Source organism: Lentzea sp. NPDC004789 (assembly GCF_053601075.1).
Map to the genome: position 1 here is coordinate 230,687 of NZ_JBSGBE010000011.1, position 56,897 is coordinate 287,583.

Here is a 56,897-nt window from a genome sequence, read left to right on the forward strand (position 1 = left end):
CGCCCGTTCGGCAGCGTCGCCCAGCCCTTGCGCACGGTCGGGGTCACGCCGCCCTGCAGCACCTCGCGCGGGCCGATGGTGGCGAACTCGGCGGTGTCGACGCGTTCGCGCAGCTCGGGCATGAACTGCTCCAGCAGCGCGAGCACCTCGCGGTAGAACTTCGCCGGGTCGGCGTCGGCGTCGAGGTGGCTCACCGACTCCAGCGGACCACCCGGCACCGCCTCGAACGCGAGCACGTTCGCCCGGCCCTTCGGCGAGAGGAACGGGATCTGGAAGATCTCGCCGACGCCCGGGATCAGCCGCAGGTCCAGCTGGTTCGGGCTCTTCTCGACGATGCCGCGGTAGATGCCGGTCGTGATGATCCGCTGTGGGCCGTCGAACGGCGAGAGCTCCGGCACTCGCGGGAAGAGGTCCCGCATCGACCGGTCTCCGTTCGCCACCACCACGAGGTCGTGCTTGCGCGCCACCAGGTCCAGGTCTGGAGCGCCGAGCACGACCTCACCGCCGCGACTGGTGAAGGCCTCGAACAGGTGCGGCAGGTAGAGCCGGAAGTCCACGACGCTGGACGGCGGTGTGAGGGTCGCCTCGAACGTCAGCGGCGGGCCTTCTGGTGCGGACACGGCGACCGACCAGGCGAGCACACGTGCCTCGTCCGGCCAGTCGAACACGCCGAGCGCCCTCTCGCGGTCCTGGGTCGCGCCGAACCGGGCCGGGAAGTTCCTGGGAGAACCCGACTTCAGCCCGTCCGCGTCCTGCGCCGAGTGCACGGTGACCGGGATGCCGAGCTGCTGCAACCGCAGGGCGAGCTGCAGCCCGGAGATCCCGGCGCCGATGATCCCGATGCTCATGCGCTCACCGCCGCCGTCGCACGCAGTTGCCCGCCGAGCCACGCCACCGTCTCGACGGTGTACTGCGCGGCGTCCGGCGAGGCCAGCGCGGACATCGGGATCAGCATCGGGTGCCGCATCCCGGCGTCGATCAGGTCACCGATCCGGTTCAGCACGGTCTCGCGGCTGCCCACGATCGCCTGTGCCGCCACGACCTCGTCCGGGATGTCGCTCATCGCGCGGTCGAACTCCGCACGGGTCATCCTGTGCGGCAGCAGTTCCTTCAGCCCGCGGTAGTCCGGGCCGAACGGGTGCTCGTGGCCGAGCTTGCGCCACGAGGCCGCGCTCGCGTGCAGCGCCATGTACCGGATCAGCTTGGTCTGCAACAACTTGTGCGCCTCGGCGTCCGTGTCCGCCACGACGATCGGCACACCTCCGGCCGCGACGACCGCGTCCGGGTCACGGCCCGCCGCCTCGGCCGCGTCCCGCACGACGCCCCACCGGCGCCCGTACTCGGCCGGCTCGACGAGCTCGGACGGCACCCACCCGTCGGCGTACCGGCCGGTGAGCTTCAGCATCCGCGGGCCGTTCGCGCCGACCCACACCTCGGGCGTGCGGCCTTGCGGTGCCCGCAGGCCCATGAGCGCCTGGTCGAGCGTGAAGTGCTCGCCCTTGAAGTCGTGCGGGCCGACACCGTCGAAGAACATCCGCAGGATCCGCAGCGTCTCCTCGGTCCGTCCGACCTGCCGGTCGTGCGGCAGCCCGTACGGCACCAGGTTCTCGAACGCGCCGGCGCCGATGCCGAGCACCGGCGCGCGTTCGGTGAGCTGCGCCAGCGTCAGCGCCGTCTGGGCGAGCACCGCCGGATGCCGGCGACCGGGGTCGGTGACGGCGACGATCAGCTGCACCGGGCCCGCGTGCGAGGCGAAGCTGCCCAGCACGGTGGCGAAGTCGAGGCACTGGTCGGGTTCCGGCATCGCCTCGGCCAGCGGCGTGAGCTCGGCGTCCCACACCTGCCGCGGGAACACGTTGATCAGGTGGTCGAACACCAGGAACGCGTCGAGCCCCTGCCCGCGCGCGAAGTCCAGCAGGCCGCGCCCGGCCTCCACCGAGCCGACGGCGTCCCAGACCAGGCCGATCTTGACACTCATGACGCACTCCTCGCTGCCGCCAGGAACTCGGCCGTGGCCTGGGGCGTGCGGATGCTCTGCCACATCGCCTTCGGGCGGTCCAGGTTCGCCACGAACGCGTCCGCGACCCGCTGGTCGCTCGACGCGGCGCCGAGCAGTTCCAGCACCTGCGCGGGCGGCTCGCCCAGGAACGTGTTCGTCCAGTCGACGACCGGCTGCGCGGTCTGCCACAACGTGTCCGCCACCATCCGGCAGAACGCCTCGTCGTACGGTCCGTTGTGGACGGACAGCAGGTGGGCGACCTGGAACGCCTGCTGCGAGCCGAGGTTCGCCCCCTGCGCGGTCAGCGGGTCGTTCACGATCCACGCGTCGCCCACGGCGACGGCGAACCGGCCGTCGGCCACCTCGGCCACGCTGTGGCGCACGGTCGGGACGAGCGCGCCCTGCAGCTTGTCGACCGGCCTGGCCAGCCCGAACTCGCGTTCGTCCACGCGCTCCCGCAACGACGGCGCGTGGTGCGTGATCAGGTCCAGCACCTGCTTGGCCAGCAGCTCCGGCGCGTCGTGGTAGTCGCCGAGGACGACCTCCTCGAACGGCCCGCCGGGCACCGCCTCGATCAGGATCGCGGTGAGCGGCCCGCCGAACGAGTGGTACGTCGGCGCGTGCACCTCACCGGCTCCCGGCACCATGTTCATGGTCATGCCGGGGGGATCGGGCGGGCGCACGCCGGTGAACAGGCCACCGAGCAGGTGCCGTTGCGCTGTCTCGTACGGGGATCGTGCCGGGTCGCGCGGGAAGACGTCCCCGAGCGCACCGCGGCCCGCCGCGACGACCAGCAGATCGTGCCGCTGCCCCAGCTTCGCGAGCTCGCCGCGCGTCAACGGCCGGTGCCGCTCGACCCGGCCACCGCGCCGGACGTACTCCTCCAGCAGGTGCGCGAGGTACATCCGGAAGTCCACGGAGCTGGCCGGTTGCGGCAGTTTCCCGTTGAACCCGAGGTCCGCGCCCTCCAGCCGCATGTGCATCCACGGGTTGTCGAACTCGCTCGACGCCCACTTCGAGATGCCGAGCACGGCCTCCCGTTCGCGGGTGGAGGCGAACCGCGTCACGAAGTTCAGCGGTGGCCCGGCCCGCAGGTCGTCCGGGTCCTGCGGGGAGTGCAGCACGGCGTCGATGCCGAGCTGCTGCAGGCGGAGTGCGAGGTGGAGACCGGAGATCCCGGCCCCCACGATGCCGATGCTCATCAAATGACCTCGACCCGCTGCAGGTGCCGGTTGGTCGGGCCGGAGAAGGCGTTGCGGCCGTGGATCAACGAGAAGTTGTCCGCCAGCAGGATGTCGCCCGCCTGCCACTCGTGGTCGTAGCAGTACTCGCGGCGGTGCACCGTGGTCGCCAGCGACTTCAGGAACTCCTCCTGGTCGTCGACCCCGTCGACGCTGACGAACACGGGGTTCTTGTAGATCTCCGGGTCGAGCGGCTCGGCGAACCGCAGCACCGGCAGACCCGTGGCGGGGTGCTGCGAGACCAGCTTCTCGGTGACCTCACCGCCGTAGTGGGCGAGCTTCTCGGTCGTGTAGGTCATGCTGATCTTCGACCACTGCTCGCGCGTTCCCCGATCAGCGTCCCGGTAAACCGCGGTGGTGTCGGAGAAAACCGTTTCGCCGCCCGCGCCGGGAGTGGCGTCGAGGCACTGGAAGAAGAACCACCGCGGATTGGCCTCGACGAACGCCCCGTCCCAGTGGAACGGCACGTCGCCGCTCGCGAACAGGTAGTTCTTCGGGTCGTCCTCGACCACCAGGTCGACCACCTCACCCGGCGGCCATTCGAGGACCTCGCCCCATTGCCGGGACCAGTCCGCGAACTGCTGCTTCTCCATGAGCTGGAATCCGCGCAGCACCAGCACCCGCGACTCGATCGTCCACGCGGCGAGCGTGTCGACCGGAATGGCGGAAACGTCCTGCCCGCCAATCGGCGCCTCAACGATCCTGCCGAACGGCCGCAGCGGGGTGTGTACCAGGGAGTCGACCGAAATCGACGTGGACGCAGTCATGCCGTGACCGCCTTTCTAGGATTTGATGCCGAGATGAGGAGCGACGAAATGACTGGGCCGGCCGTCCCGCCAGACGACCGTGGCCTGGACCTTCTCCGCCTGCCATCGCTTGACCAGCGAAAGGCTCTGCCCGTCGTCCAGCACCACGCCGTGCCACGGCGTGAGCCAGCTGTCGCCGGTTCGCATCAACTGCAGCCCGAACTTCTCGGAGTGCGGTGGCTGCGGGTGGATGGACAGCCGCATGGCGTCCGGGAACCGTTCCGCGACGACCCGGCTCCAGGCGTTGCTGCGCAGGATGGTCAGGTAGGCGCTCTCCTTGGACTCCTTGCGGAGCTGGGACTTCGACGTCTCGTGACCGCGCGTGCCGACCAGGTCCTCGAACATGAACCGGTGGATCCCGTTGAACAGCGACCGGGCCGCCGGGTCGTCCTTGATCTTCGTCTTGAGGTCGTCCAGCGTGGCCGAGTAGTTGCGGTCGAGCAGGGCGCGCAGCAGCGAGTAGTCGAGACTGCCGAACGCGTCGTCCAGGCCCCACATCTCGAGCGACGTCCAGTTCGCCGTCTCGATCATGTTGGTCAGGCTCTCCCGGTACGCGGTGACCGCCGCGTCGCTGACACCCACGACGTCGCCGAACACGTGGCCGTCCGAGCAGATCGTGATGCGCGCGCCAGGGGCGTAGAAGTGCGCGATGTAGTCGCACAACGACTGCAGGAAATGAAGGGCCAGGCGCTCGCCCATGTCCGGCAACGCACCCAGGACCTTGTCCCGGTTGGGTGACTTGGCCGGAAAAGCAGGGATCACGAAATGGATTTGTTCGCCGTTGCGAACGAAGGCGTCGATCTTGGACCTGCGCGCCTCGAAACACGCGATGCAGTCCTTGTCGTCGAATTCACCCGCTTCGTCCAGACGGCGGTATCGGTAGAGGATTCCTAATACTTTTTGGGACACCTCAGCGGCCGAGGTCAAAACCCCGGCAGTACTGCCGCTCACACGAGCCCCCCGAAGGCAATGGAGTTGTCAGATATCACCCGGTCGGACGAATGCCTGCACTGAGTCATGCCGACCGAGAACTGGCCCCCAGGTTGCCAGTGATCACTCGCCGCAGGCAACCGCATACCGATAGCGACTTCGCGTAGAATGATAATGTGGCGATTATCGATCTAGCTCGGGATATGCCATGACCAGCGCGGACGACCCGACCGCGCACCAACTTCGACTGCTGCTCGTGCTGGCCGAGGAGCTGCACTTCGGCAGAGCGGCCAGTCGCCTGTACCTGACCCAGCCCGCACTCAGCCAGCAGATCAGGTCGCTCGAGCACCGTCTCGGTGTCGAGTTGTTCATCCGCACCAGCAGACGCGTGGAGCTCACCAAGCACGGCCAGTCCCTGCTGCCGTACGCCAAGGCCGTCGTCGACGCGAGCGACGCCCTGCGCGCCGCCGCCCGCCGCGCCGCCAGCCCGAGCAAGCTGCGCCTGGGCGTCTGCGAGAGCTTCGGCGCGCTCACCCCGACCCGCCAGGTGATCGCCAAGTTGTCCGAGCGCCACCCCGAACTGGGCCCGGACGTGCACGTGGCCGACGACTTCACCGAGCAGCTCGCGATGCTGACCGACGGCGTGATCGACGCGGCGTTCGTCTACCTGCCGGTGCCGGAAGGCCTGACCGCGCACGTGCTCAGGACCGAGCCACGACTGGTCTGCATGGCGGTGACCGACCCGCTCTCCCAGCGCGAGTCGGTGTCGCTCGCCGACCTCGCCGACCGCCCGGTGGTGAGCCTCGGCTCGGACACGTTCCGCGTGGGCCGCGACTACTGGGCGCACGACCCCAGACCCGACGGCACCAGGGTCCGCTACACCGACCACCAGGTGACCCGCTTCGAGTCGCTGCTGTCCGCGGTCTCGCTGGGCAACGCGATCGCGTTCGTGCCCGCCGCGGCCATGACCCTGTACCCGCGCCCGGACCTGCGCTACCTGCCGGTGGACGATCTGCCCGGCTGCGCCTTCGGGGTCGTGTGGCACTCGAACGACCACGACAAACCCAAGATCGCCGCACTGGAGGACGTCGCGCACCGCGTCCGCAAGGCGGCTGCGGTCTGAACCGGCGAAGTCACGTGGCGGGCGTGGGCGGCACCGCACTTCTTCTCGCCGCCGGGATCACCGGGCGCCCAACTGGCCGCCACTCGGGCCGCGTCCGCACGGACATGGCGCGCGTCAGAACCGACCGGGTGGCACCGCATTTCTTCTCGCCACCGTGATCACCAGCCGCCACTCGGCCGCGTCGGCACGGGCGTGGCGCGCGTCAGAACGAGCCGGGCTGCACCGCCTGCATGGCGTCGTCCACGAGCCGGCGGAAGGACGCCGTCCCGTCGCTCTGCAGCCACATGCCGTTGGCGACGCTGAAGCACGCGAGCGCGGCGGCGGTGAGCGCGGCCGGGCGCGGGTCGTGCTCCGCGGGGGGCAGGGCCAGGCGTTCGGCGACGAGCGGGGTCAGCAGGTCCTGCCACTGCTTCTGCTGCTCCACGCGGCCGGCTCGCAGCGCCGGTGACTGGTCGGTGATCCGCAGCAGCGTGAGGCCGTAGCGCGGATCGTGTTCGGTGGCGTCCACGATCACGTCGAACGCGCGGCGCAGCGCGGTCCAGACGTCCTCCTCGGCGGGGCGGCCGGCGAGCTCGTCGGCCAGCAGTGCGCCGACCTTCTCGAACTTCACCAGCACGACGTCCTCTTTGGACGCGAAGTAGCGGAAGAAGCTGCGCTGCGACATGCCGACCGCGGCGGCGATCTCGTCCACCGTCGTGGTGTCGTAGCCCTGCCGGACGAACAGGTCCCACGCGACGTCCATCAGCTGGGTGCGCACCGCCTGACGGGTCCTCTCCCGCAGGCCCTGCTGCTTCGCACTCACCCGGACACTCTACAGCCACTGACAACTTGTCAGCGACTGACACATGTGACATATGCTGTCGGCAACGTTCGCAGCACCGGAGGAGACAGATGCGTCCCACCATCGCCCTGCCCAGGAAAGTGGCCGCCGTCGTGCTGGCCGTGACTCTCGGCGCCGTGACCGGACTCGTGGCGCCGGCCCGGGCGTCGAGCCCGGTGTCCTCCTGGCGTCCGGCCGCGCTCGACCAGCACAAGGCCATCACCGTGCAGGTGCTCAAGCGCCTCTTCGAGGACGGTGACGTTTCGGTCGTGGACCGCTACATCCGTCCCGACTACATCCAGCACAACCCGTTGGCGCCCAACGGCACTGCGGCGCTCAAGGCCCTCGCCGGCCCGCTGACGACGCAGTTCCCGGACCTGAAGTACGACATCAAGCGCGTGATCGCCGACGGCGACCTGGTTCTGGTGCACTCCAACGTGGTTCTCACGCCCGGCACGCGCGGTTCGGCCGTGGTGGACATCTTCCGCTTCGACCGCGACGGCATGATCGCCGAGCACTGGGACGCCTCCCAGGAGGTGCCGGCCACGTCCGTCAGCGGCAACGACATGTTCTCCACGGTCAGCTCACCGCGGACGAACCAGCCGGGCCCGCGCTGGCTGACGCCGTGCTCCAGGTCGGCCGCCACCGCCTACTTCGACCAGCTCGTCGTCCGCAAGGACGTCGACGCGATCGACCGCCTGGCACCCGAACACCACCAGCACAACCCCTCCATCCCCAGCGGCACCGCGGGCCTGCGGGAGACCTTCACCGCGTTCTTCCAGCAGTTCCCGCAGCTGACCGTGGACCGCAAGCGCGTCATCGCCGAAGGGGACCTCGTCGCGATCCACGCCCACTACCGGACCGGTCCCGAGGACCGCGGTCAGTCCGTTGTGGACATCTTCCGCGTGCGGCCGGACGGGAAGATCGTCGAGCACTGGGACGTGGTGCAGGACGTGCCGGCGACGTCCGCCAACGACAACACGATGTTCTGATCCCGCAAAGCCTGCGGCACGGATGCGGCGGGCGTGCCCTGATCACCGCCGCGGACGGCGGCCTCGGGGGAAGAAGCCCTCGTCGTCGCGCGCCCGCGCCTCCTGCATCCGTTGCCGGGTCAGCGAAAAGGCCTCGTCGGAGTCGACCAGGCAGGCGGCGAGGAGCTCCCGTGCCGACGCCCGCACGCGGTCCAGGTCGCGGTGGCCGGGCACCCACTGCTCCGGTTCGCCGACGAGCAGCTCCCAGCGGCCGCCGGGCAGCTCGCGGGCTCCGGCGGGCGGCCCGCCGAGGCGTTCCACGTGACCGGGCGACAGGATCTGGCACCACAGGGCGTCCGGCACGACGAGGTCGACCACGGTCCCGACGTCCGCGGGAAGCTCGGCCGACAGCAGGTCGCGGGCGTCCGGGACCGCGGTGACGCCCGCCCACACCAGCCGTTCCGCGTGGGCCAGCGCGATGTCCCGCTGCGCCCGCAGGTGAGCCACGACGTCACCTGACGCGGTGAGAGTCGCGGCGGGCGTCAGGTGGGCGGGACCGGCGCCCACCGCGCCCGCGCGCGCCCACGTGGCGAAGTCGCTCGCCACGACCGCGGTCGGCGCGGCGGACGACACGGCGGCGGCCACGACGTCCGGACCGGCGGTCACCTCGGCCGAGACCACCACCGCGATCGGGTCGGTGCCCGCCCACTCCAGCACCAGCTCCGCCAGCCACAACGGCGGTGTGCGCGACGCCTCGCCGTAGGGCTTGGCCAGTGGTGCGCGCAGCCACGCCCGTGCCGCCGGAGCGAGCGCCTGAATCGTCTCGTAGCGCCGGCCGATGCGCGTGGGCACGGCCAGTTCGGCGTCGTCGACACCCGCGGCCCGCAGGCGTTCGGCGATGAGGTCCGGCGCCGCTCGCAGGTCGGCGGCGCCGGGGTCGATCATCAGCAGATGACCGCCGGGAAGAGCGAAGGGCGGCGACACGAACCTCGCCCCCAGCACCCCGGCCAGGTGCTCCAGCGCGGGTCGTGCGGCAGGAGAGCCGGAGCGCACCTCGAGAAGGATCGAGCCCGTCGAACCGAACTCCGCCCGGACGTCCTGCCGCACGACGATCGCCATGTGCCGATCCTGCCCTACACCGGAACCGGCACGGGGATCGGAATCGGGATCGGGATGGGGAACGAGTCCTCGAACTTCTGCCGCCACACCTTGCTGCGGACCCGTTCCGGGGTCTTGTCCTTCTCCTCGAAGTAGATGTGACCCGCCGGGTTCTGGAAGCCCCACACGTAGATCGTCTTGCCGCCGGTGAGGAAGTCCCAGAAGCCCTCGCTGACGTGGTACGTGTCAGCCCAGTCCATCAGCTCCCTGCCCTTGTCGAACACCACGTTGTCGTACCAGAAGGCGAGGTACTGGTAGTGCCCGAGCTGGGTGTCGACCTCGGTGGTGGTCGCCGGGCCGCGCCAGCGCTTGACCTCGTAGATCTGGCGTTCCTCGGTCACGATGTCGATGCGGAAGGTGTCCAGGTAGTTGTCCGGCGGACCGACCTCCCAGTCGACCTTCTCGCTGATCGTCGTGCTGAACCCCCTGCCGTCCCAGAAGTCGTCCCACCAGTTCTGCCGCCGCACGTTCAGCTCGTGGATCGTGAACGCCTGCGACGCCCGTTCCGGCTGGCGGCCGTGCCACAGCCGGTCGAGGCAGCTGTAGTCGGCGTCCAGGCAGTCCGCCGGGATGTAACCCCTGGTGCGGTAGACGTGGTTCTGGAAGCACTTGTCGTGCCGTTCGATCGAGTTGGTCGACGGCGGGCAGTTCGGCTGCAGCCCGGCCAAGATCGCCGCGACGGCGCGGAACAACGCGTCGGTGATGGCCCACTCGCCGAGCGGGTCGGTGAAGTTCACCGGGTCGTTGTTGCCGTAGACGTACGCGCTCACCGGATCGGCCTGGCCCGCCTTGGTCGCCACCGGGTCGCGGCTCAGGAAACGGCCGGAACCGGTGTCGTACACCCGGGCCCGCAGGTAGACCGCCGAGCCGAGGGCGAGCTCGCCGCGGTAGCCGAACTTCGGCGCGTCCGGCTGTGCCGTGTCGGTGTCCGGACCGTTCTGCGGAGCGCCGAACACGTCGTAGTCGTCGGCCTGCACCCAGTCGTGCGTCTGTCCTGTCCGGACCGCCGAACCGAAGGCGTCACGGGAGAACGTGGCCGACTTGTGCCCGGTGTCCGCGAACACCCTGCCGTAGCCGTAGACGAAGTCCGCCTCCTCGTTCTTCCCCTCCTGCTGTGCGTCGTCCTTCCGGCCGTCCTCGCGCTGGGAGAGCACCTGCGGCACCGGGTCGCCGACACTCCAGCGGTACCGGGTCGTGCGCTGCTTCCGGTCGTCCGCGGACTGCGTCAGCGCCACCAGCAGTCCGTCGCCGTTGTAGGTGGCCTGCGTGCGTTCGACGTCGTGGTGCCGAGTGGTCGCGGAGGCCACGAGCAGACCGAACCCGTTGTACGTCAACGTGGTCCGCTCGCCCTTGTCCGACTTCTCGCCCGCCCGGCTCTCCAGCAACCGTCCCACGGAGTCGTAGGAGAAGTCGGTGTGCCGGTCACCGGTGTCCGTCGCGACCAGTTGGTCGGCCGCGTCGTAGGTGAGCTTCGTCGTGGTCCTGCCGCGCACGACGCTGGTGCGGTTGCCCGCCGGGTCGTACGTGCTGCGCAAGGTCTCGGTGTGCTTGCCGCTCACCGAGACGAGCTGACCCGCCGGGTCGTAACCGTACTCGCGCACCGGCTTCCCGTTGGCCTCCGCGTCGTCGTGGTCCTTGCCCGCGATCTCGGTGAGCACGCGGCCGTCGGCGTCCCTGGTGAACGTCGTCACCCGTGCCGAACTGCCGGGACCCGACTCCTCGTACCGGGTCAGCAACCCGCCCGTGTAGCCGTACCTGCGCGCCCACTTGCCGGGCAGGTCCTCGGCGACGAGCCTGCCGTCCTGGTCGAGGGTGTACTTCGCCTCCCCCGCCTTGGGATCCTTCAGCCCGACCAGGCGGCTGTTGCGGTCGAACCGGTAGTCGATCTTCAGTCCGTCCGGGTACTGCACGGCCACCCGGCGGCCCGCGGCGTCGTAGGCCGACGTGACCTTCGCGCCATCCGGTTCGGTGACCGCGGTCAGCCTGCCCACCGGGTCGTAGGAGTACTGGTGCGTACCGGTGCCGTCCGTCATCGACGAACGCCGTGCGGCCGCGTCGTAGGCGTAGGTGACCGTCGAACCGTCGGCGGCACTGCGCTTGACCAGTTCACCGACCGCGTCGTACTCCATCCTCAGCACCTTGCCGTCCGGCTCGGTGACCGAGACGAGGTTGCCCGACGCGTCGTACTCCCGCCGCGTGGTGCGGCCCAGCGGATCGGTCGACGCCGTCTGCCTGCCCGCGGTGTCGTAGGCGAACTTCGTGGCCGCGCCCTTGGGATCGGTGAGCGAGGTCAGGTTGCCCGCCGCGTCGTAGGCGTAGGCGGTGCGTCCGCCGTTGGGGTCCACCGCCGCGACCATCTGACCGGCGGCGTCGTATTCGGTGCGGCGCACGGCTCCGGTCGCGCTCGTCGTGGTGATGAGGTCACCACGGGCTGAGTACTCGTACTTCGTCACGCCGCCGCGCGGGTTGGTGACGGTGAGGACGTGCCCGTCGGCGTCGTAGGTCAGGCTGGTGACCAGACCCGCGGGCGTCGTCTCGGACACCCGGCGCCCGTCGGCGTCGTAGGTGTTGCGGGTGACGCCGCCTTCGGGATCGACCGTCTCGACGAGGTGTCCAGCCGCGTCGTAGCGGTAGGTCGTCTTGTTGCCCAACGGGTCGATCGTCGCGGTCAGCCGGTGTGCCGCGTCGTACTCGTACTTCGTCACGGCGCCCAGCGGATCCGTCCGCGACGTGACGTTCCCGGCCGCGTCGTACGCCGTCTGCCACACCGCACCGGTCGGGTCGGTCCTGCTGATCTCCCGGTTGCGCGCGTCGTAGGCGTACTTCGTCGTGCGACCGGCGGCGTCCGTGGTGGAGATGACGTTGCCGCGGTCGTCGTAAGAGGTCACCTGCGTGCCGGCGGGCTCGGCGCGTTCGGACTGCCTGCCGTCGGCGTCGTAGGAGTACCGCACCACCGCACCGGTCGGCGCCGTGGCGGTGCTGAGCCGGCCGAACTGGTCGTAGCCGTACTTGCTGACCGCGCCCGCCGGATCGGTGCTCGTGGCGACGTTGCCGTCAGCGTCGTAGGTGTAGGTGCTCTTGCGCCCCAACGGATCCGTGGCCGCGATGCGCTGACCCGCTCCGTCGTAGGCGTACGCCGTCACCGCACCCGAGGGGTCGGTCGTGTCCTGCAGCAGCCCGGAGGTGGTGTACCTGTTGCGGGTCACCTTGCCGGAGGGCGTGACCGCCGCGGTGACCCGGCCGGCCACGTCGTACTCCACAGTGGACACCAGGCCCTGCGGCGAGGTGGTGCTGGTGCGCCGGCCCGCGGTGTCGTAGCCGAACTTCGTGGTGCGGTTCAGCCCGTCCGTGACCGAGGTGAGCCTGCGCGCGGCGTCGTAGGCGAACGCCGTCTTCACGCCCGCCGCGTCGGTCGTCTCGGTGATCAGCCCGTCCACCACCGTGTTCCTCGTCGTGGCACCGTTCTGGTCGGTCACGGCGGAGGGCACCCGGCTCTCCCCCGCGTACTCGTAGCGGGTGGTGCCCTGCGCCTCGTCGGTCGTGCTGGTGAGCCGGTCGCGGTCGTCGTAGGACATGGACGTCGTGGTCTCGCCGGTGGTGCGCCGCACGACGTTGCCGCGGCCGTCGTAACCGAGCTGGACCTTGGTCCCGCCACGCGCGACGACCTCGGTCAGCCGGCCGTTGTCGTCGAACGCCTGGCTCACCGACTTGCCGGCGGGGTCGGTCGCCCTGATCAACCTTCCGGCGGACGAGTGCTGGTAAACGGCGCGCGCGCCGTTGCCGGTGCTGGAGACCGCGGTCGTACCGGTCGAGTCGTCGTAGGCGAGGTCGATCCCACCACCCGCGACGAAGTCCTGGTGGCGCACGCGGTCCCGGTCGTCGTAGGCGTTCGCGAGCACGCGCCTGCCCTCGGCGTCGAACACGGCGGAGAGACGACCCGCCGGGGTGTACTCGTACCGCGCCACCGCTCCTTCCGGTGAGGTCGCGGTGGCGAGACGACCTTCCGGTGAGTAGCCGTACGTCACCGCACGACCGTCACCGGACTCGACCTTCACCAGCCGGGTGCCCTCATAGGTGAGCGCCAGCCGTTCACCGCCGGAATGCGCGACCGACGTCAGCCTGCCGTCGCCGTCACGGCCCAACGAAATGCGCTCGCCCTCGGCCGTGATCTCCTGCAACCTGCCGTCGGCGCCGAACAGCCAGGTGGTGCCTTGGTTGTCCCGCAACGAGAAACGGCCGTCGCTCTCGCGCCGAAGATCCGCGTCGAGATCCTGCGGGCGGCGGAAACCACCGCCGCCGTCGGGCACGAACGTCAGGACCCGCCCGTCATCCTGGTGGTGCGCAACGGATCCGTCGTCTCCGAGCACGAGGTTCGAGCTGTACGTGGAACTCCAGCCGACGCCGAGCACGCCGTCGGAGCGGTCGAGCGAGTTGTAGGTGCGGGCCCACGAGAGAGGCCCGAAGCGCATGTCGGCCGACGTGCGCGTGACGTTGCCGGTGGCGGTGTTCACGCCGTCGCCGGCGATGCCGAAACTGGGCTGGACGCCGAACAGCTCGGCCACGGGTCTGTCGATCGCCGCGGCCGCGCTCGCACTGAACGGCGCGATGGTCAGGACTAAGACACTTGACAACAGGACAGCACAAATCGCCCTCATCGGGCCTCCCCAGATCCCCCAGTGCGCGGGTCCGAGAAATGGCCCGCACAACTACTGCCGCGCCGGCTCCATCCCCATGCGCCGGTGGCAGGACTGCCTTTCGACCGTAGCCCCGCTCACACCGGGCGCAATAGGGCGTTCGGCCTACACCCACGGATCGGGCAGCCCGCGGCCCGCGGTGATCAGGCTGTGCAGACTGCCGTTGACGTAGTGCAGCCACGCCGTGGAGCACGCGCCGAAGCACTCGACGTCCGGCACCAGCCCGACGTGGGTGAACCGCAGCTCGGTGCCGCCGGGCACGGGCGCGATGCCGAACACGATCTCGCTGCCGGTCCACTCCGCCGGCTCCGAGACGAACGACAGGTGGCTGTCCGTGACCCGCCAGACCACGCGACGACCCGGTTCGAGCTCGGTCACGCGCTGGCGGCTGTAGTGCTGCGGGGGATGCCGGTAGGTGAACTCGGCACCCACCCGGTCGGTCCGCCCCTCGATCTCGCCCGTCCACCAGGCGCGGACGTCCAGGACGGCGGCGAAGACCTCCTCCGGTGACCGCTCGACGACGTACGACGTCGAGTAGCCGCGTGCCGTGCCCGTTCCGGGTGTGGTCATGATCGTTCCTCCGTGGCCTGCTGGATACGTTCGGCGATCCGCCTGATCCGCTGCAACCGGGCGTCCCAGGTCGCGCCGACCGCGGACAGCTGGGCGACCGCGCGGGCGAGCTGCTCCTCGTCCACCTCGTAGCGGCGCTCCCGTCCCGCCACCGTCGCGTGTACCAGGCCGGCGCGGTCCAGCACGCCGAGGTGCTTGGCGACGGCCTGCCGGGTGACGGGCAGCCGGTCGCTGAGCGTGGTCGCCGTGCCGCCGCCGTCGGCGAGGAGCAGGTCGAGCATCCGCCGCCGGGTCGGGTCACCGACCGCGGACCACAGGTCGTCGTCGATCACGGCCGCGCGACCAGGCTCTCGGCCCGCGCGACCAGGCGTGGGAGGAAGTGGCTCCAGCCGTGGGAGTGGTCGGCGTAGGCCTGCTCCAGCACCGCGGCCTCCCAGCCGCGCTCCCGGAAACCCTGTTCCGAGAAGCGCACCAGCGTGCCGCCACCGGACGGCACGAGGTCGAACGTGACGAGCAACGAGTTGCCCGGTGCCGCCGCCGCGCCCTGCTCGCAGACCCAGCGGAACGCGAACCGGCGGGGCGGGTCGGCCTCCACGACGGTGAGCTGCTCGATCTTCGCGTCCGGCGAGGACGGGTCGCCGAAGACGATCCGGCCGGTGCCGCCGGGAACCGGGTCGAGCTCGGCGTCGTCCGGCCACCACTCGCGCAGGTGCTCGGCGGAGCTGATCACCTCGTAGACGATCTCGGGCGTCGCTTCGACGCGCAGTTCCCGCTCGATGCTGCCGTACTCCATGCGACCCTCCAGGTCTCTGTGCAACCAACGGTTGCGCATCAACCTAACCGGTCCGCCGCGCTTGCGCAACCTTTGGTTGCATTACGGCGAGACATGCGGGTCACGCGGTCTCGGCCAGCTCCCGCCATTGCCGCCAGGTGGCGAGCCGCTGCTCGTAGACCTTCTCGGCGACCGGGTACGGGTAGCCGCCGAGGAACAGCCGCAACGGCGGTTCCGGCAGGTCGACCAGCCTGAGCAGCACGTCCGCGGTGACCGACGGGTCGCGCGGTGCGCGGGCGGCGGCACCGGACCGGCGGGCCTCCCGGATCGGCTCGTAAGCCGCGATCGGGTCGGTGTGCACGGCGGACGCCCCCGACCAGTCGGTGCCGTACGGTCCCGGCTCCACGATCGTCACCTTGACGCCGAACGGACCGACCTCCTGGGCCAGTGCCTCGCTCATCCCCTCAAGAGCCCACTTGGACGCGTTGTAGAGGCCCAGCGTCGGGAAGGCGGCGATCCCGCCGATGCTGGAGACCTGGACCAGGTGCCCACCGCCCTGCCTCCGCATGATCGGCAGAGCGGCCTGCGTCACCCAGAGCGGGCCGAACAGGTTGGTGTCGATCTGGGCCCTGGCCTGCTCCTCGGTCGTCTCCTCGATCATGCCGAACAGGCCGTAACCGGCGTTGTTGACGACCACGTCCAAGCGGCCGAAGGCCTTCGCGGCGCGGTCGACCGCGGCGAAGACCCCGGCGCGATCGGTCACGTCGAGTGCGATCGGCAGGAGGCGGTCGCCGTACGTCTCGGCCAGGTCGCCGAGCGCCCCGACCTGGCGCGCAGTCGCGGCGACCCGGTCACCGCGCTCCAGTGCCGCCGCCGTCCACGTGCGTCCGAAACCCCGGGACGCGCCGGTGATGAACCATGTCTTCATGACCTCGACGATGCCGCGACGGTGCACCACCAGCCAGCACCCCGGCAGGGATACCCTCGGCGGCCGATGACACGCGACAACGTTCTCGGCGAGTTCCTCCAGGCGCGCCGGGCCCGCGTGCGGCCGGACGACGTGGGGCTCGCCGCCCACGGCCGGCGCCGAGTACCGGGCCTGCGTCGCGAGGAGCTGGCCCAGCTGGCCGGCGTCTCCGTCCAGTACCTGACCAGGCTGGAACAAGGCGTCGACCGCAACCCGTCCCCTCAGGTCGTGGAGGCGCTGGCGACGGCGCTGCGCCTCGACCCGGACGCCGCGGCCCACCTGCGCGCCCTCGCCACCCCGCCGGCCGAGCCGCACGAGCCCGGCGAGGCCCGCGCCGAGGTGCGGCAGTTGCTCGACTCGTGGGGCAGCACTCCGGCATACGTCCGCGACCGCTGGTTCGACGTGCGGATGGCCAACAAGGCGGCCATGCTGCTCGCCCCGATGTACCACCCCGGCCGCAACCTGGTCCGCGACGTGTTCCTCGACCCCACGACCCGCGAGCTGTTCCCGGACTGGCAGGACATCGCCGAGCAGACGGTCGCGGCCCTGCGGGCGACGGCCGACCCGCGCGCCCCGCGGACGACCGCACTGGTGGCGGAACTACTGCCCCACGACGAGTTCCGCTCGTTGTGGGAACGGCACGACGTGCGCCCGTCCCGCGACGAGACCAAGCGGTTCGACCACCCCGACGCCGGCCGGCTCACCCTGCGCCGCCAGACCCTCACCGTCGCGGGAGCCGAAGACCACGTGATCATCGTGTACCAGCCGGAGCCCGGCAGTCCCTCGGCCGACGCCCTGGCGAGGCTGCGGTAGCCGGCCCGGTCTAGCCGCGGGTCTTGTCCGAGTTCCCGAGGTCCTCGACGATCTGCTGCACAGCCGCCTTGACGTCGTCGTTCACCGGCACCTCGGACACCGACACCACAGCACTCCACCTCCCGGCGGCGGCATGCACCGTGAGGCCGCCGCTGGGCGCGTCCCCCTCGCACGACTTGGTCTTCGCGTCCAGCTTCCCGCTGCCGCAGAGCATCGGTGTCAACCGAGCCGACTCCTCCGGGCTCGAATAAGCCACGAGCCCCACGTTGAGCACCTGCCGTCCAGTGGAGACGAAGACCTGGCAGCCGTTGGTCCCCACGGCGTTCACCTGCGAGACCTCGAAACCCTTGGTGATGACCGCGAGCGGTTCGGGCTTCAGCAGGTCGGGACAACCCGACTTGACCTTGTCGGCCAGGCCGGCGGGCACATCGGTGCCGCACGCGGTCATGGTCATGAGCACGAGCGCCGTCAAGGCGGCCGCGAACCTGGTTCTCACTTGCTCCCCCATGTGTTGCCTCACGCCCGGTCGTCCGGCGCGGACGAAATGGTCGCACGGCGTGACCGTTGCTGCCAGGAACCGTCAGGCCGCGCCCTGGCCCCACAGGTCGCAGTTGTGCTGGGAGGCAAGGGTTCGGGCGGAGACGAGAGCCGAGCCGCCGGCGTGGAGCGACATCACCCGTGCCGTACCGGTGAAGGCGGGCCAGGGCGTTCGCCCGGCCGAGCCGGGCCGGCCGGTGCGCACGAAGCGGCCCCAGGCGTCGACCATGTTCGCGGCCAGGCGCCGCTCGGCGGCGGTGAACGTGGGCGCGATCGGGGTGCCGTTGTCGAAACTCGGCCACAGGTAGGCGAGTTCGGCGGCGTGGCCCGCACCCCAGACGAAGCCGGGCACTGGGGTGAGGCCAGGCCCGGTGCGGTGGGCGAACTCGTAGGCGAACGTGCGGGTGTACCGGGCGAAGGTGCGGGTGAGCTCCAGGTTGGGACAGCCGCCGACCCGGGCGATCAGACCGGCGTCGGTCATGATCGCGCCGACCAGGTACACCGGAGTGAACCTGTCGGCGGCCGCCGGCCAGGGATAGCGCGCGAGCACCGCGTCCGCCCGGCTCGGGAAGCTCGCCCGCACGAACGCCTCGTACGCGGTCCGGTCCTGGCCCGCGAACCCCAGTGCGAACGTGCGTCCCTCGTCGCGGTTCGCCCCGATCACGATCGGCACCCTGGCGAAGGCTCCGCTGTGCACGGCGGCGTCCGGGGCCTGCGGCAGTGCCGGGACACCGTCGACGAACCCGGCGCTCACCCCGGCGTCGACCAGACGGCCGGGCGGCAAGGCGCGCAGGCAGGTGACCGCGGTCGCGGGGTCGGTGCAGCCGAGTGCCCGCGCGGCCGCGGCGCCGGACGTCTCGGCCTGGGCGAGGGTCTGGCTGTAGCACGAACCGCTCTGGATCATGGCGGCGCGGAACAGGCCGCGGGAACCGGGCGCGGTGAGGTGGGTGCACACCGACCAGCCGCCCGCCGACTCACCGCCGATGGTCACCTGCCGCGGATCTCCGCCGAACGCGGCGATGTTGCGCTGCACCCAGCGCAGCGCGGCCTGCTGGTCGAACAGGCCGTAGTTGCCGGACTGCCCGCGACCTTCGGCGGTCAGACCGGGATGGGCCAGGAAGCCGAACGCGCCGAGCCGGTAGTTGATCGTCACCACGACGGCACCGGTGCGGCTCACGATCAGACTGCCGTCGTGCTGGTTCGAGCTGCCGTTCTGCAGGCCGCCGCCGTGGATCCAGACGTACACCGGCCTTCGTCCATTGTGGACCGACGCGGGGCGCTGGACGTTGAGGAAGAGGCAGTCCTCGGTCTCCGACCGCGGCCCGTTGGGGCTCACCGCGGTCGGGCACCGGTTGCCGTAGGACGTCGCCGAGCGCACTCCCGCCCAGCGGACCGCCGGTTGCGGGGGCTTCCAGCGCAGCTGCCCGACGGGTGGTGCCGCGTAAGGCACACCGAGAAAGCTGTCCACGCCGCCACTTCGCGCACCGCGCAGGACTCCGGTGTCGACCTGTGCGACAGGTGCCCGGTGAGCCGCGTCCACGTCCGCCTGCGCCGCGGCGTCAGTCATCGACAGCGCCAGCATCCCCGCGATCAGTCCCGCCGTGATCCGGTTTCGCATCGTCGCCTCCCCGCCCGTGCGCCGTGAGAGACAAGTATTCCCGACGAATCATCACTCTGGGTATCCAGCGCTTGACGGTACGCAACATGAGCACCCAGGCGCGTTCCTTGATCTGCGTGGTGGAACGCGACAGCCCGACGGTCGTCAGGAACCCGTGCCGGGCAACCGGAACACGGTCGAGGGCGCGGTCACCGCGAGGCCGTCGCCGCCCACCGCGTCGCGGCGGATCTGTTCCGCCAGGCCAACGATCGGTACGAGGAAGCCGACACGTTGGGGCGGCTGGGCGACGCGTTGCACGCGGCGGGCGAGGCTGAGGAGGCCGCCGCGGTCTGGGGACGTGCCGCGGACGTGCTGGCCGAGATCGGGCACGCGGAGGCGGAGGCGATGCGCGCGAGGATCACCGAACGCCGCTGATAGAAGACCCCGTCACCGTCGACGGCGAGAACCCGGCTTCCCGCTCACCAGCCCGAGCGCACTCACCACCAGAGCTGCGACGGCGTCGCGGTGAGCAGGGGTGTCCCGCCATCGCACGCTGCGCCCGGCCTCCACCACCACGCCGAACCCGGCGTGCACCAGCGCTCGCGCCTGGCGCGAGTCGAGTTCGGGACGTACCGACCGCAGTTGCTGCTCCCACACGGCGATGTGCTCGCGCTGCGCGACGACCAGGGGGCGCCGCAGGTCGGGCGGCAGGCCGGCGACCTCGGCGTGGGCGACGTTGGTGAGTGCGGTGTGCTCGAAGCTGTAGGCCACGTAGGTGGCCGCCAGCACGGTCACGGCGTCGTGAGGATCCGTGACGCCGCTGAGGTTCTGCTCCACCGCCTGCGACAGCAGTCCGGCCGCCTGCAGACAGGCCGCCGCCAGGATGTCGGCCTTGCCGGGGAAGTAGCGGTAGAGCGCGGAGGGGACCAGGCCCACGGCCTCGGCGATCATGCCGTTCGTGACGCTGGCGAACCCGTCCCGCTCGAACAGGGGGATGGCGGCCGCGAGGATCTCGGCGCGACGGGTGCGGGGCACGGGCTGTGCGGGGAGCTCGACGCGGCGGGCGCTTCCGGCCGCGGGGTCGGCGGCGGCCACGCGCAGGGCGGACGCCAGCAGCAGTTCTTCGGCCCTGCGTGGCGAGATCGAGGTGTGGTGCATCGTGATGGACCCGATCACGCCCAGGGCCGCCGCGGCCCGCAGGTGCTCGTCGGGCAACGGGTGCTCACGCCTCAGCGCGTCGGTCACCCTGCCTACGACGTGCCCGAACTTCGTCCGGAGCACCTGGCGGTCCTGGCGGTTGAGGTAGCGCGCCTCCCACCGGTGCACGCCGCCCGAGGCGCGATGGGCGACGGTGACCTGGGTGAGGGCCGCGAGCACGTCCGCCAACGCCGCTTCGGGGGCCACCTCACCGAGTGCGGCGACCAGCCGGTCGGCCATGACGTTCGCACATTCGGCGAACAGCGCGTACTTGTTCGGGAAGTGCCGGTACAGGGCCGCCGCGGTGATGCCCACACCGGTGGCGATCTCCTCCATCGACGCCGCGTGGTAGCCGTGCTCGCTGAACGCCCGGCCGGCCGCGTCCACGATGAGCTGCCTGCGGTTGCGCGGCCGGACGGCGGCAGCCGGCTCGGCGGTCACCGCGGCACCCGGCCGGACGTACGCGAAAGCAGGCCCATGTGCGCCAGTGAACCATGGAACGAACCGCGTGCAGGAGAACCTGCCCCGCACGACTCCCCAGGTCCGGCCATCGTGTGATTCCTGATTTACATAGTCCTTCTCAGCCAGCCGCTCGGCGGGCATACTGACCCACGCGATCAACGCCGATCCGGCAGCGGGGAGGAGTGGTCACATGCCGACCGCCGCGGTTCCGGCCTGGACTTTCCGGCACCACTGGATGGCCCACGCCGCCACGCACGCGATGATGCGACCGGACAAGCCGGCCCTGCGGTACCTCGGGCAGACCACGACCTGGGCGCAGTTGTCGGAGCGGTCGTTGCGGCTGGCCGCCGCGCTCGCCGCCCGAGGCGTGGCGGAGGGCGACCGCGTCGCGACGCTCACCCTGAACCACTCGTGGTTCGTGGAGAGCGTGTTCGCGGCCAACAGCCTGGGGGCCATGGCCGTCCCGCTCAGCTTCCGGCTCGCACCGCTGGAGCTCGACCACGTCCTGACCGACTGCACGCCGTCGGCCGTGGTCGTCGACGCGCAGCTGCTGTCGCTGTTCGAGTCCGTGCCGTGCGCCGCGTCGATCGGCACGGTGGTCGTCATCGGAGAACCGGACGGGGCCGGAGCGCACGACGCGTACGAGAAGTTCCTGTCCACACACGAGCCGATGGAGCTGCCCGACATCGCCGAGGAGTCGACGGCACTGATCATGTACACCTCGGGCACCACCGGCCGGCCGAAGGGAGTGCTGCTGTCCCACCGCAACCTGCAGCTGCAGGCGCTCACCTGCATCAGGGCGATGGAGATGTTCGACGACTCCGACATCGGCTTCCTGACCGCGCCGTTCTTCCACATCGCGGGCCTGGGTTCGATGGTGGCGAACATCCTGGTCGGCGGCACGGTCGTGATCCACCCGCTGGGCGCCTTCGACCCACGGGCGGTGCTCGACGCCTACGAACGCGAGGGTGCCACCGTGGTGTTCAACGTTCCGCAGCAGTGGGACCAGATCTGCGCCCAGCCGGACATCGGCGAGCGCGACCTGAAGCTGCGGATCATCAGCTGGGGTGCCGCCCCCGCGAGCCGGGCGACGCTGCTCGCCATGGCCGAGAAGTTCCCCGATGCCCTGAACGTGGCGGTGTTCGGCCAGACCGAGACCTCACCGATCACCTGCGTGCTGCGCGGCGAGGACTCGTCGCGCAAGCTCGGGTCCGTGGGCCGGCCGATCCCCACGATCCAGTACCGCATCGTCGACGAGGCCATGAACGACGTCGCCGCGGGCGAGGTGGGCGAGATCGTTTATCGGGGGCCCACCGTGACGCGGGGGTACTGGAACAAGCCGCGGGAGACCGCGGAGGCGTTCGCGGGAGGCTGGTTCCACTCCGGTGATCTGGTCCGGCAGGACGACGAGGGCTTCGTCTGGGTGGTCGACCGCAAGAAGGACATGATCATCAGCGGCGGCGAGAACATCTACTGCGCCGAACTGGAGAACGTCATCGCGGAGCACCCCTCGGTGCTGGAGGTCGCGGTGATCGGCCGGGCGGACGACCGCTGGGGTCAGGTGCCGGTCGCGTACGTCGCCGTCGCGCCCGGCACCGACGTGTGCCTGGAGGAGCTGACCGGGTTCCTCGACGGACGGCTCGCCTCCTTCAAGATGCCCAGGGATCTCGTGGTGGTCGCCGGACTTCCCCGCAACGCGGGCGGGAAGGTGTCCAAGGGTGTGCTCCGCACCATCGACGAGGAACGCCGGAACCTATAGCCCGAGATCGCGGCCGACGATCTCCTTCATGATCTCCGTGGTGCCGCCGTAGATCGTGGTGATGCGCGAGTCGAGGTAGTCGTGGGCGATTCGGTATTCGAGCATGTAGCCGTAGCCGCCGTGCAGTTGAAGGCAGCGTCCGACGACGTCGACGTACTGCTCGGTGGTCCAGAACTTCGCCGCCGCCGCGTCCGCCGCGCTGAGCTCGCCGCGGACGTGCCGGGCGAGCAGGGCGTCGACGTGGCTCCGGCTGACCCGCACGGCGGTGACCATCTCGGCCAGTTCGAAGCGCGTGTGCTGGAAGGACCCGATCGGCCGGCCGAACGCCGTGCGCTGCTTGACGTAGTCGAGCGTGCGTTCCAGCACGCCCTCGGCCGAGGCCACCGCGTTGGCGGCGATCGAGATCCGCTCCTGCGGCAGGTTGCGCATCAGGCCGAGGAAGCCGGTCCCCTCCTCACCGAGCAGGTTCGCGACGGGAACCCGGACGTCGGAGAAGAAGAGCTCGCTGGTGTCCTGGGCGTGCAACCCGATCTTCTCGAGGTTGCGGCCGCGGGAGAAGCCTGCGCGATAGGCCTCGACGACCAGCAGGCTGATCCCCTTGTGGCGGTCGGGGCCGGTGCGGACGGCGGTGACCACGAGGTCGGCGTTCTGCCCGTTGGAGATGAAGACCTTGCTGCCGTTGACCACGTAGCAGTCGCCGTCGCGAACGGCGGTGGTGCTGATCCCGGCCAGGTCGCTCCCGGTGCCCGGTTCGGTCATCGCGATCGCGACGATGAGCTTTCCCGCGGCGATGCCGGGCAGCCAGCGGGCCTTCTGCTCGGCGTTGGCCAGGCCGGTGAAGTACGGCACGACGATGTCGTTGGACAGCGCGACCCCGGCGAGCCCGTCCGACACCGGGTGGCGGCAGAACTCCTCCCCGATCACCGCGTTGAAGCGGTAGTCGGTGATGCCGGCACCGCCGTACTCCTCGGGAATGCCGAAACCGAGGAGTCCCGCCTTGGCCGCCTCCTCGAACAGCGCGCGGTCGACCTTGCCCTCCGCCCGCCACCGTTCGGCGTGGGGTGCGGCGTGCTTGCCGACGAAGGCGCGGACCGTGTCGCGCAACAGCTCGTGGTCGTTCTCGTAGAGCGACCGTTCGGGGGAGATCACGTTGCTCATCCGGGTCCTCACTCGCGTGCCGTCGTGTCGTCGCTCATCGGATTCCCAGACGCCGCAACAGGGTCAGCTGCCGGTTGGTGCGGTGGACGAAGCTCCGCGCGGACGACTTCGGCGACGGGCCGAGCGGCACGAGCCGCTGCACGGCGATCGTCTGGCTTTCGGTGTACTTGCGGATTCCTTCGGCGCCGTGACGCCTGCCGAGCCCGCTGTCGCCCATACCGCCCATGCCGGCCTCGATGCTGCCGGCGGCGGCCGCCGCGCCGTCGTTGATGTTGACCGAGCCGGCGCGGATCCGCAGCGCCATCCGTCCGGCCTCGCGGGTGTCGCGCGACCAGATCGACGCCGACAGGCCGTAGGTCCCTTGGTTGGCCAGCGGAACGGGATCGCTGCCGGCCGCGTAGGGGTACAGGGAGATCACCGGGCCGAACGTCTCCTCCGCGAAAACGGCCATGTCGGGGGTGACGCCTTCGAGGATCGTCGGCTCGTAGCACAACGGGCCGACGTCCGGACGAGCGCGGCCGCCCAGGAGCACGGTCGCCCCCTTGCCCACCGCGTCGCCGACGTGCGCCTCGACGGCCGCGAGCTGAGCCGGAGAGATCAGCGACCCGATGTCCGCCGAATAGTCGTAGGACTGCCCCAGCCGCAGTGCGGTGGTGGCCCGCACCAGCTCGTCGCGAAACGCGTCGTAGACCGCCTCGTGCACGTAGACGCGTTCGACGTGGATGCACATCTGTCCGGTGTTGGCGAACGCGGCCACCGCGGTGCCGGCCGCCGCGGCGGCGATGTCGGCGTCCTCGCGCACGATCAGCGGGTTCTTGCCGCCGAGTTCGAGGGACGCGCCGATGAGCCGTCGCGCGGCGCGCTCGGCCACGATGCGGCCGGTGGCGGTCGATCCGGTGAAGCAGACGAAGTCGACGGCATCGACCAGAGCGGTCCCAACCGCGTCCCCCGGACCCGTCACGATCTGCCACAGGTCGTCCGGCAGGCCCGCCTCGGCCATGAGGGCACGGGTCCACAACAGGGTCAGCGGTGTCCGGGAGTCGGCCTTCGAGACGACCGCGTTGCCGGCGAGCAGCGCGGGCACCACGTCGCCGACGCCGAGGTAGAGCGGGTAGTTCCAGGGAGAGATGACGCCGACGACGCCCTTCGGCACTCTCACCTCCCTGACCTTCGTCAGGCCCGGCACCATTCCGCGCACCCGGCGAGGCCCGAGGTAATGCCGTGCCCGGCGCGCGTAGTGGCGAGCGATCGTCGCGACCTGAGCCACCTCCTGCCAGGCGTGGTACCGCGCTTTGCCGGTCTCCCACTGGATCAGGTCGAGCACCTGCTCCTGCCGCGCCAGCAGCAGGTCGTGGAAGGCGAGCACGATCTCGCCACGGCCCGCGACCGATGTGCGCGCCCACTCCCGCTGGGCCTGCCGGGCGCTCACGACCGCGGACGCGACGTCTTCGCCGGTGCACGGGGGAACCGCCGGGATCGGCGCCAGGTCGTAGGGCGCGACGGCCGTCACCGGCTCCGGGTTCCCGTGCCGCGGCACGTCCTGACGCACCCACGCGCACCACTGCGCGACCAGCTCGTCGGTCACCCAGCCGGGGCGGGAACTCGCGACCGGCGATGCCGGGCTCCGGGTCTGCTCCGCGGCCATCGAGACTCCTCTGGAGTAGCGGACCGATTCAGGTCGGCGATCGGCTTGCCGCTGGACGGCGGCCTGGTGCAGCCTGGCTATGTTAACGAGGATTCTCGCGCTTGATCAAGGAGGACCTTCCGCTGACTGCCAGTAGACAACCGCAAAATCAGCGCACCTACCTATCAGGGAAGCTAGGTAAGTAAATGAGCGATCTCAGCAGGAGGAACGTCCTCACCCTCGGTGTCGCGCTGGGTCTGGCGAGCGTGGCCGGCACTGCTCCGGCAGGGGCCGCCCCGATGAGCGGCAGCTCGGCGGACAGGGACCCGTGGTGGGTCTGGGACGACGAGGTGGACCGCCTGCTGGCGGATCTTCTCGACCACGGCCAGGTCCCGGCGGTCAACACCGCGATGCGGTCGTGGGTGAACAACAACGACGCGTTGCCGGGCGGCCTGCCCGCGGGCCTCACCGCACACCTGCGCACGGCCACCGAGCTGCCTTCCTGGGCCGACCGCACCAAGCTGCGCCTCGCCGCCGACTTCAACCGGCGCAAGGACACCTACCTGTTCCTGCTGTACGGCCTGGGCAGCGGCATCATGAGCACGGTCATCCCACGTGAGGCCAAGTCGGTCTACTGGTCCGCGGGCGGCGCCGACATGAAGGATCGCGCGGCCAAGACGTTCACCTTCGGCTACGACATGAGCGAGCTGAACGCCTTCGAACCCACCGGGCAGTTCGTGGTGACGGCGAACAAGACGCGCCTCGTGCACGCGGCGGTGCGACACCTGCTCCCCCAGTCGCCGCACTGGCAGGCGGTCCACGACGAGCAGATCCCGATCAGCAACGGCGACATCCTGGTCACCTTCCACAGCCTCGGCACCTTCGTGCACAGGAAGCTGCACGAATGGCGCGTGCCGATGTCGGCCGCGGAGGAGGAGGCGTTCCTGCACATGTGGCAGGTCGCCATCCACCTGCTGGGCGTGCAGGACGAGTTCATCCCCAAGACCTGGGCCGCCGCGTACGCCCAGTCGGCGCGGGTGCTGACACCGATCCTCGCCCCGACCCGCGAGGGCGTGGAGCTGGCGGAGGACCTGCTCGGCCTGACCGCGCAGATCGACCTGGGCGTCACCCGCGGGTTCCTCAACGAGTTCGTCCGCTACGTGCTCAGCGACGCGATCGGCGACTGGCTCGGGCTGCGCCGCGACCACGCGGCGGCGGCGCTCATCCGCACCGGCTGGCCCGCCTACATCGCGTTCCGCGAAGGACTCCTGCCCGTCATGCCCGTCGGGTTCTACCTGTTCGACCAGTTCATCCGCGCACTGGCGATGTTGTTCCTCAACAAGGGCACCTCACCGAAGGCCACCCTCATCACCATCCCCACCGCGAACCGTCGTGAGGCCTGACCCCACCGTCCACTTGAGCCACTTGACGAACTGCCGAGCGAACCATCCGCAGCAGACAGTGCCACCGGTTGGCCGAAATTTCCCTTGCCTCGCAAGCGTTCCTGTTTGTCCACGCGGGGCAGCGGAAACCCGGGCCTCGCAGCGGATCATCTTCCGCGAGGATCCCAGCAGCGAGCAGAGAGGTACATCTGTTGCCAGCCAACAAGTCCTTCAGGAGTCTTGCCCTCGCAGGCACCATGGCCGCGTTGACCGGAGCGCTGGCCGCACCCCCGTCGGCCTCCGCGGCGGAGGCCGACGCCGCCGCACCCTGCGTGCAGAAGGTGGCCGTGGTGAACAACGCGGGCTTCGTCCTGTCGTTCCGCGTCACGACCCGCACGGGAGGGCTCTCGCCCGAGACCGACAACTACCCGATCAACCAGTGGCGGGTCGTCGACCTCACCGCGACCGAACTGGCAGAAGGCTCCGACGTGCGCCCGCTCGTGCAGGCCGTCGGCGGAACCAGCCAGACCGGCAACACGTTCGTCTCGTACTGCCGCAACGGCCAGACGGCAACCTACACCGCTAGCGGCGCCACGCTGAACTACACCGTGGTTCTCATCAACTGACGACCGGCGCAAGGCAGGGTCCGGAGGCCCGTGGGAGACAAGGGAAACGAGCTCGTCTCCCACGGATCACCGGTCGGCGTCGGTCCTCCACCGCACGGCGCTCTTCCACCACTCGTCCAGCAGTTCCAGCTCGGGCACCACGTCGGCACCGTCCACAGTGAACACCATGCGGGCGATGATGTCCGCCATCGACCGCGGCGCCTCGTACCAGGCGCCCACCTCACCGGTGGCCGTGTACCAGCACACCGAGGGGAACGGTGCGGACGCCGGGATCTCCTCCAGCGTCCCGCGTCGCCGGGGCAGCCAGCCCCAGCCGTGCCGTCGCGGTTCGGCGCGGACGCCGATCTCGGCGTACCGCCCGGCCTGCCCCTTCAGAGCCGCCTCGTAGAGGTTGAAGCCGAAGGCGTGCTCGAACATCGCGACGATCTCGCCTCCGCCCGGACGGCACGCGATCTCGCACAGCACGATCTCGTCGTCCGGGGTGTGGAAGAACTCGGCGTGGAACGGCAGCTCTTCCGGCGCGGGCGGCAACGCGGCGATCACCTGTGCGGTGTGGTGGCGCAGCCGTTCGAACAGCGGGTCGGACCTGGCCAGCATCCCGCCGAGCTCGTTCGCCGAGCGGCTGGCCGACGCCCACTGGGTGTGCAGGTAGCGGGACGGCCAGCTGAGCAGGACCTCCCCGGCACGCATGACGCCGTCCACGTGGAAGAGGTCGCCCTCGATCCACCGCTCGGCGAGCATCGGCTCGGGCGGCCCGTCCCGCCAGGTGGAGATGAGCTCGGTGAGGGCGGCTTGGTCCTCCACCACGCGCATGCCCAGGGAGGCGGCACCGGCGGTTCGCTTGACCACCACGGGAAAACCGTGCTCGGCTGCGAAGGCGACCAGATCGCCGGTGTGGCCGATCGGGCGCATGGCCGCCACGGTCAGGCCTGCCGCCGCCGCGTGGCTCTTCATGACGTGCTTGTCGCGGTAGGCCGTGGCGCTGGCCGTCCGCTGACCGGGCAGGTCCAGCTCTTCTCGCAGCCGTGCCGCGCGCAGGACGTCGATCTCCGCCGTCAGCAGCACGGCTTCGACCCCGAACTCCTTGGCCAGCTCACGGATGCGCTCGTCCGCGGCGACGCCTTCGTAGTCGTCGACGACTTCGAGGTGACGTACGCGCGGGCGCAGTGCTTCGACCTCGCCGGGACGCGCCGCGCCACGTGCGGTGAACACGACCAGTTCGTCCGCGCTGTCCGGGAACCAGGTGGGCATGTCGGTGAGGATGCGCCTGCGGTTGAGCAGCAGGTAGGTCATGAGTCGTGGTCCAGCGTCGCCTCGGCGATGAAGTCCACCCACTCCTCCGCCGGTGCCCACGGCCGCATGAACGCCGCCGCCCGGATGTCCCGGTACATCCGGCCCAGCGGGTGGCCGTTGCCGTAGCTGCGGCCGCCGCAGAGCTGCATCGCGAGGTCGACCGCCTGGACACCGGAACGTTCGACGATCATGCCCGCGCTCACGCACTCCTTCAGCAGGGTGCGGCCGAGGTTCACGTTCATCGCGCGCGGCTTGCTGTCGGTGATGTGGTCGTCCAGCACGGCCAGCGCGGTGTGCAGTGCGCCGCGGGCGGCGGCGACCCGCAGTTCGAGCTCGGCGACGAGCGACTTGGCGCCGGCCGACGTCACGCGCGTGCGCCCGGAGGCCGAGCCCGTCACCGCGGCGAGTGCCGTGTCCCGTGCGGCTTCGGCGATGCCGAGGTACACCGCCACGGTCGGCGCGGTGTTCGCGGCACGGCCGTCGTAGCCCGGCGCGAGCGGTTTGCCCCACGGGCCGCGCGGCACCACCGCGCCCTCCGGCACCAGGACGTCGCGGAACAGCACCTCGCCGCTGCCGGACCCGCGCAGGCCGAGGCCGTTCCAGTTGTCCCTGACCTCGACTCCCCGCGCCGACAACGGGATCATCGCCGACGCCTGCACCGGGCCGTCGGAGGTCTCCCCCTTCACCCGGCTGTAGAAGTGGGTGGCCGCCGGGGAGATCGACGCGAGCACCTTGCGCCCGTTGATCACCCAGCCGTCGGCCGTCCTGGTGGCCGTCGTGGCGAGCTCCCACGGTTTGGCGCCCGGCTCGGCCACCGACGAGCAGACGATCATCTCGCGCGCGCCGACCGCGCGCAGCCACTGCGGCATCGGCAGTTCGAGCTGCTCCGGCGGGGTGCTGCGCACCGTCCGGGCGTAGTACCAGGTGAGTGCGAGGTGCATGGTGGCGGCGACGGCGACCGACGCGTCGGCCTTGGCCAGCCGGTTCACGATCACCGCGAGGTCGTGGAGGGACCGCACGCCGAAACCGCCGTCCTCCACCGGCGCACAGGCGGCGAGCACACCCGCCTCCGCCAGCGCTGCCACGCTCTCGGCGGCGAACCGGCCGGCGGTGTCGTTGTGCTGAGCCTGCTCGGCGAGGAAACCGGCGAGCTCGTCGACGATCGCGCAGACCTTCTCGCCTTCGCCGGTGATCGGGTGCAACCCCGTTGAGAGAGCGGAAATCACGGGAACCTCCGGAAGTCGGTCACTGGCACGGGGGTGTCGAAGGCGACCAGCCCGCGGGCACCGGTGGCGGTGGCGAACGCGGCCACGACGGGAGCCACCGCGCCGTCCTCACGCGGCGGACCGGCGTCGAGCACCTGCGCGCGGCCGCCGCGAACGCGGTAGCGGACGGTGCTCTGCCACACGCCTTCGCCGTCCGCCGCGTCCGGCAGCGGCACGGTGACCGAGAGCGAGGGGTGGTCGGCGACGATCCGCCGGAAGATCGACTCGACGTCGGCGGACGGCAGGCCGACGATGCCGGGCACCGACTCCTGGATCGCGCGCTGCACGAGGTAGAGCGGGAAGTCCGGCCATCCCTGGCGCAGACCCAACCCCGACGCGTGCCGCGGGTTCAGCTCCGTGGCGCGGAAACCGTCCGCACCGAGCACCCCGTCGACGCTGAACAGGCCGCGGTAGCCGAGCTCCTGGCCGATGTGCCCGCCGACCCGGCGGACGTGCTCGCGGATCTCGTCGCGCGCGGCCGCGCCCGGCCGCCACCACGTGGACGACCCGCAGAACACGAGGTCCGCCGTCCGCGGGTCGCGCAGGGTCACGATCTCGATCGGGTCGAAGACCGCCACGCCGTCCTGGAGCACCATCGCGAGCACGCTGCACGGCACACCGGGCACGAACTCGGCGATCCGCACCCGGTCCGCCTTGTCCTGCGCCCAGCGCAGGGCCTCGGCGAGCTCCTCGCCGGACCGGACCCAGCGCAGTCCCTTGGCGTCGCCCCGGTTTCCGGTGGTCGCGTCCAGCGCGAGCACGACCCCGGCGCCCCGGTCGAGCTCGCGGACCCGCTCGGCGATCGCGGGATCGCCGACGGGCAGCACGACGTGCGCCGGTGCCGGAACGCCGACGTGCTGCCACAGCCGGTCGATCGCGGTCTTGTCCTCGAGCCGCACCCACTCGGGCCGCCGCCAGCCGTGCACCGGCCGGCCGCACACCGAGCCGACCGCGGTGAAGTTGCCGCCGGCGATCACCGCGCGACGTCCGGGGTCGATGCGGTCGAGCCACGCCGACAACCGCGCGGGAGGATCGGCGAGCCAGGTGTCCGCGTCGCTTCCGTCGTCCGGGAACCACACGGGCGCGATGTCCGGAGCGCCTGGCCCCGGTGGCACCGCGCTCAGCACGCCGGCGACTTCAGCGTCCACTTGGGACAGTTCGGCCGCCAGCCGGGCCACTCCCCCGTCGACGAACTGGGTGAGCACGACCACCGGCCGACCGGCCCAGTGGCCGCGCAGCCCGTGGTCGACGAGGTCGGCCAGCCCGGCGGCGTCGAGCGCGATCCGTTGCGGCACAGAGGTTTCAGTCAATGACATCGTGTCCTTGGTCATGGCTGCTGAGCAGCGCGGCGGAGCGAGTCGTCACTGCCGGCAGTGTTTTGTCCCATTGCAGGCTCCTCGCTGGGCGCCCGCCGCGCCGCCGCAACCCGGCCACGTCCAGCGGACGTGCCGAGATCAGGGGGACGTGCGGTCAGTTCAGGCCGTGCACCAGCAACGAGGCGCGTTCCCGGTCCACCCCGGGAGCGACCTTGCTGACCTGGTGCCACGAGGTGTCCGACCGCAGGATCAGCGCGGTGGCACCGAGTTCGGGCACGACCTCGGCGACCACGTCGGCCGGGTCGTCGCTGCCGAGCACCTGCAGGCAGCCGCCCCAGTCGGCGCGCCAGCCCGGGTTGAGGTAGAAGACGTGGCTGAAGAGCTTGTCGGCGCGATCGGTGTGCGGACCGAGCCAGTCGCCCGGTGCGTGCCGTGCGAGCCTGATCTCCAGCTCGGCCGGTGGCGCCACGCCGAGGACGTCGGCCACGGTCTTGCGGTAGCCGGGATCGAGCAGGTCGGCGAGCAGGTCGGCCCAGACCTCCGGCAGGCCGGACGTCGTGTCCACGCCCGGTCCGTGCAACACCCGCGAATAGTTGCGGTAGGACTTGTCCGAGGTCCGCGAGTCGGCGGTGCGCCGCTCGTAGGACTCGGTCGGGAAATCGTCGGCCAACGCCGATTCGGTCGCCTGGTCGAACAGCTCGCCAACACCCGTGGTGAGCCAGGTGAAGGGCTCGTGGTGCACTTCCACCTGCGGCCAGGCGTCTGGAAGCAAAGACATTTTCCGGACGCTCCGATGACAACGCTTGTTTTCGGACTGGTGCTGGTCGGGGGCAGGTTTGGAACCCGACGAGGGAATCGGTTTCCAAACCTGCCGCGAACGTCAACGGTCAAGAGTGAGGTACTCACTCGAATGTGTGAATGTCCGCCGAGTGCGGTCAGCCGATCATCGTCGGCGGTCTGTCCATCGCTGTACCCCCAGGTCGCGAGACAGAGGAAAGCCCTGGTCAGAAGCTTGAGTGGGACTCGACGCAACGGATGCACCGAAAGTGCGGATCCGGCAGGCCCCCAGCCTGAACGGGCTGTTCCCCCAGTTCCGGGCGTCCCCGTCGATCGCCCGACAAGACCGAACGTACATGCACCCCCAGGACCCGGCAAGCACTTGTCACAAATGGCTTCGTCCCGTTTGGCTGACAGTTGACGACCCCTGGTGCCCATGCCACGATGACGCCGCCTGGGGGCCTGCGCATTTGTTGTCGCACAGCGGATCCGTGCCCGATCGAGCACTTCCGCCACAGCCGCGCACGAATGCGGCCCTCCCACGCCGGACTCACCCGTCGACGACCGAGGGGGTCACTTTTCAATGATTGATACCAATGTCCGGTTCGACCGGTTCGACGAGCCGTTCACGCACTACACGACCGGCCCGGTCATCTCGGGCCAGGACCTGAAGCGGTTGAACGCCGAGCTGCCCGCGGAGGACCTCTACCGCCGGCAGGTCAAGGAGGGCCGGGAGTTCGACAAGAACTACCAGATGTGGCTCTTCGACCTCGCCGAGGACAGCTTGCGCCTGCCGGCCACCGAACGCCTGCCGCAGGCGTGGTCCGAGCTCGTGGACAGCCTGCTGTCGAAGGAGTTCACCGAGTGGGCCAGTGACGGGCTGGGGATCGACCTGGCGGCGTGCCCGCTCACGCTCGGCCTCTACCGCTACGGCGACCGCGACTACACCACGGTGTCCACCGCGAAGCTGACCAAGGCCATGCACTGGGCCCTGTACCTCAACGAGGACTGGGCGCCGGAGTTCGGCGGCAGGCTCAACCTGTGGTCCGCCAGGGACGCCGCGCAACCCGCGGTCGAGATCACGCCGGCGGGTGGCACCTGCGCCATGTTCGCACCGACCGAGCACACGTGGCACAACATCGGCAAGGTCACCACGGGCGGCCAGGTCGAACGCCTGACGATCATGCTCGAGTACTGGAAGCCGGAGTGACGGTCGACAGCGGCGCGCGGGAGCGGTCCGCGGGGGTGAGCCGGGCGACGCGGAACCAGCTGCTGGCGGGTTTTCTCATCGACTCGCTGGGCAGCGGCTTCTGGATGCCGTTCGGCCTCATCTTCTTCACCACCGCGCAGGGTCTGCCCGTCGCCGAGGTCGGGATCGCACTGACCACAGGGGCAGTTCTCGGACTCGTTCTCGGGCCGTTCGCGGGCAACCTGGTCGACAGCAGGGGTCCCGGCGTCGTGCTGCTCGCGAGCAACGTCGTGCGAGCGGTGACGTTCAGCCTGTACCCGTTGACCGGCCAGATGTGGCACATCGCGGTGCTCGCGGCCGCCACCAGCGCGGCCGACCGGATGTTCTGGACCTCCAACGCTCCGCTGCTGGGGCTCATCGCGAAGGGGCGCGAGCTCGACGACCTGCTGGGCACGCAGAGCGTGGTGCGCATCGTCGGGCTCGGCGCCGGCGCCGCGCTCGCCACACCGCTCAGCGGCAGCGTCACGGGCCTGCACTTCTTCGCGTACTTCAACGCGGCGACGTTCGCGCTCACCGCGCTCGTCCTGTTCCCGGTGATCCGCACGCTCGGCAGGCTGCGGGCCGAGCGGCGCAAGGCGGCCGACGCGGCGGGCACCGGGTGGGCGACGGTGCTGCGCGACCGGCCGTACGTCGTGCTGTGCCTGATCCAGGCGATCCTGTCGTTGCTGACGTCCAGCCTCGTGGTGATCCTCCCGCTGGTGTCGGTGACCGAACTGCACGGGCCCGCGTGGCTCGCGGGCACCTCGGTCGTGGCGGGCAACGTGGTGCTCGCCGTGATCCAGAAACCGGTGCTGCGACTCGCCAGGAGAACCAGCCGCAGCCGGGTGGTGGCGTGCGCGGGCGTGGTGTTCTGCGCGGGATTCCTGGTCATGCTGGCCGGCCCCTCGCTGGGTCCGGCGCACGCGGTCGGCATCGTGCTCACCACGTCGGTGATCGGCGTGATCGGCGAGACCATGTCCGTACCGCTGGTGGTGGCCGCGGCGAACCAGTCGGCACCGGAGACCGCCAAGGGCAGGTACAGCGCGTTGCTCCAGACGATCTGGGGCGCCGCGGGCGCCTGCTCCCCGGCGATCATGTCCGGGCTGCTCACCGCTGGCTACGCCGTGCTGTGGTCGACGCTGGCCGGCCTCGCGCTGCTGACGGTTCCGCTGGTGCTGCTGGTCCGGCGCAAACTGCCCGCGTTCGGAGCCGCCGTGGCCTGACTTTCCGCGCGCACGAAAAAGCCGGCCGAGGAATGCACTCACCTCGGCCGGCTTGAAGCGCGCTATTTGTTCTTGGTGCGCCATTCCAGGAATTGCTCCGGCGACCGCACACCGTGGTCGAGAACCGAGCTGTAGATGTCGTAGCTCGACACCGCGGAGCCGTAGGACGGATTGTCCGCCCACGCTTCTTTGATCGCGAGGATCGCGGCCCTGGTCTCGTCGTCGAGCCTCGGCGGCAGCGACCTGATGTGTGCGAGGTCGGGCTGACGGTCCGGCTCGTCGACGAACCAGATGTCGAGCGTCCAGTCGGCGCCGGCCAGCGTGCGGTACTTGACCCCCAGGTAGAGGCCGTCCGGGTAGGCCGGGTCGACGTTCCAGTGGCCGGTGTCGTCGCGCATGGTCACGACCCGCACGCGCGGGTGCAGGAACAGCCGCTGCCCCACCCGTGCGACGGCCTCGGCGGTCTGCTCGTCCAGCGACTCGCAGACCACCGTGACGTCCACATCGCGTTTGACCATCAACCCCAGAGCGGAACTGCCCACGCGGACCGGATCACCCAGTTCGGCCAATTCGGCCAACCGCAGATCATCGGCCACCGCATCGGCCTCGGTTTGCAGAGCAGCCTGCCGCCTGAACAGTTCATCGATGTTCGTCACGCCGACAGAGTAGGGCACCGGCCGTTTCCGAGAAAACGCTATCCGAGAAATTCGAGCGCCGTGATGCCCCAGCTGAATCCCATCGCGCTGGTCGCGAGCAGGACGAGGTCGCCCGCCTTCAGCTCGCCCGCGTCGACGAGGTCGCGAATGGCGATCAGCGTGTCCGCGCCGCCCATGTGGCCGAAGCGGTGGTAGTTGAACACGCTCTTGGACTCCGGCAGCTCCAGCTCGCGCAGCAGCCGCTCGTGCATGCGCCGGTCGCCATGGTTGATCAGCAGGTACGCGACGTCGTCGAGGTTCTTGCCGACCGCCGCCAGCGTCTCCTTGGTCAGCCGCAGGAAGTTGTCGACGTAGGCGCTGGTCAGGCCTTCCCGGTGACCGTTGCGCTGGATCAGGATCCGGCCGTCGCGGTACGCGCCGGTGTAGTAGTCCGACCAGTGCGGCTCGGTGCGCATCGCCGAGTGCAGGTGCCGGAACCGCACGTCCGACGCGGAGACCAGGATCGCCGCCGAGCTGTCGCCGAAGTTGAACAGGTCCTTGCTCTGCGGGTCGGTGTAGTCGAGCATCCGGCTCAGCCGGTCGCCGATGAGCACGAGCACGTGGTCGGCCCTGCCGAGCGCGATCTTGTCGCAGGCCACCTGCACCGCGGTCATCGAGGCGTTGCAGAAGTTCGTGACCTCGAAGCAGTGCGCGTTCTCGATGCCGAGCTCGTGGGCGACCTTCGCGGCCGGCGACCAGAACGGCGTGTCCCACGCGCCGGAGCCGCAGTACAGCACGTGGCTCACGCGGTCGGGCGACGTGCCGGTGCGCTCCAGCACCGCGGCACCGGCGCGCACCGCCAGCTCCCACGCGTGCTCGCCCTCCCCCAGCGCGGGGAAGCTCTCGCAGTGGGTGATCTTGAGGATCTCCTCGCGCGGCAGCCCGGACGCCTCGGACATCTCCTGCACCGAGACGCTGCCGCGGGGGAACGCGAAGTCGAAGTCGACTATGCCGGTCATGCGTGTGCTCCGATCTTTCCGTCGAAGGCGAGGCTGGCGAACGCGGCGGGCAGCCGCGACCAGTCCCGCTCGGTGTAGAAGTGGCCGCCGGGCAGGCGGGTCGCCGTGAAGCCGCCGGAGGTGGCCGCCCGCCACCGGGCCACCACCTCGTCGTCGACGTCGGGGTCGTCCACGCCGTGGACGAACTCGACCGGTGTGCGCAGCGGCGGACCTGCCGCGTACCGGTAGGTGGCCGCCGCGCACAGGTCGGCCCGCAGCAGTTCCAGTGCCAGTTCGAGCAGTTCGGGCTCCTCGCGCACGACCGGGTCGAGCTTGCCGCTGCTGGTGATCCACTGCTCCAGCTCGGCGTCGGTGTCACCGGCCGTCGGCGGCACCGTGAGGTGGTGCGCCCAGTTGCTCGGGGCTTCGCACGAGGACACGATCAAGGCGTCCGGGGTGCGTGCACCCGTTCGCTCGAAATGAGCCGTCAGCTCGTACGCGACGAGCGCGCCCATGCTGTGGCCGAACAGGTCGTACGGCTTGTCCAGCACGGTGGACACCGCGGCGAGCGCGTCGCCGAACAGACCGGCCCAGTCCTCGGCGGCGGGTTCGGGGAACCGGTCCTCCCGGCCGGGCAGGCACAGCAGCACCAGCTCGACGTCGGCGGACACCACGCCGGCCCAGTCCCGGAACGGCACGGTGCCACCGCCGCTGAAGCCGCAACAGATCAACCGCCGCCGCGCCTGCGGGCGCGGCGGCCAGCGGACGATGCCGGAATGCGTCATGCCCGCACGACTCCGGCGAGCGCGCGCACCAGCGCGTCGACGTCGGCTTCGCCGGTGTAGCAGGCGATTCCGGCCCGCACGGCGTCCCCTTCGGTCACCGACCTCATCGCCGCGGAGGCGTAGAACGTGCCGTGCCACACCGAGATCCGCCGCTCGGTGAGGTGCTTCGCGACGACCTCCGCGGGCATCCCGTCGACCTGGAACGTCACCAGCGGCACGCGTTCGTGCTCGGGGCCGGCGCTCAGGACGCGGACCTGGGGCAGTTCGGCGACGCCGGCGCGCAGCGCGTCACCGAGCCGCTGCTCCCGTTCGGCCACAGCGGCGTGGTCCCACCGCGACAGCACCGCCGCGGCGACGCCCGCGCCGAGCACGGCCTCGAAGTTCGTCGTGCCGAGCTGGAGGTGGCCCGGCCCGTCCGGCTCGGCCGACGGCACCTGCTCGGCCAGCCTGGCACCGGCCGACACACCGGGCGCCAGCCACAGCATCCCCGCGTGCGGGCCGTACCACTTGTAGGAGGCGGTGACGAACGCGTCGCACCCGAGCTCGGTCATCTCGGCCCGGCGGTGCGCGACCGCCTGCACGCCGTCCACGAAAACCTTGGCGCCCACGGCATGCGCGGCCTCGGCCACCGCGCGCACGTCCGGCACGAACCCGAGCGCGTTCGACGCGGCGGTGACGGCCACCCACCTGGTCCTGGCACCGATGAGGTCCGTCACGGCCCGGACCGGCAGCGCGCCGGACGGGTCGAGCAGCGCCTCCCGGACGACGACCCCGCGGTCGGCGAGCGCCAGCCAGGGTGCGCGGTTGGCCTCGTGGTCGAGCTTCGTCACCACGATCTCGTCACCCGGCCGCAGCCCCGCCGCGACGGACCGGACGAACGTCGTGGTGAGCCCGGTCATGTTGGGGCCGAACACGACGTCGCCGTCCGGCGCGCCCAGCAGTTCGCGCAGCCGGGCCGCGCTCCAGCTCACGACCGCGTCGGAGAAGTCGCTCGCCGGGAAGCCGCCGTGGTCGTTCGCCACCAGGCCGCTGCCGAGGTAGCGCGCGACCGCCGCCACGACCGCACCGTGCACGAGCGTGCCGCCGGAACCGTCGAACCTGTGCTCGCCGTCGCGCCTGCCGGGGAACTGTCCCGGCAGCGGTCCCGTCGTCCACTCGTCGAGCAGGGGCCGGATGAAGTCGTCGACGTTCACGAGCGCACCTCCGGTGCCGGTTGCGGGCCGACGAGCAGCTGACCGAACCCGTGCTCCGCCGACTCGGCCTCCGGACGGGGACGGCGCAGGCGCACCAGGGTCCGCTTCAGCCACCGGTCGGTGCCGTCGTAGCGCGGCTCGAAGGCCGCCCGCCCGTGCACGGCGACGTCGTTGTCGATCAGCAGCACGTCCCCCGCCACCACGGGCACGACCTCGCGGCACGCGGTCAGCCGCTGTTCGAGCGTGCCGTGCACGGCGCGCAGTTCCTCGTCCTCGCCGAGGAAGGTGGTGTACGACGGGTCGTACCGCAGGCACGGCCCGTCCTCGGCGATCCACACCGTCGGGATCCCCTTCTCCCGCACACCGTCCGGAGTGGACTGTTCGGGGTACGAGTCGTCCGGCCCGATCCGCAGTCCCGGCCGGCTCAGCACCTCGACCTCGTGATCGGTGAGCCCGATCCGGCGGACGCTCGCCACCTCGCTGCCGATCCGGTCGTCGTTGCGCACGCAGGCCAGCATGATCAGATCCGCGCGGTGCGGGTGGAACGCGTCCTCGGTGTGCCAGGCGAGCGGCGTGGTGCTGCTCGCACCGACCTGCAGGTGCTCGTAACCCCTGCTGGGCACGATGTTGTGCACCAGCCTGCCGTCCTGCTGCCCCTCCCAGCCGAACACCCTGCCGATCGCACCCGCGAGCAGCACCAGTGCGACGTCGAGCGGTTCGGTCAGGCGCGAGGACGCCTTGCGCCAGTGCTCCGGGGTCGGACCGGGTGCGCCGAACTCGTCGAGCAGCCCGGAGAGCACCCGCCAGCCGCTGGTGCGGTCGGGCAGTTCGACCACCGCGTCCAACGCGTCGCGCAGCGCGGCCGGCACGTCGTGCAGCCAGTCGGTGAACAGGTCGTCCGCGGTGGCGCCGGCCGCCGTGAACTCGGTGGCCACCTGGTGCAGCAGGACGGCGGCGTGGCGCATCCGTTCGTCCCGTGATGTCGGCGTCATCGCACCGCTCCTCCTGTCGTCCGTTCCCGCGCGCGTGACGCGAGCAGCCGGCTCAGCGCCGCGAATTGGGCCTCACCGGGACCGGGGATCTCGGCCAGCACCGTGCGGCACACCGCCGCGCTGCACTCGGTGATCCGCAGGCGGCGGTCGTGCCACCGGGGCGGCAACAGCCGCCGGCCTCCGGCCAGCGCCTGGTTGCTGTAGGCGAAGTCGGCCACCACGTCGTCCGGCCCGACGCCGGCCCAGGTCAGCAGAATCGCGATCAGCAGGCCGGTGCGGTCCTTGCCGAGGCTGCACCCGACCACGACGGGCCGGTCGCCGAGCAGCTCGGCGACCTGTGCCGCGAGGTCCAGGTAGCGGGGCAACGCCCGGCGGTACCGGCGCAGCGCGTCCTCCGGCCCGTCGCCCTCGCCGGGGCCGCGGTCCTGCATCGGCATCCGCACCCACTGCCATCCGTCCCGCACGAGCTCGGCGGGCTCGCCGTCGTGCCGGATGTCCGCGTCCGTGCGCAGGTCGACGTAGACAGCGGGAGGCAGGGCGTTGCGCAACCCTTCTCTCGCTTCGTCGCTCAGCGACACGAGCGCGGACGTCCGCAGCAGCACTCCGCCCGCGAGCATCAGTCCATCCACAGTGGACAGTCCACCCGAGTCCCGCAGGTTCGGCAGCAACCCCGGCAGCAACCGCCTGCGTTCGGGCTTCACGACAGCTCCGCCGGCTGTCGCCGCGCCAGCGGGATGTTCCGCATGACCTCGGTCTGGTACTGGTGCCCGCCGAAGATGAACCGCAGGAACTCGGTCGGCGTGTGCCCGGACTGGAGCACCTCTTCCGAACCGGTGAACACCTGGCGGTTGAACGCGCTCACCTCACGTTCCGACATGCCGCCGTGCATGTGCTGGTACGGCGTGTAGAGCGTGGGCCGGACACGTGCGCCCGCCGCGGTCAGCAGGTCGACGGTGCGCTGGGTGCCGGCCGGCGTCGTGCCGGGCAGGCCCACGATCACGAAGCAGTTCAGCTCGATGCCCGCCTTCTCGCACCAGGCGATCACGTCGTGCAGCCGCTGGTTCGCCCGCTCCTTGAGCTTGGGCAGCTGGCCGGACGCGTCCTCGTCGAGCGTCTCGACGCCGACGCTGATCCGGATGCAGCCCGCCTCTCCCATGCGCCGGACCATGTCCTCGTCGAGGTGGAACAACGTCGTGGCGCACTTCCAGCGGTACGTGCGGGGCTCGGCCGCCAGCCCGTCGCAGAGCTGCCTGATCCAGCGCTTGTCCAGCGTGAACGTCGGCGCGTAGAACGCGACGTACTCGAAGGGGTGGCGGGCGAAGCAGTCCCGGATGTAGCCGATGGTCCGCTCCACCGTGATCCGCCGTTCCCGCAGGCCCTGCATCGGCGGCACGTCGCAGAAGTCGCAGCCGACGGGACAGCCGCGGGCGACCTGCACGACCAGCTCACGCCGGCTCGGGATGCCGCAGAACCGGTTGTCGTCGTTCTTGTACAGGCTTTCGTAAGCCGGGTAAGGAATCTCGCCGACGTCGGGCAGCACCCACTCGGCCGCGGGCAGCCACGTGCCCGGTCCGCTCGGCGCGCGCCAGCCGCCCACCGTGCGCAGCCACACGCCCGGCAGGGACTCGTTCGGCTGCCTGCCGCGCGCGGCCCAGCCCAGCGCCGCCGCGACACCCGCCTCGTAGTCACCGCTGCTCACCACCGCGTCGACCGCCATCGACTGCATGAACTCGGGGTTCTGGTAGCTCAGACGGCCCACGGTCACGATCAGCGCGCCCGGTGCGAGCTGGCGGGTGTAGTCGGCGGCCCGCCGGACGCCCTCGACGACGTCGTACTCGTTGACGAGGACGACCGCGTCGTAGCCGCCGCGGAAGACCGTGTCGCCGAACTCCTTCCAGGTGTAGTTCAGCGCGCCCGCGTCGATCGCGGTGACCTCGTGGCCCTGGCCGCGCAGGTACGCGGCGATGGTGAAGGTCGGCAGGTGATGACCGGCGTTGAAGTAGCTGGGCACGTGGGGTGGCCAGACGACCAGAGTCCTCATCACGCGATCCCCTCTCAGAAGCGGTGGTGGGAAACCCCTCGGCACAGTGCGGTGACGAGCGGTTCGAGTTCGGTCAGCGGCAGGTGCCGGGGCACCGGGCCCCCGTCGCGCCGCCGAGGCGGAGCGCCGGAGGCGGGGACGACCAGGACGGTCGCGCCGCCCGCGGCCGCCCTGTCGATCACGTCCCAGAAGTCGCGGCCGCGGAAGAAGAGCACCTTCTTCAGCAGGGCGCGGAAGTCCTTGGTCGCCCGGACCGGCAGGCCGGCCTCGGCCTGCTCGCGGATCCGGGCGGGCAGGCCGTCCCGCTCACCGCGGCGGATCCGCCACGCGCGGCGCACCACCCGCACGAGGCACGTCGCCGTCGGCGCGTCGAGGACGACCGCGAGCTGAGCGCGGGCCGCCCGGACCGGGATCGTCGGCGCGTAGTTGCCCTCGACGATCCACGCGTCCCCGGCCACCAGCTCGGCCTGGCGCGCCCGCCAGTCGGCGTCACTCGGCCGAGTCCACGACGGTCCCCAGTGCTCGTCGTCGAGGTGGTGCAACGGCAGTCCGGTGTGCGCGGCGAGCATTCGGGCCAGCCGGGTCTTCCCCGTACCGGGACAACCGAGCACGAGAATTCTCGACACCGGCGGAACACGCGCCGTCACCGCGCTGCCGCACGGGTTCCGCAGCCGTGCGCGCATTGTTCGGCGAGCAAGCCGAAGATCACCCTTTTCGTTCTGCGCGCACGTGCACACGCCCCCATTTGAGACGTTTCCGCGGTCAGTTCAGAACTCAGTTGCACACGTGCCCCCAGGTTCGTTCCGCAACTCGCCGGTGACATTCAGAAGAACATCGAGGAACGCGTCCGTCGTCGCGGTGTCGCCGACCGTGAAACGAATGCAGTTCGCGAGCCCGGCCAGCTCGTCGAGATCTTTCACGCGATATCCCGCGCGGGAGAGCTCCTCGACGAGCCGAGCACCCGCGAGACCGTGCGGCGCCGCGGCGGTGACGAAGTTGGCGTCCGAGTCCAGCACCTCCCACCCCGCGGCACGCGTGCGCTCGATCGCGCGCTCCCGGGACCGGCGCACCTCTGCCCAAATGGACACGAACTCGTCGTGGTGGTCGATCGCGTTCAGCAGCGCCCGCAGCGCCACCTCGGACACCGCGTGCTCCAGCGGTGCCGTGCCCAGTGCCGCGATCGCGGACGCGGACGCGGCCGTGACCGCGACCCGCGCGCCGGCCAGACCGTGCGACTTGGACATCGACTGCACGACGAACACCGCGTCACCCCGGCGGGCGAAGTGCGCGCCGAGCGGCCCGGCGAAGGCCTGATAACAGGAGTCGATGATCAGCAGGTGCCCGCGCTCGTGCGCCAGATCGGCGAGTTTGCGCAGGTAGGAGTCGTCGATCGAGCCGCCGGAGAGTCCGTTCGGCACGCTCACCGCGATCAGCGCGCCGGTGGTGCGCGCGGCCAGGTCGACCAGCGCGGCGCCCTGCGCGGCGGGATCGGCCCTCGGCGCGGTCACCCGCTGCACGGTGAGGCCGAGCACGGCGGCGGCCTGGGCGACCGCGACGTAGTTCGGATCCTGGAGCAGCACCGCCGTACCGCCGCGGCGAGCGTGGTGCTGACAGATCAGCCGCAGGGCGGAGTCCGATCCCGGTGTCAGCGCCATCTCGTCCGGCGGCAGCCCCAGGTACTCCGCCACGCGCACGGCACGACTCGCCGTCACGGGGTACCGCACGAGCGATTCCGGCACGAGGTCGCACATGACGACCCGGTGGATGTCCGCCACGCGGGAACTGATCAGCTCATTGCTGCTGAGATTGATCCGGCCGTCCTGACGTCGACGGCCGGAATGTACGTTTTGCACTGCCTCGAACCCCCAGACAAAGCCCTGTGACGGGCTCATCGGCAAGGGAGGCACACAGGACTGCCCAGGCCGCGCTAAACGGCCGGACGCACCTGGATGAAGTGGACTGTGCCCCCTGGCGAAGTCCGCTGAAAGCAACGACCGAGCCTCCCTCAAGGCCGATCGCCGCCGACCGTAGCAGCGGCCCGGAGATCGTGGCAAGCATTCCTCGGGTTAGCCCGATCGAGTGACGGCAACCGGCCGGGTTGACGCCTCCCGGAGATCGTGTAAGAGTCCGAATGGATGTCGGCTGGGGGCCGGGCCAACGGGGTTCCGGATTTTCTGGACATTCACAAATATCCTCATCGCGTTTCGCCGCGACACTTCCTGCTGCGTGCGAAGTCTTTTCTTTGGGGGAATTCGATGACTCTCACGAGTGCCGCGGTCATGCCCTCGGCACGTCTCGCGCAGTACCCCGACGGCCACCCCGACCTGCTCGTCAGAGGCGGCGGCCGGCGGCTGCGGGGCGAGGTGACGGTGCCGGGGTTCAAGCACTCGCTGGTCACCGTGCTCGCGGCCGCGGCGTCGGCGGACGCGTTGGTGCGCATCACGAACGTGCCGGACATCGTCGAGACCGGGGTGCTGACCTCGTTGCTGCGGGACGCGGGTGCCCGCATCACCGTCGACGGCGACGTGCTGGAGCTCGACGCGAGCGGGATCGGCAACGCCACGCTCGACGCGGGGCTCGCCGCGCGCATCCACGGCGTGGTCTACCTGATCCCCTCGCTGCTGCACCGCACCGGCCACGTCGTCGTACCCGCCAACGGCGGCTGCCAGATCGGGGACGGCCCCGGCCTCGCGAGGCCCGTCAGCCAGTACCTGAGCGTGCTGCGGTCCTTCGGGGCCACCGCGGTCACGGCGCCGAACGGTGATCTCCAGGTGACCGCGACCAGGCTGCGCGGCTGCGAGATCGACCTGCTCGACCACACCGTCGACCGGCGGCTCAAGACCGGCCCGCACTACTCGGGCGCGTCGAAGATGGCGCTGTTGCTGGCGGCGGTGTCCACGGGCACCAGCACGCTGCGCAACCTCTACCCCAAGCCGGACGTGACCGATCTGGTCGACGTCCTGCAGCAGCTCGGCGCCGAGATCGAACGCCCAGCGGAAGGCACGGTCGTGGTGCACGGCCGCGGCGGCGCGGACCTGCGCACGCCGGTGTCCCACGCGCTGGTGCCCGATCTCATCGAGGTCGTCACCTGGATCTGCGCGGGCGCGACCGCGGCGGCCGAACCGCTCGTGGTGCGCGCCGACCACCTGGGCCGCGCGCTCACCGCGCTCACCCCCGAGCTGGACGCCCTGCGCGTCATGGGGGTCGACTTCGAGACCGGCGACCGGACCGTCGTCGTGCACCCCGCCGAGCGGCTGCGGCCGATCGAGCTGACGATCGCCTCGCACGGCGTCTACAGCGACAGCCAGCCGTTCCTGGTGCTGCTCGCGGGCCTCGCCGAAGGCCGGTCCCGCTTCACCGAAACCGTGTGGGCCAACAGGTTCTCCTACCTCGCGCTGCTGGAGGAGCTCGGCATGCGGGTGGGCAGGACCGACCGCTCCGCCGTGGTCGACGGGCGGTGCCCGCCGTCGTCGCCCGGCCGTGAGCTCGTCGCCCCGGACCTGCGCGGCGCCGCCGTGGCGTTGCTCGCCGCGCTCACGGTGCCGGGCCCGACCCTGCTCAGCGGTACCCACCACCTCGCCCGCGGATACGCGGACCTGCCCGGTGCGCTGACCGCGCTGGGCGCCGACATCGTCGCCGTGCCGAGCCGGAGGTAAGCGGAGTTGTTCACAGAAGCAGTGCTCAAGCACCGGCCGTCCGACTTCATCGTGCGTGAGGCGATGGCCTTGCCGGTGCAGGACGAACCCGGCCCCGCACACCGCTACCTCGTGCTGCGCAAGTGCGGTTACACCACCACCGAGGCGGTCGGCTGGATCGCCGCGAAGCTCGGCCTGCGCACCGCCGACATCACCTTCGGCGGGCTGAAGGACGAGGACGGCGTCACCGAGCAGCTGATCGCGTTGCCGGCCGCCGCACTGTCCGATGAGGACACCGGGTGCGTGCTGAGCCTCACCGAGGCCGACGAACGCAGGCTGTCGTTGTGGCACCACGGTTACGGCGCCGATCCCATCGCGATCGGGGAGCTGGAGGGCAACGCCTTCCGCGTCGTCGTGCGCAACCTCGGCGGCTCACCCGCGGAACGGTTCTCCGCACTGCGCAAGGTGAACCTGTTGTTCCTCAACTACTACGACACCCAGCGCTTCGGCGTGCCGGGAGGGCCGAAGCGCAGTCATCTGGTCGGCGAGGCGATGCTGGCGGACGACTGGTCGCTCGCCCTGCGCGAACTGGCGGGCCTCGGCGCGCCGGAGAGCGACGCGGCGGGCGCGTGGACGGGGAAACCCAAGCAGTTCTTCGATTCCCTCGACCCGCGGGCGGCGTCGTTCTTCCTCGCGGCGCACAGCTCGCACGAGTGGAACACCGCGCTGGCCGCACGTGCGGGCGAGGTGTTCGGGGACGCGGCGCTCGACGCCGAGATCGACACGATCCCCTACCGCTACGCGCGGTGCGGCGCCGCGGCGGCGGAGCTGCTCGGCACCTGCCGGGAGATCCCGTTCGTCAAGCGGAACCTCCGCAACGGACTGATCACCGCGAAGACGTCGACGCGGGCGTCGGTCGTGCAGACCGTCGTGTCGGTCAGCGGGTTCGGTCCCGACGCGGAGTTCCCCGGCAGGTTCCAGGCGACCCTCGGGTTCTTCCTCCCCTCGGGCTGCTATGCGACGGCGGCCGTCCGTCAGCTGGTCGGCTACATCACCCACGGAGCGCCGTGATGGCACCGACGACGCAGCTGCTCGACCCCGCGACCGGGCTGCCGTTCGCCGAGGTGCCGCTGGCCCGCGAGACCGAGGTCGACGCCGCCGTGCGAGCCGCCGTGACCGCGTTCGAGACGTGGCGCCGCACGACTCCGGCCGAACGCGGCCTCGCGCTGCTGCGGATCGCGCAGGCGCTGGAGGACAGCGCGGACGAGTTCGCCGACCTCGAATGCGCGAACACCGGCAAGCCCCGGCGCAGCGCCGTCGCCGACGAGATCGAGCCCGCCGTGGACCAGCTCAGGTTCTTCGCGGGCGCGGCGCGGTTGCCGGAGGGCAAGGCCGCGGGCGAGTACCTGGCCGGGCACACTTCATCGGTGCGCAGGGAACCCATCGGGGTCTGCGCGCAGCTGCTGCCGTGGAACTACCCGCTGCAGATGGCGGTGTGGAAGTTCGCCCCGGCGATCGCGGCCGGCAACACGGTGGTGCTCAAGCCGGCCGAGACCACGCCGCTGACCGCGGTGCGGCTGGCCGAGGTCGCGGCGTCCTTCCTGCCGCCCGGCGTGCTCACCGTGCTCTGCGGCGACCGGGAGACCGGGAGACTGCTCGCCGCGCACCCGGACGTCGCGCACGTCTCGCTGACCGGGAGCACTCGCGCCGGCCGCGAGCTCGCCGCGGCCGCGGGTGCCTCGCTCAAGCGCCTGCACCTGGAACTCGGCGGCAACGCGCCGGTTCTGGTCTTCCCCGACACCGACGTGGCGGCGGCCGCCGCCGGGATCGCCGAGGCCGCGTTCTTCAACGCGGGCCAGGACTGCGTCGCGGCGGCCCGCGTGCTGGCGCACGAGGACGTCGCCGACGAGCTCGTCGAGGCACTCGTCAAACAGGCGCAGGTCACGCGGACCGGGCCGTCCGACGACGAGAACGCCTTCTACGGCCCGCTCAACAACGCCGACCAGCTCGCCCGGTTGACCGGCCTGGTGGACCGGCTGCCCGCACACGCCGTAGTGCGCACCGGTGGCACGCGCGTCGGTGACCGCGGCTACTTCTTCGCACCGACGGTGATCACCGGCGTGCGCCAGGACGACGAGATCGTGCAGGAGGAGCTCTTCGGACCGGTGCTCACCGTCCAGTCGTTCGCGACGGAGGAGGAGGCGGTGCGGCTCGCCAACGGCGTGCCGCAGGGCCTGGCCGCCAGCGTGTGGACGCGCGACCACGCCAGGGCGAACTCGGTCACCAACGAGCTCGACTTCGGGTGCGTGTGGATCAACACGCACCTGCGCTTCGCCGCCGAGATGCCGCACGGCGGGTTCAAGGCATCCGGGTACGGCAAGGACCTGTCCGCCTACGCGGTCGAGGAATACACCCGCATCAAGCACGTCATGTCCGCTCACTGATGATTGGGGGCACGTTCATCGTGTTGACGAACAAGGAAGCCGGCTTCGAGCACATCACCGACCCGTTCGAGATCCACCTCTCCACCGGCGTGGTCGCGCCGGACGTGGTGGAGAAGCTCTTCGAGCAGGCCCCGCTGCTGGGCGCGCAGCAGATCGCGCGGACCGACCCGGCGCACGAGAAGCAGTACCGGATGAACCTGCTGTACCTGGTGCGGGACGGTGTTCTCGCCGAGGGCACGCTGGGGCTGTCCGGCCTGTGGTCGTCGCTCGTCGCCGACCTGACGTCCGACGAGTTCACCAGGTGGCTGGAGGAGGGCACGGGGCTGAAGCTGGCCGGGCTGCCGTTCGACATGGGCGTCTACACCCACGTCGACGGCGACTTCATCTCGGTGCACAAGGACAAGCCGAACAAGCAGCTGACCGCGATCCTCTACCTCAACCCCGAGTGGCCGGCCGGTGTCGGCGGTGAGTACGAGGTGCGGTTGAGCGGGGATCCCGCGCAGGAGCCCGCGCGCCGCATCCCGCCGGCTCCCGGCCAGCTGCTCGCGTTCCCGCCCACCGACACCTCGTGGCACGCTGTGTCCAAAGTGGACACCGGAGGAACGCTCACCCGGCTCACGGTCCAGCTCGAGTACTGGTTCGAGGACTGGGCCACGCGCCACGGCGAGTGACCGAACCCGGCGATGATCCGAACTGAAGCCGAGTTCCTCAGGCACCAGAAGCCGTTCACCCACCACACCGTGGACAAGATGATCGAGTCCGCGGACCTGGCGCGGCTCGCCGCTGCTCCACCGGCCGCCGAGCTCTACCGGCGGCTGGTGAAGCAGGGCTCCTGGCACGTCAAGAACTACCGGGCGTGGCTGCTCACCCTCTTCGAGCACGGCGAGCGCACCCCGGCGGCCGGTCTGCTGTCCGAACCGTGGACCGAGCTGCTGGACGACCTGCTGTCACCCGAGTTCACCGCGTGGGCCAGCGAGGGGCTGGATCGGGACGTGACGTCGTTGCCGGTCACGGTGGGCGTCTTCCGCTACGGCGAGGGCGACCACCAGACGGTGCACACCGCCAAAGCCACCAAGGCGCTGCACTGGGTGCTGCACCTCAACGAGGACTGGCGGCCCGGTCTCGGCGGCGAGCTGCACCTGTGGGAGAGCGAGGACGCGGCCGCGCCCGCGCTCTCCATCCCGCCGCTGGGCGGGACGAGCGTGCTGTTCGCACCGCACGCGTCGACGTGGCACAGCATCGGCGAGGTCACCGCGGACGGCCGGTTCGACCGCGCGACCGTCGTCCTCGAGTACTGGCAGCCGTAGCCCGATCCCGAACGATCTCCGCACCGGAGGACTTGCCATGACCATTTCGAACGACCTCGTGGACGTGCGGCGCACGTGGGCGACACCGCTGCAGGAGCAGTGGTGGTTCCTCGACCACTGGTCGGCGGAGCACACCAACACCTTCGTCACCCTGCCGGTGCGGTTGAGCGGGCCGCTCGACGTCGACCGGCTGCGGGCCGCGGCCGACACGGTGCTGGCCCTCCACGACGTGCTGCGGAGCAGGTTCGAGCTGCAGCGCGGCCGGGTGCGCCGGTTCGTCCTGCCGCCACGGGAGGACGTGCTCGTCGTCGTGGACCCCGAGGTCGCGGCACTCGACGTGGCCGGGCGGGTCCGGCGCGAGCACGGCGACCTCTTCACGGTGCTGCTGCGGCGGATCGGTGCGCGGGAGCACCTGCTCGAGTTCGTCGCCCACCGCTGCGTGGCCGACGAACGGTCTCTGGTGCTGTTGCTCGACAAGCTCGTGCTCGCCTACCGGGGTGGCGTGCTCGCTCCGCCACCGGTCGACTGGGAACCGCAGACGGCGGCGGCGCTCGAGCACTGGCGGCGGACGCTCGACGGCGTGCCGCTGCTCGACCTGCCCGCCGACGCGGTGCGGCCGACCACGATGTCGTTCCGCAGCGATCGGGTGATCTCGGTGCTGCCGGCCGAGGTCGTCACGGCGGCGCGGCGTGAACCTGCCGGCGTCGAGGCCGTGCTGCTGGCGGCGGTGGCCCTGGTGCTGGGCAGGCACGGCGCGACGCAGCGGATGGTGCTGGGCCTGGGTCACTCCGGCAGGCCCGCCGGCCACGAGCGGGCCGTCGGAGCCCACGCGGACACCGTGCCCGTCGTGCTCGACCTCGCCGGGCTGCCCGCGGCGGCCGTCGTCGAACACTGCCGGCAGGCGATCGGGACCTCGGTGGCGCACGGGAGCCTGTCCGTCGCGCAGCTGGTGGAACGGCTCGGGCTGACCCGCGAAGCCAGCAGGCACCCGGTGTTCCAGCACGCGGTCGAGGTGATCACGGCCCCAGGTGGTCAGCGCGTGGGCGAACTGGAGGTGGTCCCGCTCGACTTCACCGGCGTCGACCAGCGACTCGACCTGTGCTTCCGGTTCATCTGCCGGGACGAGGGGATCGAGCTGCGGCTGGACTACGCGGCCGATCTGTTCGACCGGCGCCGGATCGAGCACCTCGCCGAGCACGTGACCACGTTGCTCGCGGACCTGCTCGCGCACCCGGAACGGCACCCGGAAGAGCTCGCGATGCTCGGCGAACGGGAGCTGCGCGCGCTGGACGTCGAGTGGCAGGGCGAGCCGCGGCCGGTCGACCCGGCGATGATGCACGAGCGGTTCGCCCGGCAGGTGTCCCGCACCCCGGACGCGATCGCCGTCGAGGAACCGCGGCGCCGGGTCACCTTCGCCGAGCTGGACGAGCTGTCCACGCGGCTCGCGCACCACCTGCGCGGCCTCGGCGTCGGACCGGACGTCCCGGTGGGCGTCGCGCTGGAACGCGGCATAAACGCGGTCACGGCGGTGCTGGGCGTGCTGAAGGCGGGCGGTGCCTACGTTCCCCTCGACCCGACCTACCCGCAGGAACGGCTGCGGTACGTGCTCGCCGACTCCGGTGCGCGGGCGCTGGTGACCGCACGGGCTCAGGCGGAGCTCTTCGACGCACCGACGATCCCCGTCGTGCTGATGGACCGCGACCGCGAGCTGATCGCACAGGCGCCGGCGACGCCCGTGGAGTCCGGTGTGACGCCGGAGAACCTCGTCTACCTCATGTACACCTCCGGCTCCACCGGCCGGCCCAAGGGCGTGCGGACCTTGCACCGCAACCTGAACTGGTACCTCGACTGGTTCCTCGACACGGTCCCGAACGAGGCCTTCACGACGGTGTTCGCCACGATCGCGTTCTCGTTCGACGTGTCCGCAATGGACATCTGGCCGCCGCTGCTCACCGGCGGCACGGTCCGGTTCAGCGACGGTCTGCTCGCGGTGCCGGAGGGCTCGCCGGAGCTGCGGGACGTCACGATGATGAACCTCGTCCCGTCGGTGCTCGCCGAGTACCTGCGGGCCAACCGGTTGCCCGCGTCGGTGCACACCGTCACGATCGGCGGCGAGCAGCTCAGCCCGCAGCTCGTGGCCGACCTGTTCGAGCGCTCCGAGGTCCGGGACGTCTTCCACCTCTACGGCCCCACCGAGACCACTGTGTTCGTGACCGCACAACACCTCGTGCGCGGCGACGGGCAGCACGTGACGCTGGGCCGCGCGATCCACAGCAGCCGCATCGACATCCTCGACGAGCACGGCGCTCGGGTGCCGGTCGGGGTGCCCGGCGAGATCCACATCGGCGGCCCCGGCGTGGCCGACGGCTACCTCGACCGGCCGGAGCTCACCGCGGAACGGTTCCTGCCCAACCCGTACGCGCTCGTGCCGGGCGAGCTGATGTACCGCAGCGGCGACATCGGCCGGTGGAACTTCGACGGCGAGATCGAGTTCCTCGGCCGCAAGGACAACCAGGTGAAGGTGCGCGGCGTGCGCATCGAGCTCGGCGAGATCGAGGCGACGCTCGGCGAACACCCCGGCGTCGCGGCGGTCGTGGTGTCGGTGACCGAACGCCAGGAGCTGGTCGCCCACGTCGTGGGCCGCACCGAGGCACTGGACCTCGACCTGCTGCGGGCCCACGCCCAGGACCGCCTGCCGAGCTTCCTCGTGCCGTCGGTGTTCATGCGGATCGACACCATCCCGTTGTCCCCCACCGGAAAGGTGGACCGCTCCGCACTGCCGGCACCGACGGCCGTCTCGCGCGCCGAGGAAGGCCCGCGCACGGCGACCCAGCGCGCGCTGTGCCAGATCTGGGAAAGTGTGCTCGGCCGCGACGACATCGGCCCCGGATCCCACTTCTTCCAGTCCGGCGGCCATTCGCTGCTCGCCATCAGGGTCATGAGGGAGATCCAGACGGTGCTCGGCGTGAAGCTCGGCATCCGAACCCTGTTCCACACTCCCGTGCTCGCGGACCTCGCGAACGCGGTCGACCAGAAGCTGGGTGCAGCCTGATGGACATGAGCCTCTTCTACTTCGCGGACGACGCCGCGGAGGACGGTTACCGGTTGCTGCTGGAGGGCGCGCGCTTCGCCGACACGCACGGCTTCACGGCCGTGTGGACACCCGAACGGCACTTCCACGCTTTCGGCGGCCGCTACCCCAACCCGTCGCTGACCAGCGCGGCCGTGGCCGCCACCACCCGCAACGTGGCGGTGCGCGCCGGCAGCGTGGTGGCGCCGCTGCACCACCCGGTGCGCGTCGCCGAGGAGTGGTCCGTGGTGGACAACCTGTCCGGCGGCCGGGCAGGCGTGTCCCTGGCCCCCGGCTGGCACGTCGTCGACTTCACGCTGCGCCCGGAGAACTACCAGTCACGGCGCGAGGTGCTCACCGAAAGCCTGCACACCATCCGGAAGCTCTGGCGGGGCGAGCCGGTCGAACTGCCCGACGGCAACGGCGACCTGTCGTCCGTGCGCATCCACCCGAAGCCCGTGCAACCGGAGCTGCCGATCTGGCTCACCAGCTCCGGCAGCGCGGCAACGTTCAAGCAGGCGGGCGAACTCGGCACCGGCGTTCTCACGCACCTGCTCGGCCAGTCGCTGGACGACCTCGCCGGCAAGATCGCGGACTACCGGGCGAACCACGAACGGTGCCACGGAACGCGCGGCCACGTGGTGCTGATGCTGCACACGTTCATCGGCCCCGACAGCGACACGGTGCTGGAGGTGGTGCGCGAGCCGTTCCGCGCCTATCTGCGGTCCTCGATAGGCCTGATCACCCAGGCGGCGCGGGAACTGCTGCCCGGCATCGACCCGGACACCCTGGACCCCGAGGACATCGACTTCCTCGTGGACCACTCGTTCGACCGCTACTACCGCACCGGCGGGCTGTTCGGCACGGTCGATGAGGGGCTCAAGGTGCTGGAGCGCCTGACGGAGATCGAGGTCGACGAAGTCGCCTGTCTCATCGACTTCGTACCCGGCGCGGACACGGTGCTGGCCGGCCTGCACCACCTGGCCGAACTGCGGGAGGCCCACACCAGCCGGCAGCGCATCCCGGCGGCGGCCCGAACCTGATCGTCCACACGTGAACGCACCTGGTCCACAAAGGACAGCTACTTGACGACGGCGGCGACCCCGACCCGAACATGGGCGACTTGCCTGTCGGCCGAGTCCGCAGGGCGGCCTCGTGGCACCGGTGTCAGGGCTTCTCGAAGTGCTGGTAGTCGATCGGCGTGTCCCAGAAGCCGCCCCAGGTCCAGCCGCGCGTGGTGAACGCCTGCTCGGTGGCGTCGCCCGCGTGGATCATGCCGGGCACGTTCTGAGTGCGGTCGACGTAGGGCGCGCCGTTGGGCGGGTAGACCGTGCCGCTGCGGGAGATGTAGGGGTTCTGCACGGTGTTGATGTCGATGGCCCGCCCGTAGGAGTGGTTGGACCAGGCGGTGCCGCCGGTGATCGCCCGGCAGTTGAACGCCGAGGTGTTGTTGGCCGCCATCGACGCGTCGTCGTCGGAGTCGTACTTCTCGATCGTCTCCATCCGCTCGATGGGGAACCGGCCGAAGTACAGGTCGGCGAAGACGCGGGCGACCTCGACGGCGAGATCAGCGTGGACCACCAGCTCGCCGCGGTGCACCGCACCGTCGAAGCCCATGAAGTTCAGGCTGACCAGCCGCAGCTGATCGGGCCCCACGGGGCAGCCTTCCCGCCAGCTGGAAGCGAGCCGCTTCGCGGTGACCGGCTTGATGACGGCGACGTAGGGCGGAAGGCCGCTGCCGGCCGGTGCGGCGAGTTCCACGGTCCGGGCAGCGGTGGCGGACGCCGGCGCGGTACCCACCAGGACCACGGACGCGATGAACGTGATGAGCGCGAAGACTCGGTTGCTCAACTTCAAAGAACTTCCTCTCGGACTCGGAGATCGGTGCACTGACAAGACTCAAACACGAGTGGAACGCCTGTCCGCCGCACCAGAGGTCAGTGCGGCCAACTGGTCCGCGTATTCGATGCGTGCGACCCAGTCCGCGGGCCAGGCAGCCAGACCGTGCGCAGCGCCCGCGAACGCCCCGGCCAGCGCGGCGATCGAATCGGAGTCACCGCTGGTCCGAGCGGCCCGCACCAGACACCGCACCGGGTCGTCGGCATGCCGGATCGCGCAGTACAGCCCGGTCGCCAGCGCCTCCTCGGCGATCCAGCCCTCGCCAGTGGCAAGGCACGCGTCCAGGCCGTCGTCAGGACGAGCGAGGGCAGCCACCAACCGCTCAAGGACGACGACGCACTCGTCCCAGCCGCGGGCGATGAAGTCACCGGGTGTCGTAGCCCCGGGCATCTGCCACAGCGCCCCCAGCCACTCCTCCAGGTAGATCGAACGCCGCTCATCGCAGCGAGCCAGCAGCGCGCCGGGCACGTCGGCCAGTTCGACGCCGTCGACCAGCAGCCGCGTCGCGAAAGCGGTGAGCTCGGCCGCGGCCAGCGCCGTGGGATGCCCGTGGGTCATCGCGGCCTGCAGTTGCGAGATCCCGGCAAGCACGCCGAGGTCGAGCCCGGACACCAACCCCACCGGAGTGACCCGCATGTTCGCGCCGCATCCCTTGGAGCCTGCGATGGTCGCCTCCACCCACGGCGCGCCCTCCGCCAGTCCGCCACACGCGCGCAGACACGTCATCCCCGGCGCACGATTGTTGTCCGGACTGTGCGCCCAAGCCACGAACCGTTCCCGCAACCGCGGCTCGAGCGCATCAGCGGTGTACCGGTCGACACCGTGCAACGCCCACGCGACCGCAAGCGCCATCTGCGTGTCATCGGTGACCAACGCGGGATCACCCACCAGGTCATCCGGCCCGGCGGGACCGAACTCGCGGTCGATCTCCGCCACCGTCAGGAATTCCGTCGGCCGGCCGAGCGCGTCCCCGAAAGCCAACCCGTACAACGATCCCGCGATTCGGTCCACAGCCCCAACCCTACGGACGCCGGCCGCGAACCGCTCTCGGTTTCCACCGACACCCGCGACCGCTTCCAGCAGAGCACGCCGGCCCTCGCGTCGCAGGCGCGCAAGTACGGGCTGGGCATGGGCTGTCGGGGTGTCCGCCCGTTCGGCCATGCGAGTTCACGTCTCCCCCTTGACTGACGATAGCCTCGTAACTGAGGATATCGTCAGCAACTGCGGCAGACGACGAAGTACCGGAGGCGCGCGCCGACCACCACACGCCGGCGATGGTGCTCGCACCGCCGTGCCCGTCTCCGCTGGCCACATGGCTTGTCCGGCAAGGAGTTCTGATGCCCACGCGCCCGAACGTCCCGATCTACCGCCCCGACCTGTACTCGGCGGCAGCCATCCGGGACCCGTACCCGCACTACGCCCGGCTGCGCGAACTCGGCCCGGTGGTGTGGCTGCGCAAGCAGAAGGTCTATGCCCTGCCGCGCTATGCCGAGTGCAAGGCCGTACTGCTGGACGCCAAGACCTTCGTCTCGGGCCAGGGCGTCGGCCTCAACAACCTCGTCAACCGGCTCGGCCGGGGCACCACCCTCTACAGCGACGGCGACGACCACGCCCGCCGCCGCGCCCAGGTCGCCCACCGGCTCACCCCCAGGGCCCTGCGCGCGATGGCGGAAACCGTTGAGCGGCAAGCCGTCGAGGTCGTCGAGGCCGCCGTCGCCCGCCGCCGGGTCGACGGTGTCGAGGTCGCCACCGCGCTGCCGATGTCGGTAGTGCCGGACTTCGTCGGCTGGCCCCGGGACGCACGGGAGCACCTGCTGCACTGGGGCGGCGCGTCGTTCGACATCCAGGGCCCGTCCAACCGGCGGGCGGTGCGCGGCATCCCCGCGTCCCTGCGCGCCCTGCGCTTCGCCCACCAGGTCGTGCGCGACCGGTCCGTCCTGCCCGGCAGCATGGCCGACGACCTGCTCCGCGCGGCCGACGAGGACAAGATCCCGCGCGCCGAGTGCCCCAGGTTGATGATCGACTACCTCGTACCGTCCCTGGACACCACGATCAGCGCCATCTCCAGCGCCCTGCACCTGTTCGCGACCCACCCCGAGCAGTGGCGCGTCCTCAAGGCCGACCCGGGCCTGATTCCCAACGCGGTCAACGAGGTCGTCCGCTGCGAATCCCCGCTCCGCGCGTTCTCCCGCAAGGTCACCCAGGCCACCGAAGTGGCCGGAACCACCATCCCGCAAGGTTCAAGGCTGCTGGTCGTCTACGCCTCAGCCAACCGCGACGCGCTGGAGTGGGACGCCCCGGACACCTTCGACATCCGCCGCAACGCGGCCCGCCAGCTCGGCTTCGGACACGGCGAACACGGCTGCGCGGGCCAGGGTCTGGCCCGCCTGGAAACCGCCGCCATGCTGCGCGCCCTGGTCGAACGCGTCGACCGCATCGAGGCGACCGGAGCACCGGAACGGGCCCTGAACAACATCATTCACCGCTTCGAGCGGCTCCCGCTCGAACTCGTCCCCGCGTGAAAGGGCTGTTCGATGAAGATCTCCGTCGACGACGATCGCTGCGAAGGCCACGGCCAGTGCGCCGCGCAGGCCCCCGCCGTGTTCAGCCTGGACGACAACGCCGAGCTCACCTACCGGTTCGAGGGAACCGAGGTGCCCGACGAGCACGCCGCCGCCGCCCGGGCCGCGGTCAACTCCTGCCCGGTCGCCGCGCTGCGAGCCCTGTCATGACGCCGGCTCAGGTCGAGCCGCTGGTCGAGGACTTCGCACATCGACGTTCGACGGGTTCGCGCGGCGCGAGCAGCAACGCAAAGCCACGCACATCGTCTTCGAGATCAACCGCATGACGGCGTCGAAGCTGACTTGATGCGGTGGCACCACCGAAACAGCTGCTGCAGCTGAAACCCTCATGACAGCAACGATTTCTGGCACCCTGTTGTCGGGGGCGTTGCCTGGAAAGTCCAATCACGGGGGAAAAACATGGATCAGGTGGTGCGTCATGCCTGTCCGCGGGGGACTTGGGAAGTGGTGGAGGCGGTTCCCGACCGGAGACTCCGGCCAGGCGTCCGTTGTTACCGGGGGTTCCGCTTCGCGCTCGACGAGGTGCGGCGGCGGCTTGAGATCCCAGTCCCGCTGGTGACGGTCGTCCTCAACTTCGACCGGCAGCTGCGCTTGGCGAGCACCTCCAGCGCTGTCCCGACGCCGCGCTCGCTCACCTCGCTGGTGTCCGGCATGCGCACCTGCGCCACGGTCGGCGAACACGACGGCCACCTGCACGGGTTGGAGATCGTTCTTGAGCCGTGGGCCGCCTTCACGCTGTTCGACATCCCCCTGCGGGAGCTGAAGAACCGGATCGTCGAGGCGTCGGACCTGCTCGACACCCGGATCCGCGAGCTGACGGACGCATTGGCCTCGACCGCCGACTGGTCGGGCCGCTTCCGCCTGCTCGATTTCGTGCTTCGGCAGTGGTGGGCTGCCGGTCCCGCGTGTTCTCGCCACGTGATGCGCGCATGGCAGGTGCTCGCCCGTTCGGGCGGGGTGATGCCGATCGCGCAGCTCGCCGACCACGTGGGCTGGAGCGAGCGCCAG

The 56,897-nt window shown here is 70.6% G+C and carries 51 protein-coding genes (2 of these 51 running past the window's edge); 19 read left to right on the forward strand and 32 right to left on the reverse strand.

The genetic code is table 11. The annotated features are described in order from the left end of the window. The 5 genes in view from ACWEIJ_RS25290 to ACWEIJ_RS25310 are tightly spaced (at most 15 nt apart) and all read right to left on the reverse strand, a layout consistent with a single transcriptional unit that may run on beyond the window. Window positions 1-848: the 5' portion of a styrene monooxygenase/indole monooxygenase family protein gene (locus ACWEIJ_RS25290; protein WP_449839707.1), read on the reverse strand. 376 nt of this gene lie to the left of the window's left edge; the window shows 848 of its 1,224 coding nt (coding positions 1-848); its start codon is at window positions 846-848; its stop codon lies beyond the left edge, outside the window. Further along, a complete protein-coding gene (locus ACWEIJ_RS25295) occupies window positions 845-1,978 on the reverse strand; it encodes an LLM class flavin-dependent oxidoreductase (protein ID WP_449839708.1) in 1,134 nt (377 codons plus the stop codon). Before ACWEIJ_RS25295 ends, ACWEIJ_RS25290 begins: the two co-directional genes overlap by 4 nt. Continuing rightward, on the reverse strand, window positions 1,975-3,201 hold the full coding sequence (locus tag ACWEIJ_RS25300) for a styrene monooxygenase/indole monooxygenase family protein (protein WP_449839709.1): 1,227 nt from the start codon (window positions 3,199-3,201) through the stop codon (window positions 1,975-1,977). Before ACWEIJ_RS25300 ends, ACWEIJ_RS25295 begins: the two co-directional genes overlap by 4 nt. After that, window positions 3,201-4,007, reverse strand: coding sequence for a TauD/TfdA dioxygenase family protein (locus ACWEIJ_RS25305; protein ID WP_449839710.1), 807 nt, complete (start codon window positions 4,005-4,007; stop codon window positions 3,201-3,203). The genes ACWEIJ_RS25300 and ACWEIJ_RS25305 overlap by 1 nt, the downstream gene beginning before the upstream one ends. A 15-nt stretch (window positions 4,008-4,022) precedes the next feature. Further along, entirely contained in the window at window positions 4,023-4,997 is a 975-nt protein-coding gene (locus ACWEIJ_RS25310) for an L-tyrosine/L-tryptophan isonitrile synthase family protein (RefSeq protein ID WP_449839711.1), read from the reverse strand. Between the two features lie 187 nt (window positions 4,998-5,184). Between ACWEIJ_RS25310 and ACWEIJ_RS25315 the strand changes: the two genes are divergently transcribed. Further along, the gene (locus ACWEIJ_RS25315) at window positions 5,185-6,099 is read left to right on the forward strand and encodes a LysR family transcriptional regulator (protein ID WP_449839712.1); all 915 of its coding nucleotides are present in this window, start codon (window positions 5,185-5,187) and stop codon (window positions 6,097-6,099) included. A 202-nt stretch (window positions 6,100-6,301) separates the two neighbouring features. Here ACWEIJ_RS25315 and ACWEIJ_RS25320 read toward each other — a convergent pair whose 3' ends face one another. Then, entirely contained in the window at window positions 6,302-6,901 is a 600-nt protein-coding gene (locus ACWEIJ_RS25320) for a TetR/AcrR family transcriptional regulator (RefSeq protein ID WP_449839713.1), read from the reverse strand. Between the two features lie 89 nt (window positions 6,902-6,990). On the opposite strand from ACWEIJ_RS25320, the gene ACWEIJ_RS25325 reads away from it, so the two are divergent. Continuing rightward, window positions 6,991-7,911, forward strand: coding sequence for a nuclear transport factor 2 family protein (locus tag ACWEIJ_RS25325; protein ID WP_449839714.1), 921 nt, complete (start codon window positions 6,991-6,993; stop codon window positions 7,909-7,911). A 42-nt stretch (window positions 7,912-7,953) separates the two neighbouring features. On the opposite strand, the gene ACWEIJ_RS25330 is transcribed toward ACWEIJ_RS25325, so the two are convergent. The 6 genes from ACWEIJ_RS25330 to ACWEIJ_RS25355 form a co-directional block, all read right to left on the reverse strand. Further along, window positions 7,954-9,009, reverse strand: coding sequence for a hypothetical protein (locus tag ACWEIJ_RS25330; RefSeq protein ID WP_449839715.1), 1,056 nt, complete (start codon window positions 9,007-9,009; stop codon window positions 7,954-7,956). Between the two features lie 14 nt (window positions 9,010-9,023). Beyond that, window positions 9,024-13,679, reverse strand: coding sequence for a DUF6531 domain-containing protein (locus ACWEIJ_RS25335; protein WP_449839716.1), 4,656 nt, complete (start codon window positions 13,677-13,679; stop codon window positions 9,024-9,026). Between the two features lie 168 nt (window positions 13,680-13,847). After that, window positions 13,848-14,312: an SRPBCC family protein gene (locus ACWEIJ_RS25340; RefSeq protein WP_449839717.1), complete on the reverse strand. Its 465-nt coding sequence runs from the start codon at window positions 14,310-14,312 to the stop codon at window positions 13,848-13,850. Beyond that, complete coding sequence (locus ACWEIJ_RS25345) at window positions 14,309-14,644, reverse strand: ArsR/SmtB family transcription factor (protein ID WP_449839718.1); 336 nt, start codon at window positions 14,642-14,644, stop codon at window positions 14,309-14,311. Before ACWEIJ_RS25345 ends, ACWEIJ_RS25340 begins: the two co-directional genes overlap by 4 nt. After that, window positions 14,641-15,105, reverse strand: coding sequence for an SRPBCC domain-containing protein (locus ACWEIJ_RS25350; RefSeq protein WP_449839719.1), 465 nt, complete (start codon window positions 15,103-15,105; stop codon window positions 14,641-14,643). The genes ACWEIJ_RS25345 and ACWEIJ_RS25350 overlap by 4 nt, the downstream gene beginning before the upstream one ends. A gap of 100 nt (window positions 15,106-15,205) precedes the next feature. Continuing rightward, window positions 15,206-16,012 carry an SDR family oxidoreductase gene (locus tag ACWEIJ_RS25355; protein WP_449839720.1) on the reverse strand — a complete coding sequence of 269 codons (807 nt, stop codon included), beginning with the start codon at window positions 16,010-16,012 and terminating at the stop codon, window positions 15,206-15,208. A gap of 66 nt (window positions 16,013-16,078) precedes the next feature. Here ACWEIJ_RS25355 and ACWEIJ_RS25360 point away from each other — a divergent pair, with 66 nt between their 5' ends. Beyond that, window positions 16,079-16,864, forward strand: coding sequence for a helix-turn-helix domain-containing protein (locus ACWEIJ_RS25360; protein ID WP_449839721.1), 786 nt, complete (start codon window positions 16,079-16,081; stop codon window positions 16,862-16,864). Between the two features lie 10 nt (window positions 16,865-16,874). Here ACWEIJ_RS25360 and ACWEIJ_RS25365 read toward each other — a convergent pair whose 3' ends face one another. Then, complete coding sequence (locus ACWEIJ_RS25365; protein WP_449839722.1) at window positions 16,875-17,360, reverse strand: hypothetical protein; 486 nt, start codon at window positions 17,358-17,360, stop codon at window positions 16,875-16,877. A gap of 84 nt (window positions 17,361-17,444) precedes the next feature. Continuing rightward, window positions 17,445-19,019 (reverse strand): carboxylesterase/lipase family protein, encoded by a 1,575-nt coding sequence (locus ACWEIJ_RS25370; RefSeq protein ID WP_449839723.1) that lies wholly within the window; start codon window positions 19,017-19,019, stop codon window positions 17,445-17,447. A 270-nt stretch (window positions 19,020-19,289) separates the two neighbouring features. On the opposite strand from ACWEIJ_RS25370, the gene ACWEIJ_RS25375 reads away from it, so the two are divergent. Beyond that, window positions 19,290-19,433: a hypothetical protein gene (locus tag ACWEIJ_RS25375; RefSeq protein WP_449839724.1), complete on the forward strand. Its 144-nt coding sequence runs from the start codon at window positions 19,290-19,292 to the stop codon at window positions 19,431-19,433. 12 nt (window positions 19,434-19,445) lie between these two features. Here ACWEIJ_RS25375 and ACWEIJ_RS25380 read toward each other — a convergent pair whose 3' ends face one another. Then, a complete protein-coding gene (locus ACWEIJ_RS25380; RefSeq protein ID WP_449839725.1) occupies window positions 19,446-20,636 on the reverse strand; it encodes a TetR/AcrR family transcriptional regulator in 1,191 nt (396 codons plus the stop codon). Between the two features lie 211 nt (window positions 20,637-20,847). On the opposite strand from ACWEIJ_RS25380, the gene ACWEIJ_RS25385 reads away from it, so the two are divergent. Next, window positions 20,848-22,416 (forward strand): long-chain-fatty-acid--CoA ligase, encoded by a 1,569-nt coding sequence (locus ACWEIJ_RS25385; protein ID WP_449839726.1) that lies wholly within the window; start codon window positions 20,848-20,850, stop codon window positions 22,414-22,416. Here the strand turns inward: ACWEIJ_RS25385 and ACWEIJ_RS25390 are convergent. After that, window positions 22,411-23,574 (reverse strand): acyl-CoA dehydrogenase family protein, encoded by a 1,164-nt coding sequence (locus tag ACWEIJ_RS25390; RefSeq protein ID WP_449839727.1) that lies wholly within the window; start codon window positions 23,572-23,574, stop codon window positions 22,411-22,413. The two genes, ACWEIJ_RS25385 and ACWEIJ_RS25390, sit on opposite strands and share 6 nt — an antisense overlap. 34 nt (window positions 23,575-23,608) lie before the next feature. Next, window positions 23,609-25,219, reverse strand: a complete 1,611-nt coding sequence (locus tag ACWEIJ_RS25395; protein ID WP_449839728.1) for a succinic semialdehyde dehydrogenase — start codon at window positions 25,217-25,219, stop codon at window positions 23,609-23,611. 185 nt (window positions 25,220-25,404) lie between these two features. On the opposite strand from ACWEIJ_RS25395, the gene ACWEIJ_RS25400 reads away from it, so the two are divergent. Continuing rightward, complete coding sequence (locus ACWEIJ_RS25400; RefSeq protein ID WP_449839729.1) at window positions 25,405-26,601, forward strand: oxygenase MpaB family protein; 1,197 nt, start codon at window positions 25,405-25,407, stop codon at window positions 26,599-26,601. Between the two features lie 245 nt (window positions 26,602-26,846). Further along, window positions 26,847-27,206, forward strand: coding sequence for a hypothetical protein (locus ACWEIJ_RS25405; protein WP_449839730.1), 360 nt, complete (start codon window positions 26,847-26,849; stop codon window positions 27,204-27,206). A 66-nt stretch (window positions 27,207-27,272) separates the two neighbouring features. Here ACWEIJ_RS25405 and ACWEIJ_RS25410 read toward each other — a convergent pair whose 3' ends face one another. The 4 genes from ACWEIJ_RS25410 to ACWEIJ_RS25425 all read right to left on the reverse strand — a co-directional run bounded on the left by ACWEIJ_RS25410 (window position 27,273) and on the right by ACWEIJ_RS25425 (window position 31,858). After that, complete coding sequence (locus ACWEIJ_RS25410; protein WP_449839731.1) at window positions 27,273-28,499, reverse strand: ATP-grasp domain-containing protein; 1,227 nt, start codon at window positions 28,497-28,499, stop codon at window positions 27,273-27,275. Next, a complete protein-coding gene (locus ACWEIJ_RS25415; protein WP_449839732.1) occupies window positions 28,496-29,725 on the reverse strand; it encodes an acyl-CoA dehydrogenase family protein in 1,230 nt (409 codons plus the stop codon). Before ACWEIJ_RS25415 ends, ACWEIJ_RS25410 begins: the two co-directional genes overlap by 4 nt. Continuing rightward, entirely contained in the window at window positions 29,722-31,074 is a 1,353-nt protein-coding gene (locus ACWEIJ_RS25420) for a hypothetical protein (protein WP_449839733.1), read from the reverse strand. The genes ACWEIJ_RS25415 and ACWEIJ_RS25420 overlap by 4 nt, the downstream gene beginning before the upstream one ends. A 160-nt stretch (window positions 31,075-31,234) precedes the next feature. After that, window positions 31,235-31,858 carry a 2OG-Fe(II) oxygenase family protein gene (locus ACWEIJ_RS25425; RefSeq protein ID WP_449839734.1) on the reverse strand — a complete coding sequence of 208 codons (624 nt, stop codon included), beginning with the start codon at window positions 31,856-31,858 and terminating at the stop codon, window positions 31,235-31,237. A gap of 582 nt (window positions 31,859-32,440) precedes the next feature. Between ACWEIJ_RS25425 and ACWEIJ_RS25430 the strand changes: the two genes are divergently transcribed. Both ACWEIJ_RS25430 and ACWEIJ_RS25435 read left to right on the forward strand, forming a co-directional pair. After that, complete coding sequence (locus ACWEIJ_RS25430) at window positions 32,441-33,067, forward strand: 2OG-Fe(II) oxygenase (RefSeq protein WP_449839735.1); 627 nt, start codon at window positions 32,441-32,443, stop codon at window positions 33,065-33,067. Continuing rightward, window positions 33,064-34,308, forward strand: a complete 1,245-nt coding sequence (locus ACWEIJ_RS25435; protein ID WP_449839736.1) for an MFS transporter — start codon at window positions 33,064-33,066, stop codon at window positions 34,306-34,308. Before ACWEIJ_RS25430 ends, ACWEIJ_RS25435 begins: the two co-directional genes overlap by 4 nt. Before the next feature lie 62 nt (window positions 34,309-34,370). Here the strand turns inward: ACWEIJ_RS25435 and ACWEIJ_RS25440 are convergent, their stop codons facing one another. From ACWEIJ_RS25440 to ACWEIJ_RS25480, 9 genes are all read right to left on the reverse strand, one after another. Beyond that, window positions 34,371-34,964, reverse strand: coding sequence for a hypothetical protein (locus ACWEIJ_RS25440; protein WP_449839737.1), 594 nt, complete (start codon window positions 34,962-34,964; stop codon window positions 34,371-34,373). Window positions 34,965-35,002: 38 nt separating this feature from the next. Then, complete coding sequence (locus tag ACWEIJ_RS25445; protein ID WP_449839738.1) at window positions 35,003-35,962, reverse strand: 3-oxoacyl-ACP synthase III family protein; 960 nt, start codon at window positions 35,960-35,962, stop codon at window positions 35,003-35,005. Continuing rightward, on the reverse strand, window positions 35,959-36,726 hold the full coding sequence (locus ACWEIJ_RS25450) for a thioesterase II family protein (RefSeq protein ID WP_449839739.1): 768 nt from the start codon (window positions 36,724-36,726) through the stop codon (window positions 35,959-35,961). Before ACWEIJ_RS25450 ends, ACWEIJ_RS25445 begins: the two co-directional genes overlap by 4 nt. Continuing rightward, a complete protein-coding gene (locus ACWEIJ_RS25455) occupies window positions 36,723-37,919 on the reverse strand; it encodes an aminotransferase class V-fold PLP-dependent enzyme (RefSeq protein WP_449839740.1) in 1,197 nt (398 codons plus the stop codon). The genes ACWEIJ_RS25450 and ACWEIJ_RS25455 overlap by 4 nt, the downstream gene beginning before the upstream one ends. After that, window positions 37,916-38,911, reverse strand: a complete 996-nt coding sequence (locus ACWEIJ_RS25460; protein WP_449839741.1) for a TauD/TfdA family dioxygenase — start codon at window positions 38,909-38,911, stop codon at window positions 37,916-37,918. The genes ACWEIJ_RS25455 and ACWEIJ_RS25460 overlap by 4 nt, the downstream gene beginning before the upstream one ends. Then, the gene (locus tag ACWEIJ_RS25465; RefSeq protein WP_449839742.1) at window positions 38,908-39,612 is read right to left on the reverse strand and encodes a tyrosine-protein phosphatase; all 705 of its coding nucleotides are present in this window, start codon (window positions 39,610-39,612) and stop codon (window positions 38,908-38,910) included. Before ACWEIJ_RS25465 ends, ACWEIJ_RS25460 begins: the two co-directional genes overlap by 4 nt. Continuing rightward, window positions 39,609-40,952, reverse strand: a complete 1,344-nt coding sequence (locus tag ACWEIJ_RS25470; RefSeq protein WP_449839743.1) for a B12-binding domain-containing radical SAM protein — start codon at window positions 40,950-40,952, stop codon at window positions 39,609-39,611. The genes ACWEIJ_RS25465 and ACWEIJ_RS25470 overlap by 4 nt, the downstream gene beginning before the upstream one ends. A gap of 14 nt (window positions 40,953-40,966) precedes the next feature. Further along, entirely contained in the window at window positions 40,967-41,578 is a 612-nt protein-coding gene (locus ACWEIJ_RS25475; protein WP_449839744.1) for an AAA family ATPase, read from the reverse strand. Window positions 41,579-41,719: 141 nt separating this feature from the next. Next, window positions 41,720-42,727 (reverse strand): aminotransferase class I/II-fold pyridoxal phosphate-dependent enzyme, encoded by a 1,008-nt coding sequence (locus ACWEIJ_RS25480; protein WP_449839745.1) that lies wholly within the window; start codon window positions 42,725-42,727, stop codon window positions 41,720-41,722. Between the two features lie 480 nt (window positions 42,728-43,207). On the opposite strand from ACWEIJ_RS25480, the gene ACWEIJ_RS25485 reads away from it, so the two are divergent. From ACWEIJ_RS25485 to ACWEIJ_RS25515, 7 genes are read left to right on the forward strand one after another with little or no spacing between them, the layout of a single operon-like run. Next, window positions 43,208-44,608, forward strand: a complete 1,401-nt coding sequence (locus ACWEIJ_RS25485; protein ID WP_449839746.1) for a hypothetical protein — start codon at window positions 43,208-43,210, stop codon at window positions 44,606-44,608. Between the two features lie 6 nt (window positions 44,609-44,614). Further along, complete coding sequence (truD, locus tag ACWEIJ_RS25490; RefSeq protein ID WP_449839747.1) at window positions 44,615-45,658, forward strand: tRNA pseudouridine(13) synthase TruD; 1,044 nt, start codon at window positions 44,615-44,617, stop codon at window positions 45,656-45,658. Further along, complete coding sequence (locus ACWEIJ_RS25495; RefSeq protein WP_449839748.1) at window positions 45,658-47,031, forward strand: gamma-aminobutyraldehyde dehydrogenase; 1,374 nt, start codon at window positions 45,658-45,660, stop codon at window positions 47,029-47,031. Before truD ends, ACWEIJ_RS25495 begins: the two co-directional genes overlap by 1 nt. A gap of 23 nt (window positions 47,032-47,054) precedes the next feature. Further along, entirely contained in the window at window positions 47,055-47,702 is a 648-nt protein-coding gene (locus ACWEIJ_RS25500) for a 2OG-Fe(II) oxygenase (RefSeq protein ID WP_449839749.1), read from the forward strand. Window positions 47,703-47,714: 12 nt separating this feature from the next. Beyond that, window positions 47,715-48,338 (forward strand): 2OG-Fe(II) oxygenase, encoded by a 624-nt coding sequence (locus ACWEIJ_RS25505; protein WP_449839750.1) that lies wholly within the window; start codon window positions 47,715-47,717, stop codon window positions 48,336-48,338. 37 nt (window positions 48,339-48,375) lie between these two features. Next, the gene (locus ACWEIJ_RS25510; protein ID WP_449839751.1) at window positions 48,376-51,390 is read left to right on the forward strand and encodes a non-ribosomal peptide synthetase; all 3,015 of its coding nucleotides are present in this window, start codon (window positions 48,376-48,378) and stop codon (window positions 51,388-51,390) included. A gap of 5 nt (window positions 51,391-51,395) precedes the next feature. Continuing rightward, window positions 51,396-52,451: a MupA/Atu3671 family FMN-dependent luciferase-like monooxygenase gene (locus ACWEIJ_RS25515; RefSeq protein ID WP_449839752.1), complete on the forward strand. Its 1,056-nt coding sequence runs from the start codon at window positions 51,396-51,398 to the stop codon at window positions 52,449-52,451. Between the two features lie 124 nt (window positions 52,452-52,575). Here the strand turns inward: ACWEIJ_RS25515 and ACWEIJ_RS25520 are convergent, their stop codons facing one another. After that, complete coding sequence (locus ACWEIJ_RS25520; RefSeq protein WP_449839753.1) at window positions 52,576-53,259, reverse strand: M15 family metallopeptidase; 684 nt, start codon at window positions 53,257-53,259, stop codon at window positions 52,576-52,578. Between the two features lie 48 nt (window positions 53,260-53,307). Next, window positions 53,308-54,468: an ADP-ribosylglycohydrolase family protein gene (locus tag ACWEIJ_RS25525; RefSeq protein ID WP_449839754.1), complete on the reverse strand. Its 1,161-nt coding sequence runs from the start codon at window positions 54,466-54,468 to the stop codon at window positions 53,308-53,310. A gap of 176 nt (window positions 54,469-54,644) precedes the next feature. On the opposite strand from ACWEIJ_RS25525, the gene ACWEIJ_RS25530 reads away from it, so the two are divergent. From ACWEIJ_RS25530 to ACWEIJ_RS25540, 3 genes are all read left to right on the forward strand, one after another. Next, window positions 54,645-55,829: a cytochrome P450 gene (locus ACWEIJ_RS25530; RefSeq protein ID WP_449839755.1), complete on the forward strand. Its 1,185-nt coding sequence runs from the start codon at window positions 54,645-54,647 to the stop codon at window positions 55,827-55,829. A gap of 12 nt (window positions 55,830-55,841) precedes the next feature. After that, window positions 55,842-56,039, forward strand: a complete 198-nt coding sequence (locus ACWEIJ_RS25535) for a ferredoxin (protein ID WP_449839756.1) — start codon at window positions 55,842-55,844, stop codon at window positions 56,037-56,039. Between the two features lie 249 nt (window positions 56,040-56,288). Then, window positions 56,289-56,897 carry the 5' portion of a helix-turn-helix domain-containing protein gene (locus ACWEIJ_RS25540; RefSeq protein ID WP_449839757.1) on the forward strand. 393 nt of this gene lie beyond the right edge of the window, so the window shows 609 of its 1,002 coding nt (coding positions 1-609); it begins with the start codon at window positions 56,289-56,291; its stop codon lies off the right edge, out of view.

What these genes read in the sequence shown, in the direction of transcription:
- ACWEIJ_RS25295 (WP_449839708.1), bottom strand. Translation starts at nt 1,978, where the DNA reads ATGAGTGTCAAGATCGGCCTGGTCTGGGACGCCGTCGGCTCGGTGGAG.
- ACWEIJ_RS25300 (WP_449839709.1), bottom strand. Translation starts at nt 3,201, where the DNA reads ATGAGCATCGGCATCGTGGGGGCCGGGATCTCCGGTCTCCACCTCGCA.
- ACWEIJ_RS25305 (WP_449839710.1), bottom strand. Translation starts at nt 4,007, where the DNA reads ATGACTGCGTCCACGTCGATTTCGGTCGACTCCCTGGTACACACCCCG.
- ACWEIJ_RS25315 (WP_449839712.1), top strand. Translation starts at nt 5,185, where the DNA reads ATGACCAGCGCGGACGACCCGACCGCGCACCAACTTCGACTGCTGCTC.
- ACWEIJ_RS25325 (WP_449839714.1), top strand. Translation starts at nt 6,991, where the DNA reads ATGCGTCCCACCATCGCCCTGCCCAGGAAAGTGGCCGCCGTCGTGCTG.
- ACWEIJ_RS25330 (WP_449839715.1), bottom strand. Translation starts at nt 9,009, where the DNA reads ATGGCGATCGTCGTGCGGCAGGACGTCCGGGCGGAGTTCGGTTCGACG.
- ACWEIJ_RS25340 (WP_449839717.1), bottom strand. Translation starts at nt 14,312, where the DNA reads ATGACCACACCCGGAACGGGCACGGCACGCGGCTACTCGACGTCGTAC.
- ACWEIJ_RS25350 (WP_449839719.1), bottom strand. Translation starts at nt 15,105, where the DNA reads ATGGAGTACGGCAGCATCGAGCGGGAACTGCGCGTCGAAGCGACGCCC.
- ACWEIJ_RS25355 (WP_449839720.1), bottom strand. Translation starts at nt 16,012, where the DNA reads ATGAAGACATGGTTCATCACCGGCGCGTCCCGGGGTTTCGGACGCACG.
- ACWEIJ_RS25360 (WP_449839721.1), top strand. Translation starts at nt 16,079, where the DNA reads ATGACACGCGACAACGTTCTCGGCGAGTTCCTCCAGGCGCGCCGGGCC.
- ACWEIJ_RS25370 (WP_449839723.1), bottom strand. Translation starts at nt 19,019, where the DNA reads ATGCGAAACCGGATCACGGCGGGACTGATCGCGGGGATGCTGGCGCTG.
- ACWEIJ_RS25385 (WP_449839726.1), top strand. Translation starts at nt 20,848, where the DNA reads ATGCCGACCGCCGCGGTTCCGGCCTGGACTTTCCGGCACCACTGGATG.
- ACWEIJ_RS25390 (WP_449839727.1), bottom strand. Translation starts at nt 23,574, where the DNA reads ATGAGCAACGTGATCTCCCCCGAACGGTCGCTCTACGAGAACGACCAC.
- ACWEIJ_RS25395 (WP_449839728.1), bottom strand. Translation starts at nt 25,219, where the DNA reads ATGGCCGCGGAGCAGACCCGGAGCCCGGCATCGCCGGTCGCGAGTTCC.
- ACWEIJ_RS25400 (WP_449839729.1), top strand. Translation starts at nt 25,405, where the DNA reads ATGAGCGATCTCAGCAGGAGGAACGTCCTCACCCTCGGTGTCGCGCTG.
- ACWEIJ_RS25410 (WP_449839731.1), bottom strand. Translation starts at nt 28,499, where the DNA reads ATGACCTACCTGCTGCTCAACCGCAGGCGCATCCTCACCGACATGCCC.
- ACWEIJ_RS25425 (WP_449839734.1), bottom strand. Translation starts at nt 31,858, where the DNA reads ATGTCTTTGCTTCCAGACGCCTGGCCGCAGGTGGAAGTGCACCACGAG.
- ACWEIJ_RS25430 (WP_449839735.1), top strand. Translation starts at nt 32,441, where the DNA reads ATGATTGATACCAATGTCCGGTTCGACCGGTTCGACGAGCCGTTCACG.
- ACWEIJ_RS25445 (WP_449839738.1), bottom strand. Translation starts at nt 35,962, where the DNA reads ATGACCGGCATAGTCGACTTCGACTTCGCGTTCCCCCGCGGCAGCGTC.
- ACWEIJ_RS25450 (WP_449839739.1), bottom strand. Translation starts at nt 36,726, where the DNA reads ATGACGCATTCCGGCATCGTCCGCTGGCCGCCGCGCCCGCAGGCGCGG.
- ACWEIJ_RS25460 (WP_449839741.1), bottom strand. Translation starts at nt 38,911, where the DNA reads ATGACGCCGACATCACGGGACGAACGGATGCGCCACGCCGCCGTCCTG.
- ACWEIJ_RS25470 (WP_449839743.1), bottom strand. Translation starts at nt 40,952, where the DNA reads ATGAGGACTCTGGTCGTCTGGCCACCCCACGTGCCCAGCTACTTCAAC.
- ACWEIJ_RS25485 (WP_449839746.1), top strand. Translation starts at nt 43,208, where the DNA reads ATGACTCTCACGAGTGCCGCGGTCATGCCCTCGGCACGTCTCGCGCAG.
- ACWEIJ_RS25495 (WP_449839748.1), top strand. Translation starts at nt 45,658, where the DNA reads ATGGCACCGACGACGCAGCTGCTCGACCCCGCGACCGGGCTGCCGTTC.
- ACWEIJ_RS25505 (WP_449839750.1), top strand. Translation starts at nt 47,715, where the DNA reads ATGATCCGAACTGAAGCCGAGTTCCTCAGGCACCAGAAGCCGTTCACC.
- ACWEIJ_RS25510 (WP_449839751.1), top strand. Translation starts at nt 48,376, where the DNA reads ATGACCATTTCGAACGACCTCGTGGACGTGCGGCGCACGTGGGCGACA.
- ACWEIJ_RS25515 (WP_449839752.1), top strand. Translation starts at nt 51,396, where the DNA reads ATGAGCCTCTTCTACTTCGCGGACGACGCCGCGGAGGACGGTTACCGG.
- ACWEIJ_RS25525 (WP_449839754.1), bottom strand. Translation starts at nt 54,468, where the DNA reads ATGGCCGAACGGGCGGACACCCCGACAGCCCATGCCCAGCCCGTACTT.
- ACWEIJ_RS25530 (WP_449839755.1), top strand. Translation starts at nt 54,645, where the DNA reads ATGCCCACGCGCCCGAACGTCCCGATCTACCGCCCCGACCTGTACTCG.
- ACWEIJ_RS25535 (WP_449839756.1), top strand. Translation starts at nt 55,842, where the DNA reads ATGAAGATCTCCGTCGACGACGATCGCTGCGAAGGCCACGGCCAGTGC.